Source organism: Endozoicomonas acroporae (genome assembly GCF_002864045.1).
GTDB classification, from domain to species: domain Bacteria; phylum Pseudomonadota; class Gammaproteobacteria; order Pseudomonadales; family Endozoicomonadaceae; genus Endozoicomonas; species Endozoicomonas acroporae.
In genome coordinates this window covers 1-57,671 of record NZ_PJPV01000102.1, presented here as the reverse complement: position 1 = coordinate 57,671, position 57,671 = coordinate 1, and the positions used below count along the sequence as shown (strand labels likewise).

General features: G+C 48.6%; 45 protein-coding genes, 2 tRNA genes and 1 pseudogene (1 of these 48 running past the window's edge). 25 read left to right on the top strand and 23 right to left on the bottom strand.

Features of this window, described 5'->3' with window-relative positions; translation table 11 throughout:
• On the bottom strand, nt 1–1,487 hold the 5' portion of the coding sequence (locus CX664_RS16905; RefSeq protein ID WP_101747880.1) for an AarF/UbiB family protein. Its footprint begins 580 nt before the window's first position; only the first 1,487 of its 2,067 coding nucleotides appear in the window; the start codon lies at nt 1,485–1,487; its stop codon lies off the left edge, out of view.
• A 563-nt stretch (nt 1,488–2,050) separates the two neighbouring features.
• On the opposite strand from CX664_RS16905, the pseudogene CX664_RS28245 reads away from it, so the two are divergent.
• Nucleotides 2,051–2,155, top strand: a pseudogene (locus CX664_RS28245) (hypothetical protein); the annotation flags it as partial.
• Nucleotides 2,156–2,261: 106 nt separating this feature from the next.
• Here the strand turns inward: CX664_RS28245 and CX664_RS27075 are convergent.
• From CX664_RS27075 to CX664_RS16890, 3 genes are all read right to left on the bottom strand, one after another.
• Nucleotides 2,262–2,816, bottom strand: coding sequence for a hypothetical protein (locus tag CX664_RS27075; protein WP_101747879.1), 555 nt, complete (start codon nt 2,814–2,816; stop codon nt 2,262–2,264).
• 351 nt (nt 2,817–3,167) lie between these two features.
• Nucleotides 3,168–4,217 (bottom strand): potassium channel family protein, encoded by a 1,050-nt coding sequence (locus CX664_RS16895; RefSeq protein WP_180966528.1) that lies wholly within the window; start codon nt 4,215–4,217, stop codon nt 3,168–3,170.
• Nucleotides 4,218–4,512: 295 nt separating this feature from the next.
• Nucleotides 4,513–5,469 (bottom strand): hypothetical protein, encoded by a 957-nt coding sequence (locus tag CX664_RS16890; protein WP_101747877.1) that lies wholly within the window; start codon nt 5,467–5,469, stop codon nt 4,513–4,515.
• Between the two features lie 472 nt (nt 5,470–5,941).
• Between CX664_RS16890 and CX664_RS16885 the strand changes: the two genes are divergently transcribed.
• The 4 genes from CX664_RS16885 (at nt 5,942) to CX664_RS16870 (ending at nt 8,410) form a co-directional block, all read left to right on the top strand.
• Nucleotides 5,942–7,156 (top strand): multidrug effflux MFS transporter, encoded by a 1,215-nt coding sequence (locus tag CX664_RS16885; protein ID WP_101747876.1) that lies wholly within the window; start codon nt 5,942–5,944, stop codon nt 7,154–7,156.
• 162 nt (nt 7,157–7,318) lie between these two features.
• Nucleotides 7,319–7,573, top strand: coding sequence for a type II toxin-antitoxin system HicA family toxin (locus tag CX664_RS16880; protein WP_101747875.1), 255 nt, complete (start codon nt 7,319–7,321; stop codon nt 7,571–7,573).
• Nucleotides 7,570–7,902 (top strand): type II toxin-antitoxin system HicB family antitoxin, encoded by a 333-nt coding sequence (locus tag CX664_RS16875; RefSeq protein WP_101747874.1) that lies wholly within the window; start codon nt 7,570–7,572, stop codon nt 7,900–7,902. The genes CX664_RS16880 and CX664_RS16875 overlap by 4 nt, the downstream gene beginning before the upstream one ends.
• A gap of 55 nt (nt 7,903–7,957) precedes the next feature.
• Nucleotides 7,958–8,410 carry a deoxycytidylate deaminase gene (locus CX664_RS16870; protein ID WP_101747873.1) on the top strand — a complete coding sequence of 151 codons (453 nt, stop codon included), beginning with the start codon at nt 7,958–7,960 and terminating at the stop codon, nt 8,408–8,410.
• Here CX664_RS16870 and CX664_RS16865 read toward each other — a convergent pair.
• Entirely contained in the window at nt 8,403–11,276 is a 2,874-nt protein-coding gene (locus CX664_RS16865) for a hypothetical protein (protein ID WP_146000076.1), read from the bottom strand. The two genes, CX664_RS16870 and CX664_RS16865, sit on opposite strands and share 8 nt — an antisense overlap.
• A 565-nt stretch (nt 11,277–11,841) precedes the next feature.
• Nucleotides 11,842–15,171 carry a hypothetical protein gene (locus CX664_RS16860; protein ID WP_101747871.1) on the bottom strand — a complete coding sequence of 1,110 codons (3,330 nt, stop codon included), beginning with the start codon at nt 15,169–15,171 and terminating at the stop codon, nt 11,842–11,844.
• Between the two features lie 202 nt (nt 15,172–15,373).
• On the opposite strand from CX664_RS16860, the gene metH reads away from it, so the two are divergent.
• Nucleotides 15,374–19,081: a methionine synthase gene (metH, locus tag CX664_RS16855; RefSeq protein WP_101747887.1), complete on the top strand. Its 3,708-nt coding sequence runs from the start codon at nt 15,374–15,376 to the stop codon at nt 19,079–19,081.
• On the opposite strand, the gene CX664_RS16850 is transcribed toward metH, so the two are convergent.
• Nucleotides 19,078–20,676: a hypothetical protein gene (locus CX664_RS16850; protein WP_101747870.1), complete on the bottom strand. Its 1,599-nt coding sequence runs from the start codon at nt 20,674–20,676 to the stop codon at nt 19,078–19,080. The two genes, metH and CX664_RS16850, sit on opposite strands and share 4 nt — an antisense overlap.
• Nucleotides 20,677–20,757: 81 nt before the next feature.
• Here CX664_RS16850 and CX664_RS16845 point away from each other — a divergent pair, with 81 nt between their 5' ends.
• Nucleotides 20,758–22,080, top strand: coding sequence for an MATE family efflux transporter (locus CX664_RS16845; protein ID WP_180966527.1), 1,323 nt, complete (start codon nt 20,758–20,760; stop codon nt 22,078–22,080).
• Nucleotides 22,081–22,198: 118 nt separating this feature from the next.
• Here CX664_RS16845 and CX664_RS16840 read toward each other — a convergent pair whose 3' ends face one another.
• A complete protein-coding gene (locus CX664_RS16840) occupies nt 22,199–22,867 on the bottom strand; it encodes an RraA family protein (protein ID WP_146000075.1) in 669 nt (222 codons plus the stop codon).
• A gap of 435 nt (nt 22,868–23,302) precedes the next feature.
• Here CX664_RS16840 and CX664_RS16835 point away from each other — a divergent pair, with 435 nt between their 5' ends.
• The 4 genes from CX664_RS16835 (at nt 23,303) to CX664_RS16820 (ending at nt 26,432) form a co-directional block, all read left to right on the top strand.
• Nucleotides 23,303–24,412, top strand: a complete 1,110-nt coding sequence (locus tag CX664_RS16835) for a hypothetical protein (protein ID WP_101747867.1) — start codon at nt 23,303–23,305, stop codon at nt 24,410–24,412.
• Between the two features lie 44 nt (nt 24,413–24,456).
• Nucleotides 24,457–25,239 (top strand): hypothetical protein, encoded by a 783-nt coding sequence (locus tag CX664_RS16830; RefSeq protein WP_101747866.1) that lies wholly within the window; start codon nt 24,457–24,459, stop codon nt 25,237–25,239.
• A 153-nt stretch (nt 25,240–25,392) separates the two neighbouring features.
• The gene (locus CX664_RS16825) at nt 25,393–26,118 is read left to right on the top strand and encodes an AzlC family ABC transporter permease (RefSeq protein ID WP_101747865.1); all 726 of its coding nucleotides are present in this window, start codon (nt 25,393–25,395) and stop codon (nt 26,116–26,118) included.
• A complete protein-coding gene (locus CX664_RS16820; protein ID WP_244910683.1) occupies nt 26,115–26,432 on the top strand; it encodes an AzlD domain-containing protein in 318 nt (105 codons plus the stop codon). Before CX664_RS16825 ends, CX664_RS16820 begins: the two co-directional genes overlap by 4 nt.
• Before the next feature lie 33 nt (nt 26,433–26,465).
• Here CX664_RS16820 and CX664_RS16815 read toward each other — a convergent pair whose 3' ends face one another.
• Complete coding sequence (locus CX664_RS16815; protein WP_146000074.1) at nt 26,466–28,664, bottom strand: glycoside hydrolase family 71/99 protein; 2,199 nt, start codon at nt 28,662–28,664, stop codon at nt 26,466–26,468.
• Nucleotides 28,665–29,321: 657 nt separating this feature from the next.
• Here CX664_RS16815 and CX664_RS16810 point away from each other — a divergent pair.
• Nucleotides 29,322–29,531, top strand: coding sequence for a hypothetical protein (locus tag CX664_RS16810; protein ID WP_101747863.1), 210 nt, complete (start codon nt 29,322–29,324; stop codon nt 29,529–29,531).
• A gap of 37 nt (nt 29,532–29,568) precedes the next feature.
• Here the strand turns inward: CX664_RS16810 and CX664_RS16805 are convergent, their stop codons facing one another.
• From CX664_RS16805 to CX664_RS16780, 6 genes are all read right to left on the bottom strand, one after another.
• Nucleotides 29,569–29,841, bottom strand: a complete 273-nt coding sequence (locus tag CX664_RS16805; protein WP_101747862.1) for a hypothetical protein — start codon at nt 29,839–29,841, stop codon at nt 29,569–29,571.
• A 7-nt stretch (nt 29,842–29,848) separates the two neighbouring features.
• Complete coding sequence (locus CX664_RS16800; RefSeq protein ID WP_101747861.1) at nt 29,849–30,997, bottom strand: Na/Pi symporter; 1,149 nt, start codon at nt 30,995–30,997, stop codon at nt 29,849–29,851.
• A 204-nt stretch (nt 30,998–31,201) separates the two neighbouring features.
• Nucleotides 31,202–31,651, bottom strand: coding sequence for an NfeD family protein (locus CX664_RS16795; protein ID WP_101747860.1), 450 nt, complete (start codon nt 31,649–31,651; stop codon nt 31,202–31,204).
• Nucleotides 31,651–32,577, bottom strand: a complete 927-nt coding sequence (locus CX664_RS16790) for an SPFH domain-containing protein (RefSeq protein ID WP_241693450.1) — start codon at nt 32,575–32,577, stop codon at nt 31,651–31,653. Before CX664_RS16790 ends, CX664_RS16795 begins: the two co-directional genes overlap by 1 nt.
• Nucleotides 32,578–32,787: 210 nt before the next feature.
• Complete coding sequence (locus tag CX664_RS16785; RefSeq protein WP_146000073.1) at nt 32,788–33,441, bottom strand: hypothetical protein; 654 nt, start codon at nt 33,439–33,441, stop codon at nt 32,788–32,790.
• A gap of 421 nt (nt 33,442–33,862) precedes the next feature.
• Nucleotides 33,863–35,953 carry a S9 family peptidase gene (locus tag CX664_RS16780; protein WP_101747857.1) on the bottom strand — a complete coding sequence of 697 codons (2,091 nt, stop codon included), beginning with the start codon at nt 35,951–35,953 and terminating at the stop codon, nt 33,863–33,865.
• 354 nt (nt 35,954–36,307) lie between these two features.
• On the opposite strand from CX664_RS16780, the gene CX664_RS16775 reads away from it, so the two are divergent.
• The gene (locus CX664_RS16775) at nt 36,308–38,869 is read left to right on the top strand and encodes a hypothetical protein (RefSeq protein ID WP_101747856.1); all 2,562 of its coding nucleotides are present in this window, start codon (nt 36,308–36,310) and stop codon (nt 38,867–38,869) included.
• 181 nt (nt 38,870–39,050) lie between these two features.
• On the opposite strand, the gene tusB is transcribed toward CX664_RS16775, so the two are convergent.
• The 4 genes from tusB to CX664_RS16755 all read right to left on the bottom strand — a co-directional run bounded on the left by tusB (nt 39,051) and on the right by CX664_RS16755 (nt 40,852).
• A complete protein-coding gene (gene tusB, locus CX664_RS16770) occupies nt 39,051–39,332 on the bottom strand; it encodes a sulfurtransferase complex subunit TusB (protein WP_101747855.1) in 282 nt (93 codons plus the stop codon).
• A complete protein-coding gene (tusC, locus tag CX664_RS16765; RefSeq protein WP_101747854.1) occupies nt 39,332–39,691 on the bottom strand; it encodes a sulfurtransferase complex subunit TusC in 360 nt (119 codons plus the stop codon). Before tusC ends, tusB begins: the two co-directional genes overlap by 1 nt.
• A gap of 1 nt (nt 39,692) precedes the next feature.
• Entirely contained in the window at nt 39,693–40,085 is a 393-nt protein-coding gene (gene tusD / locus CX664_RS16760; RefSeq protein WP_101747853.1) for a sulfurtransferase complex subunit TusD, read from the bottom strand.
• Between the two features lie 95 nt (nt 40,086–40,180).
• A complete protein-coding gene (locus CX664_RS16755) occupies nt 40,181–40,852 on the bottom strand; it encodes a Bax inhibitor-1/YccA family protein (protein WP_101747852.1) in 672 nt (223 codons plus the stop codon).
• A gap of 206 nt (nt 40,853–41,058) precedes the next feature.
• On the opposite strand from CX664_RS16755, the gene CX664_RS16750 reads away from it, so the two are divergent.
• The 5 genes from CX664_RS16750 to CX664_RS16730 all read left to right on the top strand — a co-directional run bounded on the left by CX664_RS16750 (nt 41,059) and on the right by CX664_RS16730 (nt 45,087).
• Nucleotides 41,059–41,149 (top strand) — tRNA-Ser (locus tag CX664_RS16750).
• Nucleotides 41,150–41,195: 46 nt separating this feature from the next.
• Nucleotides 41,196–41,286: transfer RNA gene (locus CX664_RS16745), tRNA-Ser, on the top strand.
• A gap of 363 nt (nt 41,287–41,649) precedes the next feature.
• Nucleotides 41,650–43,251 carry a type I restriction-modification system subunit M gene (locus tag CX664_RS16740; RefSeq protein ID WP_101747851.1) on the top strand — a complete coding sequence of 534 codons (1,602 nt, stop codon included), beginning with the start codon at nt 41,650–41,652 and terminating at the stop codon, nt 43,249–43,251.
• Nucleotides 43,241–44,518: a restriction endonuclease subunit S gene (locus CX664_RS16735; protein ID WP_101747850.1), complete on the top strand. Its 1,278-nt coding sequence runs from the start codon at nt 43,241–43,243 to the stop codon at nt 44,516–44,518. The genes CX664_RS16740 and CX664_RS16735 overlap by 11 nt, the downstream gene beginning before the upstream one ends.
• 2 nt (nt 44,519–44,520) lie before the next feature.
• Complete coding sequence (locus CX664_RS16730) at nt 44,521–45,087, top strand: hypothetical protein (RefSeq protein ID WP_101747849.1); 567 nt, start codon at nt 44,521–44,523, stop codon at nt 45,085–45,087.
• A 99-nt stretch (nt 45,088–45,186) separates the two neighbouring features.
• Here CX664_RS16730 and CX664_RS16725 read toward each other — a convergent pair whose 3' ends face one another.
• A complete protein-coding gene (locus tag CX664_RS16725; protein ID WP_101747848.1) occupies nt 45,187–45,597 on the bottom strand; it encodes a PIN-like domain-containing protein in 411 nt (136 codons plus the stop codon).
• Nucleotides 45,581–46,276: a DUF433 domain-containing protein gene (locus CX664_RS16720; protein ID WP_101747847.1), complete on the bottom strand. Its 696-nt coding sequence runs from the start codon at nt 46,274–46,276 to the stop codon at nt 45,581–45,583. The genes CX664_RS16725 and CX664_RS16720 overlap by 17 nt, the downstream gene beginning before the upstream one ends.
• Before the next feature lie 312 nt (nt 46,277–46,588).
• Here CX664_RS16720 and CX664_RS16715 point away from each other — a divergent pair, with 312 nt between their 5' ends.
• Nucleotides 46,589–46,864 (top strand): recombinase family protein, encoded by a 276-nt coding sequence (locus CX664_RS16715; protein WP_420810367.1) that lies wholly within the window; start codon nt 46,589–46,591, stop codon nt 46,862–46,864.
• Between the two features lie 276 nt (nt 46,865–47,140).
• Here the strand turns inward: CX664_RS16715 and CX664_RS16710 are convergent, their stop codons facing one another.
• Nucleotides 47,141–47,737, bottom strand: coding sequence for a hypothetical protein (locus CX664_RS16710; protein WP_101747846.1), 597 nt, complete (start codon nt 47,735–47,737; stop codon nt 47,141–47,143).
• Between the two features lie 488 nt (nt 47,738–48,225).
• Complete coding sequence (locus CX664_RS16705; RefSeq protein WP_101747845.1) at nt 48,226–49,332, bottom strand: protein kinase family protein; 1,107 nt, start codon at nt 49,330–49,332, stop codon at nt 48,226–48,228.
• A gap of 444 nt (nt 49,333–49,776) precedes the next feature.
• On the opposite strand from CX664_RS16705, the gene CX664_RS16700 reads away from it, so the two are divergent.
• The 6 genes from CX664_RS16700 to CX664_RS16680 all read left to right on the top strand — a co-directional run bounded on the left by CX664_RS16700 (nt 49,777) and on the right by CX664_RS16680 (nt 57,405).
• Entirely contained in the window at nt 49,777–51,402 is a 1,626-nt protein-coding gene (locus CX664_RS16700) for a type I restriction-modification system subunit M (protein WP_101747844.1), read from the top strand.
• Nucleotides 51,402–52,715 carry a restriction endonuclease subunit S gene (locus CX664_RS16695; protein ID WP_101747843.1) on the top strand — a complete coding sequence of 438 codons (1,314 nt, stop codon included), beginning with the start codon at nt 51,402–51,404 and terminating at the stop codon, nt 52,713–52,715. Before CX664_RS16700 ends, CX664_RS16695 begins: the two co-directional genes overlap by 1 nt.
• A 2-nt stretch (nt 52,716–52,717) precedes the next feature.
• A complete protein-coding gene (locus CX664_RS16690) occupies nt 52,718–56,080 on the top strand; it encodes a type I restriction endonuclease subunit R (RefSeq protein WP_101747842.1) in 3,363 nt (1,120 codons plus the stop codon).
• A gap of 16 nt (nt 56,081–56,096) precedes the next feature.
• Nucleotides 56,097–56,798: a M48 family metallopeptidase gene (locus CX664_RS16685; RefSeq protein ID WP_101747841.1), complete on the top strand. Its 702-nt coding sequence runs from the start codon at nt 56,097–56,099 to the stop codon at nt 56,796–56,798.
• A gap of 30 nt (nt 56,799–56,828) precedes the next feature.
• A complete protein-coding gene (locus tag CX664_RS26500) occupies nt 56,829–56,984 on the top strand; it encodes a hypothetical protein (protein WP_180966526.1) in 156 nt (51 codons plus the stop codon).
• 124 nt (nt 56,985–57,108) lie between these two features.
• Nucleotides 57,109–57,405, top strand: a complete 297-nt coding sequence (locus CX664_RS16680) for a HigA family addiction module antitoxin (RefSeq protein WP_219622215.1) — start codon at nt 57,109–57,111, stop codon at nt 57,403–57,405.
• Nucleotides 57,406–57,671 lie beyond the last annotated feature (266 nt).

Genomic DNA, 57,671 nt, shown 5'->3' with positions numbered 1-57,671 from the left:
AAAGTTTGCATACATTGAACTACCTCATCTGCATAGTGACTTCTCCTGGCTACACCGGACTCTTCACGGAGTTGCTCCATCGCACCAAGAATGGTGTAGGTGGCTTTCACCGCATCCCTCGAGACTTTTTGTGCATTACCCAGATCAATAAAGTAAATGTTCAGTCTGCCATCCTCAACGGTAACCATGACATTGCCATCATGCATATCCGCATTAAAAAATCCCGTCTGGGCATAACAGTAAAACCAGTGTTGGAATGCCAGTTTTTTCAGACTGAACCTGAAGGCGAGTAAATGATCGTCCGTTAATTTCGACTCATCGATATTAAATAACTTTGCCGCAAGTTTCCGAAGTTTTGGCTGGTCATTTTCACTTAACGTAACCCCATCAATTTTTTGCATGCCCAGGGCATGGGGAGAGGCAGTATTACCATCAACGGCTGGAACTTTAAAATTAACCGGAAGCCTTAGCAAAACCGTGCCGGTGTCAGGATGCTCGATAGCCCAACCATTTGGCCGGGAAGGCAGCGCGTATGCATACTCCGGTAATTCGTCTTGCCGAATATCAAATATATGCTGCTGTGCAACGGCCTTGAAAGCAAAATCCTGTTGCCGTGTTCTGTTGGCTTCAGTGATCAGATTCAATTCTTCCTTGACACTGTCAAAGAATGAGAAAATGGCATGTTTGGTCCCTTTACCAATTGAACTCGGTGCAAAGAAGGTAACCAGCCCCAGCACGAACCTGAGAACCCGTAAATCAGAGTAAACCCTGGTTTCACTTGACTTGGAAACGGTCTTGACAATCAGACTCTCTCCGCTGTTCAGGATGATCTCATTGACCTCACCAATTGAACCGGTACCGAGATTACGTATTTCATCCAATCGCGCCGGATCGTAATCAATACCCGCTTCATCAAGGCAATGAATCAGCTCCGCCCTGGACATTGGCTTATTGCTGGTGGCAACGTGGGATAAAGTCCTGGTAAATTGCTCATGGTCATCACCAAACAGATCTTTGGCAATTGAGGGAGAACTGCATGCAAACTGAATTGCCTTTACCAGAATCCCCCCCCGGGCTTTAGCGGCAGCGTTTTGGAGGCTCTCTACACTGCCACCATGCCGATAAATACTGAAGAGAATCCCCATCATTTTGAACGTTCTGACCAGACTGGCAAACCCCTTTTTAATCCGATCACCCAGCCATTCAAGGGAAGATAGAGTACGAGGCTGGCGTCCAACGATGACCTGATCATCAGGCACTTTAGAGGGGTCTTCAGGGTCAAACTGCTGTTCGCCCAGGGTCGACGCAGGTGGGACAGCCTTAACAGTATGACCGGCAGCAATGGGGCCATAAGGTGATTGTTGCGGGATATAACCCGCAGAATGAACACCTTGGGACAATGGGTCAACATGACCAACTGTTGCATGAATACTGGGCTGATCCGGGATTTCGCTGGCCGACTCAGGGCGTGCATTAACAGGCATCATAACAGAACTCCTTATTGTTATTAGTGGAAATATTACTGTTTTAAACAGAAAAAAAGTGATTAATCCCAATCGAGAAGTAATCAAATAAAGATTATTTATTTACTGAGACCGATTAAAAGATGAAAAGTTCAATATTATTTCTGTTTAAAATATATCAATTACTTAAAAGCATGATTATTCATCGAGTAATACTCTTGATTTGAGAAGATAAACCCGACGAAAACATAGTTCAAAAATAAAAACTAAAGCACCAATTAAGAACTCTGGTAAGCCTGCTGCATTATCAGAAGCGATTGGTTTTTACTGGCTCAAAAGGTTGGCAAAGAGAGAGAATCATCGAAAAAGGCCAAGCAGAGCATTTTCTCAGCAGCTATAAAAAACCGCCCAAGCTGGCAGTCATTGATCTGGATCACACGGCCAGCCTGACCCACGGTGCTCAATAGTACAGTCTGTTTAATACCAAATACGGCAACACCTGCTACTTGCCACTGATGATTTTTGAAGGTTTAAGCGGGAAGTTGATCACAGCCATTCTTCGGCAGGGTTAAACACCTTCGGGACGGGAAAATGCCGCCATTGTTAAACGTCTTCTGGCCTTGGTTCGGCAGTCCTGGCCGAAAACACATCTCATCATCCGAGGAGACAGTCACTTTGCCCAACCTGAGCTGATGCACATTGTAGTGACATCAATCAAGAGCTTGTCTTGCTGGTATTATCACCCAGCAAGGATTGCCAACTGCTGTATGAGTACTTTATTGGAGCTATCCAGGGCAACTACTTGTTTTTTTGTTGTGCAGTGTCTGTGGATAGTTGGTTCAATGGTGCAGGCTGGTAAGTTACCAACGTTGGTTTGTTTAATAGTTCCCGGAGGGCAGCAATTTCCTCACGATTTGTTTTGCAGCTCTCATTAATCTCTTTTTGTTCCCTGTATAATTGATCCAGCTTTTCCATTGGCTTTTTGTTCAATTCCTTAATAACCTTTTCAAGATTCTCAATTTTTGTCTGGTTTTCGGTAAGTTTCAAAGTACTCTGTCTCAGCCTGTCCGATAATTGTTCAAACCTTTCCACTAGTGCATTGTTTAACTGATGTTTGTTTTTGAGCATTAGTCCAGTAGTGTATTGATGCCAGGCAATGCTGCGACGATTCAGGGTGCCAGCCAGGAGATTGGGACCGCAAAATGTCATAAAACCAACAGGTACAGGTGTTAAAGGGCAAACGATGCTACCGAAACTGTGACCAAAAACTCCACAGCAGGCCGAACCTGCAAGCAAATCAAAATCTATATAGTCTAACAAGTGTTTGGACGGCGCAATCGGGGTTGGTTGCATGATAATTAATTCCTGAAAATAAGGGCTATATAATTAGTTAGTTATTACGGCGATAGATCAAACTAAAACATTTCCTCTAACATCCGACTTTCTTTCCAGAAAAAAGTTTAAAATATTTGATTGAAGGACCACTTTTTTTCATTGATGAAAATCCGGCTACTCAGGGTGGACATTAAGCTTACCCCTCCATTTTCAATGGCTTTTGAATGGAACCACGAAGGACACGAAGAGCACGAAGGAAAAGAAAATCTCTTCTTTGTGCTCTTCGTGCCCTTCGTGGTTCGGTCTTCAACTTCCCGAAGCTGGGAGTAGGCGCTTAATGTCTACCCTAAGAGGATTGATTACCGCAGCCTACAGCTGCTCCCACTGAATTTCATGTCCGTGAATCCGCTGGGCGGACAGGTAATAAACTACTTGTCCAGCTGCCACCCGGTCATTGCCGGGCGGATTTAATCTCAGGTTATCTCCGGTGGCAGAGCCGGCCACTCCAAGGGCTATGGCTTCGTGATGAATTTTAAAAAACTCCAGCAGTCGACCAAACGTCGTCCCTCCAAAATTTTCAGGCACGCGAACACTGTACTGTGTTGGCCCGGTCAATGTTGATAACAGTTGCTGCTGCACACGAGAAGACCCCGGATCCTGGGCTGAGCGAACCAGCAGTTCCATGGACAAATTACTGTGGCACTCTATTTGCGGGCAGTGGGACTGAAGCAGGTGTACCATCTGCTGGCTTTCAAACCAGGCAACAACATGGGCTTTGGTTTTCGTCGCGGCAATACTCAGGCAGGTGGCCAGGGTCTGATCATCGGAGTCACGGAACACGATCACTCTGGCCGCATTGCCAATGCCGGTTCGCTGAATAAACGACGGCTCCGTCAGGCTTTCCCCTCGGGCAAACAAAATCTGGTCAGGAAAAGGATTCTCCATTTCCTGGCTGGTACAGAGCAGTATCTTACGATTCTCACGACGTTTGTCGCCAAAAATCAGTTGCAACATTTTCGGGGTGTGATTTCGCTTCCAGCCAAATATGACAATATGATTGTCCAAATCTGAGTAATCCCCTTTGCCCTGCATTCTTCTACTCCATAACCTGAGAAAAAATGATGACAGCTTCCCCAACCCTCCTGCGAGAAGCACAACGCCACCGGGGAGAATAAACAACGCGGCCAGAACCCGCCCTGAGGCAGTGCCCGGACTCAGATCGCCATAGCCGACGGTGGTCGATGTTGTGACATAAAAATAGAACCACTGATCAACAGGCAGAAGCGCTGATTCACCGGCCAGCCACATCAGCGCCCAGGACAACATAAAGTGGCCCAGCAACCCCATCAGCAAAGCCAGCCAGCTCAGTTTCAAAAAATGATGGTGAAAGAACCGCAAAGTTGATTTCAGAAAACTCAAGTTAACCCTACCATGCACGGTCCAGAAGTCTGCCGGACCCAAAGAAGTCTGATATATCACCAGTGAGTGATAATAACACATATATTCATGACGTTAACTTATAAGATCTGTGATTCAGGCCTTTTCAGGTCCCAGGCCTGTTTGCCAGATAAAACCGAATTTTTATTCTCAATTTCTCGCTATCCTCGCTACGGGCAATAGTCCCGGAGCTACGCAGATGACGGCGTACTGCACAGGACAGCCTTTTATCTGACAACTGATGTATAACCAGAGACTCTGGGTGAAAAATCACCAACTAACCATTAACCCAGGATTGCACTCGCCTGGATAAGTCAGACACGACGGACATAAACCACGACACTGGCTGGTGGGTATCATAAGAGGGGGTCATAACAATATGCAATAACCTCTGTTCAACATACTTTTCCCAAAGTTTAGTCGGCTGCTTTTCAGTTTCAACCGGGACATATTTGGCATTAGCGAATCGATGAATAAGATTGTCTGTGTTTGAGTAAACATGACCAAGGTTTTTTTCGAAAGGATGGTCTTCAGCAGATCCCTTAGCAACATATTTGAATCCAAAACAATCTGTAGCCTCTAATTCCCCTGTTTCCAGCCCTCCTCCCGTGTAATAAGGAACACCCTCTTTAACTGAATCATCATTCATTAACATCACGAGGCTATAATCCCCCCTATCACGAAACCATAAAAGTGCATTTAAATCGACACTGCGAAAAACTTCATTAAAATCGTCACTGTGAATGTAATTTCGAATGATCCCCAACGCACACAATTCCACAGTCTGACCCTGCAATGAGAATTGCCCGGCCAACACCTCTACACCTTTTATTGCCAGATCAATCAATGCCTTATCACTGGTCATTAATTGGCGCTCAAAGCTTTTCTGATTAACAATCCGAGCATCAGGAGCAAATTGTACGCGTACTTTGGTTTCTGGATAGCCTTCAGGGATTAAAGAAAAAATACACTGGTCGTCATTAACTCCTAGCAACACTCGTGAACAAAGTCTGGATTTCAGTATTGTATTAAATTTATCCTTAACAAAATCATAGCTATCTATATTGATTGCATCGTTGGCCCGTTGCAGAATTCCAGGCTCAACAACCGGTTGTATAGTCCGGAAGGTATCACCGAATTTAACATCAACCGATGCAGCTGAAGCTGAACCACCCTCAAGCTCAGAAAGCCTGATTGCTTGCGGTGAATTTGTGTGCGCAGTAGCTGTAATCATTTTTTGAACACCCGATAATTTAGTTCGTAAAAATCGACTGATAATCAGTCACCAATTTCAGACCTGATGATCAGGAAATAGTTCAGCCCCGCTGAGTAGTTGTTCAAGAATTCAGTCAATCCGTTTCACAGCCCTTTGCGGTTATATCAATCTTGAGTTCCACCGGCAAACCAGCGCAGACATCATAATTAAATTAATGTCTGCTCTAAGTAGTTAACCAAATGAAATCGTATTTTCTGACTAAGTGGGCAGTCACTCTGCGGCGTTACAACTACGGTCACATAGCTACGGCTATGCTCCCTACGTTGTGCCTTGCATAGTAACTGCCCACTTAGCCAGAAATATACTATTCCATTTGGCCAACTACTTATAAACAGCAATCAACATCCTGATAATTGGCATAAACACGGATTGTTGATCAATCGTACCTGTTGCATTATCTCCCTATTTTTCAACTTATCAGCGGACCACCATGCGACACCTGACTCCCGAAAAGCACCCCGCTTTTGTTCTGATTCTTCTGACCCTGTTTGCGGTGGTAGGACCTGTGTCCATTGATATTTTCACCCCCTCACTGCCAGCAATCACCGCGTTTTTTGCCACCACCTCCGCGATCGCTCAATGGAGTGTTGGTTTATTCATGCTGGGTTTTTCCCTGTCGATGCTGATTGTCGGCCCATTGGCTGATCGTTTGGGCCGAAAGAAAACCCTGCTGATGGGCTATTCCCTTTACCTTGCGGCAACAGCAATCACTTTGCTGACGGATAGCATCTATCTGTTCATTGCCGCCCGTTTTGCCCAGGCCGTTTTTGGCTGCTTCGGAACTGCCGTTGCCAGAATGATGGCCCGGGACTATTACCGTGACCAGATGGAAGTGAAAATGCTGGCCTATATTGGCGGCTGCCTGACCATTGCCCCCATGGCAGCACCCATTGTCGGCGGTTATCTGCAGGAGTATGCCGACTGGCAGTACAGCTTTTACGTGATGGCAGCCATGGCGGTGATTGCGATACTGGCACTGACGCTTTTGCCAGAACACAAACAGGAAACAACCACGGCAACCACATCGAAAAATTCTGTGCTGGCAGGCTATAAAGCGGTGCTGACGGATGCCCGCTACCTGCGCTTTACCATCGCCGCCGGTGCGGCATTTGCCGGAGCCTTTGTGTTTGTTGCCGGAGGCTCCTTTGTGGTTATTGGTCAGTTAGGCATTTCTCCGGCCACCTATGGCTACCTGTTTGCTGTGGCTATTGCCAGCTACCTGCTCAGTGCATCCATGGGCCCAAAACTGACCGCCAACATGAGTCGGAGCCAGAGTACGCTGGTCGCTGGCAGCCTGCTGATGATTGGTGCCATGGTTTCCCTGGTGAGCGGTCTGCTAACGGATGGTCAATCCATTACCGGCTATGTTGCGGGTATCGCTATATATGAACTGGGCCTCGGTCTGTTTATGCCGCTCTGTCAGGCCAGGGCCACTGAACATATGAAAGAGAATATGGGTACCGCAGCGGGCCTGATTTTCTTTATTGAGATGCTGCTGGCAACACTGATCAGTGCGCTGATCGGCTTTCTGCCTGAAGCGGGTACCCTGTCGCTGTCAGCGATCACCTTGATCGCAGTTGCCATCTCCGGTGTCTGTCTGATGAAAACCAGCGATGTTTCAGAAGCCACGCCACAGGCTGCCTGAATCTGTTGCTATCGAAGTGGGTATGAATCACCATACCCGGTTTCTCAGTCGGCCTGCCAACGGGTCAGAGAGTGCGGGGGGGAGCAGGCCATATAAACGGATTATTGTCGATAGTACTATTATCCGGTACCATTGCAACTATACTATTTACCAATCAATACAATGAAAAAGAAACATGCCACGACACTGCGCAAACTGTTTGCCAGACCGGTCAGCGGCAGCATTCACTGGGCCGATATTGAAAACCTGTTTCTTGCTCTCGGTGCCACGATTAATGAGCGTGAAGGCAGCCGGATCAAGGTGGTACTGTTTGGTGAGGTACGGATCTTTCACCGCCCACATCCGTCACCGGATACCGACAAGGGCGCGGTGGCCAGTATCCGCCGGTGGCTGGAGAACCACGGAGTGACGCCATGATTAACCAGATGAACATCAACGGCTATACCGCTGTCATTACTTACGACCCGGACATTGACCTGTTCCGGGGCGAATTTATTGGCCTGAACGGTGGAGCAGATTTTTACGCAGCGGATGTCAAAAGCCTGCACCAGGAAGGCAAGGTCTCCCTGAAAGTGTTTCTGGAGGCCTGTCAGGAAGAAGGCATAGAGCCACGCAAGTCTTTCTCCGGCAAGCTGAACCTGCGTATTGACCCGGATCTGCACGAATCCGCCAGTGTGGCAGCAGCGGCCAGTAACCGCAGTTTGAATCAGTTTATTAATGATGCATTGCGCCAGAGCCTGAATTAAGTGTCTGGTAAGCGTAAAGACGACGTTTTCAGAAAACTCAAGGAACAAATGACCAATGGCCACTGATAGCAAGGACATTAGATCGGTTGATTCTGTGTATATGGAGATGGCCCACTCCCTGGCCAAATTATCAAAGTGTGTGCGCCTTCAGGTAGGCTGTCTGCTGGTCAAGGATGGACGGGTGCTTTCCACAGGGGTTAATGGCACGCCTTCAGGCTATATCAACTGTAATGAGGCTGACTACGAAGAACACCACCCCTGGTCACTCAGGCATGAAATTCATGCTGAACTCAATGCGGTTATCTGGGCAGCACGGCTGGGTACTCCCATTGAGGGGGCTACCGCTTATGTGACCCACAGCCCCTGTGACCAATGCACCAAAAACCTGTTAGCGGCCGGTATCCGGCGCATTGTTTATGACATCCAGTACGACCGCAATCCCCAGGAAGAACTATCACAATTCTGTCGGGAAAACGGCGTTGCCATTGAGCAGGTATCCATTAAATAACATCCGAGACATGCTGTGGATCGATAAAATTACGAAAGTCATAGAACTTATCTGCCCAATCGGAATAGTCGTCAAGGGAGTGGCCATACAGTGAGCGACACGTCTGGCCTTTTCCCCTCTGGCAGGTGAACTCCCAGAAAATGTCTTTCATGACATGGGCCGCTGTTGAGAATTGAGCACCAAACTGCACACAAAATTCAGGATGAACGTGACCTATCAGACAGTTAATGTCCTTTTTCAACAACTCGGGGTTCCTGAACCAAAGTGATGAGGGCAGGCACTGAAAGGCTTGCTGAAAAACAGATTCCACCTGTTCATGCACACATTGCAAAATAGATAACCGTAACTCTGCTTTTACCGCCTGGATCGATTGTCCGGAATAGCGACATTGGGCATACAGCGCCTGGTTATCAAAGCTTTTGCATCTCAACAGCCACTGTTTATTTTGGATAAAGTGTAACTGTGCTACCGGATTTTCAATCTTACCCACATATTGATCAATGATTGCCAAAATCCCATTATAATTTTCCCGGCCTATGTCAAGGAGGAGCAACCGATTGGTTAAATCATTTCTGAAAGCGCGGGTATACACCCAGTGACGCTCGACTTCTTTTATTGACAAGCCAAAAGGAATTTTAACCCCCTGATTCACACTAAGGCGAACCGGTTCAGGCTTGCCAGTAACGAGTTGCCATTGGTTCTCGTCCGGGCTTTGTTGCTGATGATGGTCAGCTTGTTCCTCAAGCTCTGATTCACTGTCAAGGTTTCGCTCTGACTCAAGATCGGGTATTTGAATAGCAAAGTGCTTTTCACTCTGGACGTCAGTTAGCTTTTTCTCCTGGCAATGTTCCTGGCAGGCTTGCCTTCTGACGACAGCAGGCGGGCTCTTTTTCCTGGCTTTGCTTTTCCTTGCAGGTCCACTTTCGGGTGACTTTCCCTCAGCCTCTTTACGGTGAAATTTATTATCTCCCGATAATGAATGGGCATTTTTTTCAGATTGAATTTCCTCTAACCGGTTCTCCAATTGCAGAACTTTTTCACCAACCAGTTTAATCTCCATGGGTATTTTAAACCTGACCGACCTTACATTACTTTTATCAGCCAGGTCATGTAAAAAACATCGGTAAACTTTCCAATGCTTCAGTGAGCCTGGCAGGTCTCCTCGTTTTTCAAGCAACATGGCAAGATATTTATTCATTTCAGGCCGTGAACCAATCACCGCCCGATAGTTAAGTTCTGCTTTATTCAGCAGGTCTGTAAATTGTTCACTTGACTCACCCTGAGAGCTGGCAAGCTTTTCGTAAAGAATACCTAACAATGCTTTTACACAAACATCTTTAACGTTGTCCTTTTCAATAAACTGAACCGCTAATTGATACTTACCCTTTGAGGCCATGCAAAGTCCAAAATAGAGTGTTTTGCTTTTATGCCTGGCAAATTCAAGAAGCGCTGATGCCTTGGAAGGATTACCCAGCATATAGTAATACAGGGCGACTCTTTCAGAACGCAGTCGTGCACTTCGTGTTGATCCTCGCATCAATAGAATTAATTCATAAGCATAATCCATAGCTCTCTTGACTATTTCAGCAGATTGATTTTTATGGTCATTTATTTCAACTTGAATGAATTCCAGGTATTCAAGTGCTTTTTCCGGATTCAAAGTGGTAGAGTAAGGCCAACGGGAAAACCCAAGATCATTCCAGAGCATGGTTAACAGTGCCAGAGTATTGTATTTTGCCGAGTTTTCAGCAACACTTCTAAATACTTCAACATCCTCCAGGACCTCTGCGATTGCAAAGCATGTACATTTTGCCAGTGCAATCTCTGATTCCTGTTTAGGGCATCTTTCCAATGCTGAGCTTAGTGCGGCTAATTGGACCCTGTCAGTGGTTTTCCAGCGATAATTTATCAGAAATCCTGCAGCAAGAAAGTTTAAAACCCAATAGTCAGCAGCACGACAGATTCCTCTTTCAACGCTGGCAACCGTCATTTTATGAAGAATACGGTTGTATGTTTTTACCTGTCCCGGGAGGGCTAACTTTACAGCAGCATTTTTCCCGGAAGAGTAGCCATGGGATGACATTGAGTATTCCATAGTTACCTTGTTGTAAAAATGCCCCAATGCCTGAAGAAAAGCGAAATAGGCAATCTCTTTCTCATGAGCGGCCAACTCTGTTTCTAATAAAAGTGCGTTAAAGTAATTATCAAGAAAGTCAATATTACCAGCATTAACTACTTCAACATAATGATCATCATAATATTCCTGGTAGAGATGGTGAAAAATAATCACTATTTTATCAAGTTTGGTCAAACTAAAGGGAGATCTTGCAACTTCAGCCAATCGTCCCTCCTGCTGTTCCCTGGCACTGTTACTTTTTACGGCTCCCGGCTCAGCCCCGTATCGACACTCTTCTACATCACCTGAAGCAGGGCTATGCATTTGGCACCGATTATAGCCAGCCATAGCCGTTTCATGGTGAACTTTTTCAATAATAGATCTTATTCTAACCATGGCTTCTTTGCATTCTGACTCTTTAGCGAGTAACTTTGAAGATAAAGAACTTAAACTATTGCTATCACTGTCCCCTTCTGATGAGACAACTGCTTTTTTCAACTTCTCAAAAGCTTCTAGAAAAAGCTTGTTTTTATCAATAGACTCAATAGATTTTTCCAACTCCTTATCAACTGCCTTCATCTGCTCACAAACGGAATAAAATTTCGTTAAGGATTCAATTTCAGGAAAGTATTTGTCGTTATCGGGAAGCCACCATAAATTCAACACCTTGATGAGAGCATTGCCATTTGATGGTGGTATTAAGTCTCCGAGAGAATGAAGCACACTGAATGCTTCCTGCTCACTTGGCATGCCGTACAACATTCTTATGAGGAAATTCTCCTGAATATACAGAGCCGCCAACTTAAACCTGATCAATTCCTGATGGGGTATCTCACCATGAACCCTGGTGAGATCAATAATCTGTTGTTTTATTTCGTCAAGCTGCCGGGCCAATATCTCCGGATCCGGAGCTGTCTGTTGTTCAGCATGTCCAGTGCTCTGAGGTTTAACGTCCTGTTGCGCACCTTCACACAGTGATACTTGCTCCGAAGTACACTGGCTTGATTTCAACAGATCATGTGTACTGACGCCATGAGACTGTTCGGACGCTGCAATAACACGAACCTCCCTGTTAACAATGCTTTTCCCTTGACCATCTCTGAATGTGCCCGCTTCCTTCAGGGCTTTTTCACCGGCCAATACTGTTGGTGTAACTTTCAACGGTTGTGTATCAGAACACACCTCCCCGCCCTCAAAGCTGTGCCTTACCGGGCTGTGGCTGCTACTTATTGGGTCCATAATCTGTCGCCTGTTTATTTATATTGATCAATAGATACCCTGGGAGCCTGTCGGGAAAACGGCGTCGCCATCCGGGCTAAATAATGTCCGAAAGATGTTGAGGATCAATAAAATTACGAAAGTTATAGAACTTTTCAGCCAAATTGGCATAGTCCCCGGGGGAGTGGTCATACAGTGAGCGACATGTCTGGTCGGTTACCCTCTGGCAGGTAAACTCCCAATGAATATCTTTCATTACATGGGCTGCTGTTGAAAATTGAGCGCCAACCTGTACACAAAATTCAGGATGAACGTGATCTATCAGGTATTTCATGTCCTTTTTCAACAACTCGGGATTACTGAACCACAGAGGTGAAGGTAAGCACTGAAACGCATGCTGAAAAACAGACTCCACCTGTTCCCGCACACATTGCAAAATAGATAACCGTAACTCTGCCTTTAATGCCTGGATCGTTTGCCCAGAACGACGACAATGGACATAAAGTGCACGGTTATCAAAACTCTTACATCTCAACAACCACTCTCTATTTTGTATGAAGTGTAACTGTGCTACCGGATTGTCAGTTTCGCCCACATATTGATCAATGAGTTCCAAAACCCCATCATAATCTCCCCGCCCAATGTCAAGGAAGAGTAGCCGATTGGTTAAAACATTTCTCAAATTGCGGGTATTTTCCCAGTGACGCTCGACTTCTTTTATTGAAAAGCAAGCAGGAATTTTAACGCCTTGATTCACAACAAGCCGAAACGGGTCAGACTTTCCAGTGACGAGCTGCCATTGGTTTTCGTTCAGGCCCTGTTGATCATGGTGTTGAGGATCGGTTTGTCCCTCAAACTCTGATCCACTGTTAAGATGTAGCTCAGCCCCGGGATTCGGCACTTGAATAGAACAACGCTTTTCGCTGTGGAAGTCTGCTGGCTTTTGTTCCTGGCAAGCCGGTTTCCTATCAGCAGCAGGTAGACTCTTTTTCTTGCCTTTCCTTTTCCTGGCAGGTTGACGTTCAGGCTTCTTTTCCACAGTTCCCTGGCCATAAGATTTATCATCACCCAATAGTGACTCGGCCTTTTTCTCAGATTTAATTCCCCCTATCAGGCTCTCCAACTCCAGAATTTTTTCACCAACCAGTTTAATCTCCATGGGAATTTTAAACCTTACCGACCTTATATTACTTTTATCTTCCTGATCATGTAAAAAACAGCGGTAAGCTTTCCAGTGTTTTAGCGAGTCTGACAGATGCCCTCGTTTTTCAATCAACATGGCTAAATATTTATTCATTTCAGGCCGTGAGCCAATCACGGCCCGATAATTAAGCTCTGCTTTTGTGAGCAATTCATTATATTCTTCAGATGATTCTTTCTTAGAGCTGGCAAGCCTTTCGCACAGAATACCTAACAGTGCTTTAATACAAGCATCTTTAATTTTATCCTTTTCAATAAACTGAATGGCAAACAGGTATTCACCCTTTGATGCCATGCAAAGCCCAAAATAAAGCGATTTGCTTTTACCCTTGGTAAACTTAAGAAGTTCCGATGCCTTTTGAGGATCATTCCGCATAAAGTAATACAGGGCGATTCTTTCAGAATACAGCTGTGAAATCGGCGTCGATCCCTGCATCAATTTATTAAATTCACAGGCAATATCCATGGATTGCTTCAGCAATTCGGCGCTTTGATTATCATTATTAGTTATTTCATATCGAATGAATTCCAGATATTCAAGCGCTTTTTCCGGATTCAAGGTGTTTGAGTATGGCCAACGGGAAAACCCAAGATCATTCCAAAGCATGGTTAATAGCGCAAAGGTATTGTATTTTTCAGAATTATCAGCAACACTTCTGTACGCTCCAACATCCTCCAGGACTTCTGCGATAGAAAAACAGGTATATTTTGCCAGTGCAATCTCCGATTCCTGTTTAGGGCTTCTCGCCACCGCCATGCTTAGAGAGGTTAATTGAGCCCTGTCTCTGGATGTCCAGCGATAATTCATCAGAAATCCTGAACCGAGCAGGCTCAAAACCCAAAAGTCAGCACCCTGACAGATACCCCTTTTAATACTGGTCATCGCCATTTTATGAAGCCTGGCATTGTAAGTTATTGCCTTATTATAATGGGCTGTTTTTACATAATTACTTTTTCCAGCACAGTAACTGACTGTGCACTCCATAGCTATCTTGTAGTAAAAATGTCCTAATGATTGTAGAAAACCAAACCAGGCAATCTCTTTCTCATAAACGGATAACTCTGTTTCCAATAAAAGTTCGTTAAAATAATTTTCAAGAACATCAATATTGGTAAGATTAACTGATTCAATATACATTTCATTGTTATGTATTTGGTAAAGATGGTGGAAAATAACCACTAATTTATCAAGCTTTGTCAAACTGAAGTCAGACTTCATAGCTTCGGATGACTGTTCTAATAACTCCCTTTTAATACTATTACTTTTTACGGCTTCCGATTCATTCCTGCAGGGATTATCCTCTACATCACTTAAGGCAGAGCCGTGCGCTTGAGATCTATTCTGGCTGGCCGTAAAACATTCATTGCCGCCTTTTTTAAGAAGTCTGCCCAAGACCTCTTTAAACTCTTTTTCACTGAAACATTCTGAAGTAAGAGAACTTGCAGTGCTGCTATCACTGCTTCCCTCTGATGGGATCAGCTTTTTTTTCAACTCGTCGTTAAAAAGCAACCGGCCTTTGTCAAAAGGCTCGTCAACTGCATTCAAATCCCCGAGAGCTGTCTCCAAATACTCACTAACAGAATTAATCCTCTTTAAAGAAATAATGGTTGTTTCAGGAAAGTATTTCGCGTTACTGGGAAGCCACCATAAATCCAGCACCCTCATGAGAGCAGCACCATTTGATGATTGTGGTAATAAGTCTCCAAGTGATTGAAACTTACTGAATGCTTCCTCCTGACTTGCCATGCCGTACAACATTCTTGTGAGGATATTCTCCTGGATATACAGTGCAGCTAACTTAAATCTTATCAACTCCTTTTGCGGTATCTCACCATGAACACCGGTGAGTTCAATGATCTGTGTTTCTATTTCATCAAGCTGCCGGGTCAACATCTCCGGGTCCAGAACTGTTTTTTGTTCAACATGTTCGACACTCTGCGGTTTAATTTCCTGTGGCGCACCTTCACATAGCGCTACCTGAACCGTTTCACTCTGGCTCGGTTTCAATAGAGCACCTGTACTGACTCCATGAAACTGTTCGGACACTTCAATTACACGAACCTCCCTGTTAACAAAGCTCTTCCCATGACCATCTCTGATCGCGGCTGCATCAGTCAGCGCTTGATCACTTGTTGGTGTAACCATCAACGGTCGTGTATCAGAACACATCTTCTCATCCCCGGAGTTAAGCCTTATCCGGGTGTGGCTGCTACTCACTGGCTCCATGATTTATCTCCTGCTTATCTATTTTTTCAAAACAATTGGATACCCTCGATGGAAGAAGGTTTCACTATGCTGGTACCATGGGTCGTTTATTTACAGAACCCATACACTTACACTTCTTCCTGACCCAACAGAAACCAGAGGCATCCGGGAGCCAAGTTCTGGTACTATGCCCGCTAGAAAAAATAACACTGGTCTGCTATCCATGCTGCAAGCTAAGCCACACCAAAAAAAAGCCCTCTCTGACCTGACACAACTGCTGGAAAAACGCATTCTGATCCTTGATGGTGCCATGGGCACCATGATCCAGGACTATAAGCTGGGGGAAGCGGACTACCGTGGCCAACGCTTCGCCAGCCATGCCTGCGATGTGAAAGGCAACAATGATCTTCTGGTTTTGACCCGTCCGGACATTATTCAACAGATCCACCGGGAGTATCTTGAAGCCGGTGCCGATATTCTGGAAACCAACACCTTTAATGCCACCACCATCGCCATGGCAGATTACCAGATGGAAGATCTGGTAGCGGAAATTAATCACCAGGCAGCCCGTTTAGCCCGGGAAGTAGCCGATGAATTCACCCGGGCCAACCCGGATAAACCCCGTTTTGTCGCTGGTGTTCTTGGCCCAACCAACAGAACTGCTTCCATCTCCCCTGATGTCAACAATCCCGGCTATCGAAATACCAGTTTCAACGAACTGGTGAACGCCTATCAGCAGGCCGCCAAAGCATTGATTGAAGGCGGCGCTGATATACTGCTGATAGAGACCATTTTTGACACATTGAACGCCAAAGCGGCCATCTATGCGCTGCGAGACCTGTTCGACCAGCTGGGGTTTGCCTTGCCGATCATGATTTCCGGCACCATCACCGATGCTTCCGGTCGCACCCTGTCGGGTCAAACGACAGAAGCCTTCTGGAATTCGGTCGAACATGCCCAGCCACTGTCCGTTGGTCTGAATTGTGCCCTGGGTGCCAGTGAGTTACGCCCCTATCTTGAAGAACTGTCCAACTGCGCAGGCACCTGGACCAGTGCTCACCCCAATGCCGGTCTGCCCAACGCGTTTGGTGAATATGACCAGAGTCCCGATGAGATGGCAGAGATTGTTGCCGGGTTTGCCCAATCCGGCCTGGTCAATATTATTGGTGGCTGCTGTGGTACCACACCGGCACACATTAAAGCCATTGCTGACAAGGTTGCTGATATTCCCCGACGAGCCATGCCAACCATTCCGGTGGCCTGTCGTTTGAGTGGTCTGGAGCCATTTACCATTGATCGGGACTCATTGTTCGTCAATGTCGGTGAGCGCTGTAACGTGACCGGTTCCGCCCGCTTCAAACGTTTAATCATCGAAGAAGATTACGATACAGCCCTGGATGTTGCCCGTGACCAGGTGGAAAACGGTGCCCAGATTATCGACATCAACATGGATGAAGGAATGCTGGATGCCAAAAGCGCCATGACCACGTTCCTGAATCTGGTGGCCTCTGAACCGGATATTTCCCGGGTCCCGATCATGGTGGACTCTTCCAAGTGGGAGGTCATCGAAGCCGGGCTGCAATGTATTCAGGGCAAGGGCATTGTCAACTCCATCAGCCTGAAGGAAGGTGAAGATATCTTCCGCCGTCAGGCCCGTCTTTGCCGCAATTATGGGGCCGCCGTTGTGGTTATGGCCTTTGATGAGCAGGGTCAGGCGGATACCGAAGCCAGGAAAATAGAAATATGTCAGCGGTCGTACGACATTCTGGTCAATGACGTCGGCTTCCCGCCCCAGGATATTATTTTTGACCCCAATATTTTTGCCGTGGCCACCGGTATTGATGAGCACAATAACTATGCTGTGGATTTCATCAATGCGGTGCAATACATTCGCGAGAATCTGCCCCACGCCATGAGTTCCGGTGGGGTCAGTAATGTCTCTTTCTCTTTCCGGGGGAACAACCCGGTTCGGGAAGCCATTCATGGGGTCTTTCTCTACCACGCCATCAAGGCCGGACTGACCATGGGCATTGTCAATGCCGGACAGCTGGAGATCTATGCAGAAATTCCCCCAGAGCTGAAAGACAAGGTTGAAGACGTCATCCTCAACCGCTCAGCGAATGGGACTGAAGCGCTGCTGGCCATTGCAGACCAATATCGGGAAGGTGGTTCTTCCGGCAAAAAAGAGGAAGATCTGGCCTGGCGGGAATGGCCTGTTAACAAACGGCTGGAACATGCGCTGGTCAAAGGCATTACCACCTGGATTGTTGACGATACTGAAGCGGCTAGACTGGCCGCCAGCCGTCCTATTGAGGTGATTGAGGGCCCGCTGATGGATGGCATGAATGTGGTGGGTGACTTGTTTGGTGAAGGTAAAATGTTTCTGCCCCAGGTGGTGAAGAGTGCCCGGGTGATGAAACAGGCGGTTGCGCACCTGGTCCCTTTCATCGAGGAAGAGAAAGGCGAGAGTGCGCGATCCAATGGCAAGATTTTGCTGGCTACGGTAAAAGGTGATGTACACGACATTGGTAAAAACATTGTCGGTGTCGTTCTGGCCTGTAACAACTTTGAGGTTATTGACCTTGGGGTCATGGTTCCCTGCGAAACCATTCTGAAAACCGCAGTGGAAGAAGACGTTGATATTATCGGGCTCAGCGGTCTGATCACCCCATCACTGGATGAAATGGTTTATGTGGCCAGTGAAATGCAGCGTCAGGGCATCAAACGCCCACTGATGATTGGTGGAGCGACCACATCACGGGCCCATACGGCGGTAAAAATTGAGCCGCAGTTCCAGGATGATCTGGCCATCTATGTCACCGATGCCTCCCGCAGTGTGGGGATTTCAACCCGGCTGATGAGTGATTCATTAAAGCCCGCCCTGGTGACAGAGACCCGCTCCGAGTATGAAAAAATCCGGATCCGTCATGGAAAACGGAGCAACAAACGGGCACTGCTCACTTACCAGGAAGCCCTGGATAACGCCTGCAAACCGGACTGGTCCCGATACCAGCCACCGGTTCCGACGTTTACCGGCACTAAAGTGTTCAATGACTTTCCGCTGGAAGAACTGGTCAATTACATCGACTGGACTCCGTTCTTTATGACCTGGGATCTGGCCGGTAAGTTTCCCGCCATTCTGAAAGATGAGGTGGTCGGCGAAGCAGCCACCAGCCTGTATCACGATGCACGGCAGATGCTGGATAAGCTGGTCAACGAAAAGTTGATCCGTGCCCGGGCAGCCATTGGTTTCTGGCCCGCCAACCAGATCAATCACGATGATCTGGCCATTTATCAGGATGAAAAAAGAAGCGACATCAAAACAACCCTGCACCACCTCCGCCAGCAGGCACCAAAACCGGAGGATAAGCCCAATTACAGCCTGTCTGACTTTGTGGCCCCAAAATCGTCCGGTCTGCCAGACTATGTGGGTGGTTTTGTGGTGACCGCAGGTATCGGTGCCGACCAACTGGCCAGGCAATATGAACAAGCCGGTGATGACTACAACAGCATTATGGTGAAAGCACTGGCAGACCGTTTTGCGGAAGCGTTTGCGGAATGTATGCATGAAAAAGTGCGCAAGGAGTACTGGGGTTATGCCGCCAATGAGCAGCTCAGTAATGAAGAGCTGATCAGGGAGAAATACGCCGGTATTCGTCCAGCGCCCGGCTACCCGGCCTGCCCGGACCATACGGAGAAAACGGCATTGTTCGCTCTGTTGAACGGTGAAGAAAACGCCGGCGTGTCACTCACTGAACACTTTGCCATGATGCCTGCGGCCAGTGTCAGTGGCTGGTATTTCTCCCATCCTGAAGCGAAATATTTCGGCCTGGGTAAAATCGATAAAGACCAGTTGGAAGTGTACGCAGAACGTAAAGGCTGGTCTTTAGCAGAAGCGGAACGCTGGCTTCGCCCCAATCTAGCCAATTAGACCTGGTAAGCGGAGGGCATCTTGCCCTCATACTTTTCATTCCACAATCGTTGAGGATCTATGCTCTGCGCCAAATGACAATCACGCTCACTGTGATGTTGCAACAGACGTATCAACTCTGATGCGAACTGCCTGATTGTTTCTGGTATGTCACTCAGCCCGGACTTATTGAGATTTTCTTTAAAATGACACTCAGGGCAGATCAATGACGGGTTATCAGAGAACCAGATACAATTACCCGGCATCAATCCAGCCCGGGCGATTATTGATACAAACCATTTTATATCATTCATTTTTGAATAATCATCACACCACAATTGATGAAAGCAACTCATAGTTTCTAACTTTGTGGTCTTATGATCCCTGAACCAGTCTTGAAATGCTGTATAGCAAAGCTCAACATATTTGTTATGGTAAACATCCCCTATATACTTGTTAATACTATTGAACCGGGAACCCAACACTGAATAACATTTACTATTCAAGCCAATAAAATTCACCAGATTAGCCCGCCTTTTATCGCCTAAATCTAATTCAAGATGAATGCCCATGTAGTTAACGTACAAATGTTCTAAATCTTTTTCTGCCAGGGCCATTGGAACAATCGGACTTTTTTCCATACGTACCCTTCCAACAGTCTGGTATTTAGTAAACTCTGCATAACTTCTATCCAGCAGTGCTCTTGTGTCAAACAGTTTGTTTAATTCCATATCATCCAGACAAGGGATATTCTCATCAGGCAAGCGCTGGAATGCGATCGATCTTACCAATTCACAGAATTCTTTTTTCAATATTAAAACTTTGTTGATACCCAGTCGATCAATTCGTTCATGCATACAGGTTGAGTATTGTATATTCTCATCAAGTTGATTAATAACGTTAATCATATATTCGTCATGGAATGAAAAACTAAGTTTGAAAAACTGATTCCGTGCCAATAAAGAACTTTGATTATCTTCTTCCCAATCATCCCAAAAGGGTAACAATAGCCCATAGAGATAGAGCTTCTTTTCTTCATCAGTCATTGAGCTTTGATTTTCAGAGATATATTTATCACACTGGTCCTTCACCGACTTCATTTGGCTGCGTGACTTCAGCATACTGGTCATAACATTTATTTTGAGGAAATCTTCCACGTTATCCTTATTTTCATTCGGCATTTCAGACATTAAAAAATCAACGGCTGAATGAACCGGAGCATCAATGATAATTTTCTCAACGGCCATTTTCACTAACGGCGATCGTTCCATAATCCGCAGGAAGCCACTGAGCCATCTTAACAGGTTAATACTCAGGGGAAATTCGCACTGTTCCGGGCTAATAATGCACTCTCCATTGACAACAGCCCGTGACAATGCCATGACCTCAGCAGTGGTTAATAGTTGTCGGTTTTCAAGTGTTGATAAAAATTGCAGATTATCGGCCACAGAACTTGATATTCTAATGCCAGTGATCGTTCTGTCTTGTATAGATCTGAACAAGGATACCGTGCTTTTGCGTTGAAAATGACTGGTGATCAATGGTTTATTGGCAACATCGGCAATGGCTTCTTGTAAATCCTGTACACATAGCGGTTTTGATGATGTTATGTTCATAATAATTTCAGGTTTCTGTACGGTTTTTTATTGGACTTTTTTTTGCCCGATAGTTCATAAATGCTGGAGATATTTAGCTTAATGAAGCAAAGGCTTGCCACCATTTTTCAGTTAGGCGTACCCATCATGCTGGCTATGCTCTCCCAGAGCATGATCAACCTTGTTGATGCCGCACTGGTGGGTCCCCTGGGAGAAGGTGCCCTTGCCGCGGTGGGTGCTGGCAGCTATGCGAATTTTGTCGCGCTATCGTTGATGACCGGCCTTTCAGCGGCTGTCCAGGCCCAGGTTGCCCGCCGCGTTGGTGCAGGCCGCCTTGATGAATGTGCCATGCCAACCAATCACGGACTGATCATCGCATTCTGCTTTGCCATGCCAGTCAGTCTTATTCTGGTTATCACTTCTCCCTGGTTGCTGGCGTTATTTGATCAGGGCTCTCCCACCTTTAAAGGGGCAGCAACGGACTATTTTCAGATTCGGGTTATGGCCCTTACCGCAGCCGCCATGAACCTCTCATTTCGAGGTTTCTGGAACGGCATTGGTGAGCCAAACGGTTTTCTGAAACTGCTGGTCTGCACCCATATTTGCAATGTGATCTTCAGCTTTATCCTGATCTACGGAAAACTTGGCCTGCCCGCCCTGGGCGTGCAGGGAGCGGCCCTGGGAACCTTACTGTCCATGTACCTGGGAGCCTTGCTTAATTTCCGGATGCTGAATAAGCGAGCCAGAAAATTCGGATTCCTGACGCACTGGAGAAATTGGTCGGCCCTAAAGCGCCTGGTTCTTCTGGCGATTCCTGACTCCCTGCAACAGACCCTGTTTGCCCTTGGCATGATGATGCTGTTTGCCATTGTTGCCCAATTAGGTATCCGTGAAATGGCCATCGCCCATGTGTTGATGAATACCTCTTTGATGCTGATACTGCCGGGTCTGGGTCTGGGCATGGCTGCCAATACCCTGGTCAGCCAGAGTCTGGGGGCCCGGGAGCCAGAGGTTGCCTGGCGCTGGGGGCAGGAAGTCATGTATACAGCCAGCGCCGTGTTACTGGTACTGAGCCTGCCGTTGATTTTTACCCCTGAGGCTGTGCTGTCGCTCTTTCTCCATGATCCTTCACTACTGGCAATGGGCTCAATCCCGATGCAGTTAACCGGCATAGGCATTGTTCTGGATGCGCCCTCCCTGGTCTTTATTCAGGCTTTACTGGGAGCGGGTGCCAACCGAACGGTGCTCTATATCCGATTTGTTGCACAGTGGCTGATTCTGTTGCCGCTGTGCTGGCTTATAGGCCCTGTTCTGGGGTTTGGACTTACCGCCGTCTGGTCAGTACCCATACTGCAGAGAATGATTACCTCCGTCAGCTTTCTGGTTGTCTGGCGCTCACGGCGCTGGAGTAAAATACAGATTTAAGGAAGGCATTTTCCCGATTAAACAGCAACTCATCCGATTCAGAGCTGCATTGTTCCAACCAGCAGCAAGCCGCTCCGGCAACATTCCGCCTTGAAGTGAGCTATGGCCGGGTTGCACTTCACCCCTGGTCGACCGTAAATGTCAGTTCGCTTGTTTCGCCGGCCTCTATTTTTTGCCAGTGTTCATCGAAATTGATCAGGTCATACAGTGAAACCCCCTCCTGAAGCCTGGCAAGCACCCGTTCATCTCTGGCCTTAATCTCTTCAGCGACAGGAATCAAACGTGTTGCTTCTGCCAAAGATAAAACCAGAACCCCATCATCATCACCGAAGATAATCTCACCCGGACGAACCTCTACGCCGCCACACTCAACAACCTCCCGGGTATGAAATATCCGTTTTGACGTGCCTGACATCGGGGTAAACGTGTGTGCATAAACCGGAAAATTCATTGCTCTTACCGATGCCGTATCACGAAAGGCCCCGTCAATAACAAATCCAGCAACCCCTTTACGCATCGCTTCCGTTGATAACAGCTCCCCTGCCACGGCTAATCCACTGCCCTGAGTCTCAATAACAATAACATCCCCGGATTGGGCTTCCTGAATGGACTTGATCACCGTGAGAAAGTCATTATGACAGTTCACGGTATAGGCCGATCCGATCAGCTTAAGACCCGTCTGAAGCGGTCTTATTGCCGAGTTCATCACTCTCAGACGCTGGTCAGCATCCGCAAGATGGGATGTTTTCAAATCAGCCAGGCGGGAACGTATTTCGTTTAACTCCATGGGGAACCTCAGGTATACCCGGTTATAAAGCTGACCTGACCACCAGACTCTGCCGGTAAGTGCTGTCAGATCACCAACACAGGAGGCTGACCCAGGAGGCTGAAAAGCAGAGAAGCCAAGCTCAGTACAAAAATTGATGAACTGATCAATAAAGCCAGCCTGTCTGACCAACAGGAAGACGATACTTACAAAGAGGCAAAAGATTATAGCATTCCCGAGGATTTAAAGTTCACACAGGAGCCTGAAAAAGATAAAAGCGGCAAAAAAGCACTTGAATAAGCAAATGGAAAGCACCGAAGCCAAACCGGAACAGTCTGCTGTAGCAAAAATACTCACGCAGGAATGCCGTTCCTTCAGGGGCAAGAAGAGATCATCATTGCACCCCATCGACCGATAATAACAACAACTAATCAGTCGATATTGAGGAGCGTTCCCATGAACAGATTTTCAAGGGTCAGATGGGTCCTGCTGGTCAGTCTCTGCCTGGCCACCAAGGCTTTCAGTGCCGGTCACAGCGTCCATATCCAGATGAGCAAGAAGGCCGTTGAGTTGGTCTCTGACCCGGCGTTGAGGAGTATCCTGATAGAGTACCAGCCGCAGTGGGTGATTGGTTCTGGCCTACCGGACGGTGGTTACCTGAATGGTTATCCTTATGCCGAGATCAGCCACTGGTCGAAATTCCATCGCTCCTATTTCTCCCGAGTCCAGAAAACCTGCCCTCCTGAAAAGCTGCATCTGGCAGAGTGTAAAAAACTGGTTTCCCATTTTATGGGTATGGTGGCTCACGGCGTTGAGGATGAAATTTATGACAATTTATTGATGAGTTTATCCGACGAGGTGGATGGGCGTGGGGGGGATGATCTGGCCACGTCCAAGGATACCATCGTCGACAAATACGCCTTGTACGATTACCAGGGGGCCTACGATGTGCATCCTACTGCGGTATCACCGCTGGAGGTGGTTTATCAGGCGCTGCAACCACTGCTGAAATCGAGAGTACAACTTAGCCACATTGAAGAGGGACAGGGTAATATTGTGGCAGCAGCCGTTTGGGAGCGGCAGCTGGTCAATCCGTTCAGCAACCTTATGGACAGCCGGTTATACCCATGGCTCCGGCAGAACTACCGGGACGGCATTGGCGGCATCAATTATACCGGGATCAGGGTTGCGAGGGTATGGGATTACTACTGGTCAAGATTCAAGGGGCATGATCAGGTTGAGCCACATTTTACGGTGTATCCTGAACCAGAGGGAATTATCGGCCTGAATAGCAGTATTGGCCGTGGACGTTTTATGTTTATTGCTGATCGGCCACTTTCATATTTTTACAGGGAACTTAAGCTGCAAAAATTGATGCTCGATGGCTCGTGGCAGGAAATTGCCTCTGAAAACTACTATCGCCCTGATGGCTATCTCCACGCTGTTTTTCCGATTAAAGGTTTTGTCGCCGGGGAACAGTATCGGGCCATATTGTCCTATTCCGTTGATGGACTTCATTTTGACCGTGAGCTGATATGGAATGCCACCGCAGCAGGTATTCCCTGAATGGCTAGACTGATATGTAATAAAAACATAACAGGGAAAGACTGATGACGTTGCCTCATCTTGACTCACAACAGGTATTACCACCATTCAAAGGGCCTGTACTTCCTCCTGATCAAGTTTCAACTGACTCGTCAGACAGCGTTGTTGTGGTACCACCTTCAACCATACCCCAGGAGAATTTTACAGACATTGCCCAGATCCCGTTGGAAAAGCGCACCATTAAGGTAAGCGATTACAGTCTTGTAAATGGACAATCACCCTCCCGATTAAAAAAACTGGCATCGGCCATAAAAATCATTGGTGCTAATGTCATCAGGGCAGTTAATGACAGCGTAACCACCCGGCGACTGCTGCTCAGTGGCCTGTTGGGTGGTCTGGTGGGGCTGACATCCGGCGTCTTGCTGATGGCTTCGCTGACCGGGGGTCTCTCCATGGTTACCCTGATACCGTCACTCTCTATTTCCGCACCAGCGGCGGTGGTGGGGGCATTAGTGGGGGCTGTCGGGGGAATGGTCATGTTGGCAGGTTATGGTGTCGCCAAGGGGCTGGTGCGCTCAGCAGCCTACCTCTGGCGTTCGCCGGAACAGCGCTTTCTGCATGACTACCGGCAGGCGGCAAAAGAGTTGGAGTCGCTGGAAGAAGAGCGTGTCAACAACCGTCACATGCGCTCTGAAAAATATATGCGGATTGGCATATTAAGAGCTTATCTGGAGCCCCGGCGCGCTGAATGTCACCAGCTGTTGACCGCAGGCAATGCCCCCGATAAAGTCTGGCGTCAATATGGCTTCCGCTCGGCCAATAATATTCCTCCCTCTTCGATGGTTTGAGTCTATTCCCGGTCGGCCTCCCGGGAGGCTGACCGAGCATTCCCCACTAAATTGTTAGAAAACTATTCTTCTTGCCGAATGTCTAAACTGTTCAAGATTGTAAGATTCCAGAATCTTCAGTTATGAGGATGAATTGTTAAGGAAGTGTGTTGTATGTCTCAGGCTGAAATTGTTCACCACTCGAGCAACGATGAAAAAGTCAGGTCTTTTTTCAAGGGTGCCGCAGCTATTATTCCGCTGACTGTTGCGGTCCTGCCCTGGGGTATCCTGACCGGATCTCTGGCTATTGAGTCGGGCTTTGACCCGGTTCAGAGCCAGGCACTGTCAGGCATTATTTTCGCCGGTGCCGTTCAGCTGGCCATTATGGGCATGATCCAGGCCGGAGTGGGTTTGGGCAGCATTCTGATCTCAGCCCTGCTTATTACCTCCCGCCACTTCCTTTACTCCATGGTGATGCGGAAGAACGTCAGCCCGCTGCCTCTCAAATGGCGTCTCGCCCTGGGCTTCCTGTTAACCGATGAACTGTTCGCCATTGCCAACCCCGGTCAGCTGAAACGCTTTGACCGCTGGTACGCACTGGGAGGAGGGTTATGCTTTTATCTTGGCTGGAATCTTGCCACCCTTGGCGGCATCATCGCTGGCGCGAGCTTTGAAAATCTTGATGCCCTCGGATTGGATTTCGCCATTGCCGCCACATTCATCGCCCTTGTTATCCCGAACATCAAAAATGCCCCGGTGCTGGTCTGTGTGCTCACTGCACTGGTGACGTCGGTCATTTGTGAGGTAATGCAGATTCAGGCGGGCCTGCTGATTTCAGCCCCCCTGGCCATGATGACTGGTTTTGCCTATGCCAAAGCCACCACCGGGGGAGAAAGATGATGGATACCTGGATTATTCTGTTCACCGTGGCGGCCCTGGTTTTTGGTAGCCGTTTTCTCCTGATGGAACCCTGGTTACCTCTCAAACTCAGTGCAACGGTTCAGCAGGTATTGAGTTTTTCCGCACCCGCCGTGCTGACCGCCATTGCGGCGCCGATTGTCTTTATTCGTGAAGATCAGCTCAGCCTGTCCATGGGCAACCATTACCTGATTGCCTGCATTATCGTAGTATTTCTTGCCCTGATGACCAGGAACACATTACTGACCGTCATCCTGGGTATGCTGTCATTTCTGTTGCTAAGACATTTACTGTAAATACGGGAAGCCATCGGTCTGTCTACTTCCCGCTCAGGAATCCTCCTGATCCGAGTCGGTCTTTCGGTGGTGGGTGCTGATTCTTATCTCCAACAGATCAACAGTGCATCCGGATGTGGGGTGGCTTATGTCATACATCTCTGTCAGTTTACCGCGAAGCTTGCCTGTGTGGGCGGTCATGGGGATGGTAACGGTGGATTCCAGCTGATCATAGGGGGTATATATCTCTGCGATCGGTTCATTTTTCCAGTTCATTTTTTCATCGTAAACCCTTGTTGATAGTGCAATTCTGGACGGCAGGCCATTTTCTGTTTTGATACGCAGCTTCACGTCAGCTTCGCTAAACGTATGGGTGCTGTTTTTAATCGGCGGTGACTTCAGTACAAACGATGACTGCCCACCCATTCGATTCAGCGCAGGTATGTTATTTTTTTCCCGATTCATGACGGTTGCCAGAGTAGCAAAAGGCAGCTTCTGAAATTCGAGATCAAACCGGGTTTCATGCCGATCTATTTTCTGTACTTTTTTACTGAATAGCGAGTTGGCCCAACGATCCAGTTGCTTTGTTGCTTTGACCAAGGCATCGTCACTGAGCACATGCTGTAGTTTTTCCATCATCATTCGTGCATCGTACAACCTTACAGCATGCTGGATCAGTTTTGGTGCCTGCCTGGCAATGGCATTGCATTGCGCAGCCTTCTGCCCCTTCAACAGGCAGACCTGTTTTGCCGTAGTGACCACCCGTTGCCCCAGATCAGACGGTGTGGGTTCAATATGGGTACCTTCACTGAAATCATTGAACGTTTCGACGATGACCAGGTCGGGTTTTTTCTTGCGGACTTGATTCCAGCTTAATTCATAGGTGTTATCACCATTTTCTGTCTCTGGCAAATAGGAGTCACAGGGACTCCAGGGAGCTCCCCGGGTATCAACGCCAGGATATACCGGCATTGTCTTGATGCCGAGATGATCCTGGTTCTCTCGATGCCTGTAATCCAGATTATTGACGTAATGGCGGATATTTCTATGGGTACCGTATCTGACAAAATTGTCGGCAATGAAAGGATTTTTGCTATCTTTTGCCACCTGTCTTCTAGGTACCACCCAAGGATAATTACTAACGACCTGTTTTACAGTTGCCGCTTTCCACGCGCTCTTGCCGCTCATAGTATAAACCAGCCTGACTTTGGCCAGCTCAGGATTATTCTTGAAAAACTGTTCCAGTTCTTTCTGATTCAGGGTCAGATCTGATCTGACCTTGCCCCAGAAGTTCAGCATAAACATCAACGGATCGCCCCGATGGTGAATACAGTGTTCATCCTGATAGTAGCGCTGGATCATCTCCTCCAGTTTTTCCTTGAACTGGGCCTCTTTCTGTTCGGGACTGAGATTGACGCTGGCCCTGACCGTCCACTGGGGAATCCAGAGTGGAACCAGCGCAAACTCATTGCCATGATTCTTGTCAGCCAGCACCGTTTTCATATTCACGATTGCCTTGTCCGGTGACGTCTGCCGTGCTGGAAAGCCCCACTCCACGACAAAGCCATCCAGTCCCGCAATTCTGGCGGTCAATAGTTGCCATTCGTAATAATGCAGGTTATCGATGGGACTGCCTCCCACCAGGGGCCTTGCTCCGGCACCAAAACCCGGGCGGCCTGAAGCGGTGTCGCAGGGGGCAGAGTTATCCGGGTTTCGCAGCTCATAGCCATTGTTAACAATATGCGTCCTGGTGATGCTGTGGGGATGCCTGCAATTAACTTCTTGATGGATAGACTGGATCTGTTTATTGGTGTGGTAATCAGCTAACACCATAATGGTTTTGTTGTCTGCCTTGTGCTGGCAAGATAGGGGCTTTATCTGTGCTTCGGATGATAATTGATCAGTTTCTACCCCGGAGGGACGGGCTTTGTCCGGGGGATCAGACAAGGCCCTTTTTTCCCGCGGGGAAGGGTAAACGTACTCTTTGATCGTCCGTATCGCCCGGCCAAAAAGACTTTCAGGCCTGCTGGGCTCGACATTTAGGTATTTACTGCAAAATTCCTCGTCGTCCAAATGGTTCAGATCATCACAAAATTCGTCATCCATTTTACCGAGATAAGGCTCGTCAATATCGAGGTGTTTAATGCTCAGGTTAAAAGCGATGGGTGGTTTCGTGTAGAGTTGAGAGTTGGAAGAAGGCAGTTCCGGCATATGAGAAAGTGTAGTATTGATAGGAAAGTGACTATTAACCATGATAATTACCATTCCTCTTTAATTTCAGATGATGGTTTAATAACGTGAGATGGACGAATAACAGCATAAGCCCTCATTGATTTAGCTATATTCTGGATAGTAAGCCATAGACAGCTAACTGAAATCTCACGTGCCTACCACCAGTTTATTCGAGTCATTGAAGATTTCCGGCTTATTTTTCAACCAGAATTACATAAACGACTCATCTATAATGTTAATAAGCCACCTTATATATTAAAATTGTCGTTCAGTTAAATCATGAACATTATTTATTACAGCGAGAATGCATTTCGAAGCTTTAAGCTCTATTTTATCAGCCTTATTACACGACATAAATCTTACTTTTTCTGAATTGATATCTTAAAAGACCTCAACAAAGCCATACCGAAAAGCAAGGAATAACTGAAAACGTCAATGGTCAATTGAATAATATTTTGTGGAGCGAACACTCCCTGCATCGCTCACTATTCCACTTAATTCCACTCTGTCGTCAAACTGATGAAGGTCTAATCGGTTTACCAGGTAACGCAGAAAGCTTCATATCAATGTTTCACTTTCGATTCATTAATCGGGGCCTAAGGCTTTGCCAGAAAGCTCAATAAACAGCTAGACTGATTGGGAGGTTTTTATGGATGAGACTTTATTGGGGGCATGCTCATGTACAAATTACTTTCCGCTATATTCATTATTCTTCTTGTTGCCGGAGTTCTGGCCAGAAGCTTTGACCTGTCGGTATACCAGGATGGCTACTATCTGCGCTACGAATTCCCACGCTACGGGAATGATACCTGGTTTGAAATCACCCTGGGTCAACGTCAGGGTCTGGCAGCGGTTATTGATCAGGTCAAAAGTAAAGCCAGCAAATAACCACTGGCTTTATTTTCACGGCTATTTGGATGCCCCGCTACTTTTTACCGGAGCCTGTAATCAAACTCATCAGATTAGACACTGACTTTTTAAAGTCTTCAATGGCCGAAACACCCAGCTTTTTAACATCCACCAGGTGTGGCTCTGCCTTGTCCAGGTACTCATCAAGATGATCGACTTCTTCATGCTGCATATCCTGCCGCTCAGCCTCCAGCTCTTGTTCAAGGCGTTTCAGGGTTGCCTTGACCTCTTTGATTTGAGCCTTTAACTCCTTCTTGTGAGCCTTGTACTCCTTGAGTGTTGTCATCATGTCCTCCTCAGGCAGTTATCGCGATCAGGATAGCAGGTAGAATGAAAAAGACACCTACCACATAGGCCAGCACCATCCATTTCTTCCGGCTGGCCGCCTGGGCAAAACGGCGGGCAACCGTTGGTGGTATATTGCGAAGGAATGGAACGATGTAAATCAACAGTACGGCTGACACATTAAACAACAGGTGGACAAGTGCTATCTGCAGGGCAAAGAATCCCATGGGTCCCTGGACGGCTGTCGCCGCCAGCAAGGCCGTGATCGTAGTGCCGATATTGGCTCCCAGGGTAAATGGATACACCTCCCTGAGCTTGAAAATACCATTCCCGGCAAGTGGTACGATCAAACTGGTACAGGTCGAGGATGATTGCACGGCAATGGTCATCATCATGCCTGAGAAAATACCCGTAGCAGGCCCCTGCCCAATGGCTTTGTGCAGAATCTGTTTGGCTTTACCCACCATCAGATGCTTGAGCAGTTTGCCAAGATAGATAATGGAGATAAAAATAAAGGCCAGCCCTGTCAACGCCAGGCAGACACCAGGCCACAGGTCTGGCAAAGAGCCATAAGCACCTTTGAACAGGTCTACAGCAGGCCCTGTAAGCACCTTAACAAAGTTCAAACCTTTGATACTGACAGAGTCGCCGCCCACCAGCAGTCCGGCCAGAAAATCAGACGACTTGGCCAGGAACCCCGTCATGATCTCCAGCGGGAGAAAAATCATAACGGCCATCAGATTGAAAAAGTCATGAACGGTAGCCGCGGAAAACGCACGACGAAACTCTTTTTTCTTACCGATATGGCCCATACTGACCAGCGTATTGGTCACAGTGGTACCAATATTGGCACCCATAATCATCGGAATAGCGGTGGCAACCGGAAGACCTCCGGCAACAAGGCCAACAATCACCGATGTCACGGTACTGGATGACTGAACAACTGCAGTTGCCAGTGCACCTGCCACCAGCCCCATCACCGGGTTGGTGGCAAAAGCAAATAACTGACGGGCACCTTCAGCGCCACCAGAAGCCCATTTAAAGCCGGAACCGATCATCCCGACAGCGACCAGCAATAGGTAGATCATCAGCGCCACTAATAGCCACTGAATAACCTGACCTTTCGGTTGCGTCGACTCGGCTGTATAACTGGGTTGCATTTGAACATCCTGCAAGGTGAATAAACTCGACTATCCAGAAATAACACTGGATGTCACGGCATCAAACTGGATTACCGAAAAAACGATTGCTCCATTGAAGGGGGACAAGCATAAAGAAACTGTAAAGGAGTCTCAAGCCTGTCCCGGAGAGAATTGAAATAAGAAAGCCAGTGTCGGTTATTCCAACATTCTGGTATTAAATAATCAGCCCAGCTCTCTGACCAGTAGCATCATCCCCTGATTGCCCGTTACCGAGACTTTGCTCCCTTTAGCGACAGATCTGTCCGATTCCACCTTCCAGAGTGTATCGCCAATGGCAAGCTTACTCTGCCCGTCTGGCAAGTCATGCTCAAGTACAATGGTCCGGCCTATTAACTGCGATGCCCGATTATTTAATTCAGGGCTGTCACTCTTGTTGTTCACTTTACGGAACAGCTTCCAGTATGCCAGTGAGAACAACAAACTGCCGGTACCAAACATCACCAGCTGAATGGGCCAGCTTGTATCAGGCACCAGCCAGAGCCACAAAGCGACAACCGCAGCAGCAGCGGCACTGCCCAGCAGGAAACCACCCGCACCCAGCGCCTCTGCGCCCAGAAGCATAAAGAGCAGAATCAACCAGTGCCAGGGTTCCAGGGTAATAGCAATAGCCATCAGGCCTCCTTCTCACTTCCCTTTTTAACAGTGGCCTCTCCCACCAGCTCCTTGATACCGGCGATTGAGCCAATCAGACTACCAGCCTCCAGAGGCATCATGATCACTTTATTATTCTCGGCAGAGGCAACATCCTTCAGGGCTTCTACGTATTTCTGGGCAACAAAATAATTAATTGCCCGATGATCACCTTCTGCAATCGCCTTGGACACCATAGACGTTGCCACCGCCTCGGCTTCTGCCAGACGTTCCCGGGCTTCCGCTTCCCGCCTGGCGGCTTCAAGCTCACCTTCCGCCTTGAGGATTTGCGCCTGCTTTTCACCCTCGGCTACTTTAATGGCCGCTTCGCGGGCACCTTCCGCCTCAAGGATCTGGGCACGTTTATCCCGCTCAGCCTTCATCTGCCTGGCCATGGCTTCCACCAGGTCCGCAGGCGGAGCAATATCTCGCAACTCAATACGGGTCACCTTCAAGCCCCAGGGATCGGTGGCTTCATCCACTTTTATCAGCAGGCGTTCATTAATCCGATCCCGGTTGGACAGCATTTCATCCAGTTCCATGGACCCTAATACCGCCCGGATATTGGTCATCACCAGGTTTTTCATGGCACGATCAAGATCGTTCACCTCATAAGAAGCTTTGACCGCATCCTGGACCAGGTAGAAACAGACAGCATCCGTGGTCACCTGTGCGTTATCGGCACTGATCACTTCTTGGGGCGGGATGTCCAGAACCTGCTCCATCATGTTCATTTTCTTACCAACCGTATCAATCACCGGCACAATCACATGCAGCCCGGGCGTTAACGTACTGGTGTATTTGCCAAATCGCTCGACGGTGTAGTTATACCCCTGAGGGACAATTCGTACACCGGTTGATATAAGAACAGCAATAAGGACAACAAACACAATTGCTGTGATTTCCATACCCATAGGAGGCTCCTGTTTACTGACTTTATTTATTCTGACGCGAAGTCCGACTTATGTCATCTCATAAGCCATGACTGCATCCTGATCTCAAACCAATTGCAAATAGCCGGTGCCAATCAGGCCTGAAAAAGAGTTTATCATCATATTTTTGACCTATGCGTTAAAAGTCGCGGTTTTTATATTGTATGTATTGTTGCGAAACTTCTTTTAACGCTCCCTTCGTTGCCCCCTTATGCGCTCCCTTATGCGCTCTGCGTAAGCGAAGTCATTCTGGTAGCGTTTCCTCTGATGCCCTCTTATGCGCGCCCTTTCCCGCGCTGCGAAAGCGGGATCATTCTGGTAGCGTTCCCTTCGGCGAGCCCTCTGGCGTGCCTTTTTGCGCTCGACGCCATCGGGGTCATTCTGGCAGCGCTCCCTTTCGCGTTCCCTGTCGCGCTCTTTTTTGCGCCTGGCGAATGCAGGATCTTTGCGAAGCATCCTCAGGCGCTCCCTTTCGCGCGCTGCGTAAACGGGATCATTCTGGTAGCGCGCCCTTCGGCGCGCCCTTCGGCGTTCCTTTTCGAGCTCAGCGTATTCGGGGTCATTCTGGTTGTTGTTGACAACGGATGAGATTTGCGGGGTTGATTGATCTGTATCTGTCGGAGGCTGGATCAGAAAACACTGATTTTCAGGAATATCTGTGTGGGCATGATCATTATTTAACGATTCTATTCTGACTGGTAAGTAAAATAGTTGATCTTCTTTATTAATATTATCAACGCTTGCTATCGACCTTTTTTCCAGCCGGGTATCATCAACAGGATTATGAAAAGGCACCATCGATTGCTGAAGGTACTGTTTAGTAGTTTCAGCAGTACGCATAGCACATAGAATAACAGCAGCTTCTATGATGTCTCGGGAGAAGGCCACACCTGATACGTGAGATTTGGAAAAAGGAGTACCCTGCAAACAGGATAAATGATCAGAAGCTGCATTTAATTGAGCAAAGGTAGCAGGTCTATCCATTGAATTACAAAATTATTGAATTTACCTTAAGACCATTCTTTCTTATAAAAGTTCATCCCTGAAATACTCTGTCTAATATTTATTCAGTAGTGGGTTAAAAGCCTGTTCGGGCATGAATACCCCCCCCCCTCCCCCGAATATGACTTGTTGATCAAAAGGCCAGCAACCATATAGTTAGTGCATTTTTTACCTTACTGGCCAATTAATCTTTGTTCTCAAGACCGGGAGGCTGTCCGGGAATGATGGTAGATTCACATAATGAATCCGTCGATCAAGGCTACTTCATGCCAAAACACTTGAGGATAAAGGCATAGTTAAACGCTTCTTCATCAATCCATTCATAACGCTTGCTGGCACCCGCATGGCCTGCGTGCATATTCATGTTCAGTAGCAGCAGGTTTTCGTCGGTTTTCAGCGCCCTTAAACGTGCCACCATCTTGGCCGGTTCCCAGTAGGTGACCTGCTCATCGGATATCCCGGAGTTAAACAACATCGGAGGATAATCCCCGGCCTGCACATTGTCATAGGGCGAGTACTGCATAATGTAATCAAAGTCGTCGGCACTGGTGACCGGGTTGCCCCACTCTTCCCATTCCGGTGGCGTCAATGGCAAGGATGCATCACTGATGGTGTTAATAACATCAACAAAAGGCACATCGGCCACCACGCAACCAAACAGATCCGGACGCAGGTTGGTCACCGCTCCCATTAGCAAGCCACCGGCACTGCCACCATTAATGGCAATCTGCCCTTTATCGGTATAACCCTGTTTGACCAGGTACTCCGTGGCATCAATAAAGTCATTGAAGGTATTCATCTTATGACGCATTTTGCCATTGAGATACCACTGATAGCCCTTTTCATCTCCACCACGAATATGAGCCGTTGCATAAACGAAACCACGATCCACCAGGCTGAAGAGCTTTGATGAAAAACCAGCGGTCTTGCCATAACCGTAGGAACCATAACCGTAAACCAGGGCACGATGGGAGCCATCCTTTACCAGACCTTTGTTATGAATAATGGTGACCGGAATACGCTCACCGTCCCGGGCGGTGGCATACTCCCGCCTGACCTCATATTTTTCCGGGTCAAAGTTGGGCGTTTCACGGGTATAGACCGCTGTGGTTTGAACCGTCTTCAGATCCAGCTCAAGAACGGTACTGGGCATAACCGGTGAGGAGTAATCCAGCCGAACCATTGTGGCGTTATGATCCCAGTCACCGGAAAAATCCAGTTCATAGGCTTCGTCAGGCATGGATACCCTCTGCCTGGTACCGGATACCATATCCTGTACCACCAGCTCATCCAGCGCTTTGTCGTTATTTTTCTGCTCAATAATCAGGTAATGATTGTAGAAATGAATATCGGTAAGGCTGAGCGTGCTGCTTTCCGCCTGAAGCAGATGCCAATGCTCTTGCTCCCACTGGTTTACCGATGTCTTATACAGCTGGAAGTTATTGGCACCATGAAGATTGGTGAGAATATAGAAGTCATCACTGTCGCCATCACGATAGTGATCAAGGCTGAACACCACATCATCAATGCCATGGGCAAACAGACGGAAATCTATCGCAGCGCGGGAAGAAACATAAACCACCTGGCTGGAGCCGCTGTTGAGATACACCATAATGTATTCACGGTCTGTGGTTTCCGCCAGCGAAAGAAACATCCCGTCAAACTCATCAGGTTTGGAGAACACCAGCGCTTTCTTTTCCGGTCCCTGATGGATATTGATTTTATAGACATGTTTACCACGGGCCTGCTCATCACGCTCAACCACCAGAAGGTGCTCATCATCTATCCAGAGTATGGAGCCGGTACTGTTATGGTAGGTCCACTCACTGTCCTGCCCGGTCGCCAGATTCCGAACCCGAATGCTTCGCTCCATGGAGCCGGTGAGATTATAACCATAAGCAAGAAAGGTATTTGCCCGGTTGGTGACGGACGGGCCAAACATATAGAGGTCCTTGCCATCTGCCTCCTGGTTAACGTCCATATAAACCACTTCCGGCAGATCCATCGAGCCATGACGACGACAGAGAATAGGGTAGTTCTTCCCTTTCTCTTCACGGTAATAATAGAGAAAATCGCCCTTTTTAACGGGCCAGGACTGATAGTCTTCTTTTATCCGGGACAGAATTTCCTGATAAAGCTGCTCCTGAACGACCTTGCTGTCTTTCATTTGGGCATCTTTATAATCACTTTCAGCGTTAAGATAGGCCAGCACCTCCGGGTTTTTAAAATCCAGATCGCCTGCCACAATCTTCTGCCAGTGCTCATCCCGCAACCAGTGGTACTCATCGATACGGGTCTGGTTGTGCTGAATAATGGCGTGTGGAATTTTTTGAGCGACCGGTGCTTTCAAAGGGGAGTTCCTCAGAGGCAGATAATGTCAAAGCCATTGTCAGTAAACACAATGAACGGTTTGCCAGCATACCACGGCCTATTGTGAAAAAACTCAACAGTTAAGAGCAAATGAGTTTAATGCGTACAATCTCCGTTCACCCTGGAGCGGATTCGAAGGATGATTGGCACAGTCTTTATTCAGGGTATTGTGTTAGGGAGACAGCGTCTCCTTTCATATTTATGACAATGGATGGAACTAATTATCGGAATGATAGTCCAAATTAGAAATCAGGTTCAGATCTTCCTGTGTGCAGGTCAAATTAAAATCTACCCCCTGATGTTCAAGAGATACCCACTATACCCAGGAGATAAAATGGATTTTCATAAGATAGATGGTCTGACACTTCAAGAGCTGTATGATACGGTCATGCAGTCACCCATTGGCTTTTCGGCGGAAGATGATTCTATTCAGTACCTTGGCAGGCAGATACGACTGCACAATGGCATCACCGAACTAACAGGGCAAACCTGCAATAACGCCGATGGTAAAGAGCTATTTAAACGGCTGGTTAATCTTCAACCTGATATTAAGAGACAACTACCCGATTCAAAAGCTGAAGCGATACAACACGTTGCCAAAGAAATGGTGGAAAAATTCCGTTATGAGGCAATAGAAAAGTCACCAAACAAAGAGGTGCTATTCGCCGTTTTTGTTGAGAGCATTATATTTACTTTTATGAGTTCGATAAAAACGGCAAAAAAGTTGTACGCAACCAATGCTTTTAGTGATGCTGAAAAACTCCGGATTATGTTGGCTGCTGAAAAAAAGTACAGACACCCAATTTTGGCGAACTGCTGGGAAATGCCGGGGATTCCTTTAGCCCCCCGATTAGAGGAGGCCAAAAGCCAGCTGCAACGTCTTTCTGATACGCCTTCTATGGCCGGGCAGTACCATGTCATTAATGAACGATTGACAACATTACCCACCGGTACAACGGTCAGGGATGGACTTCTGGAGATCCGGCAAACCCTTGAATCGGAAAACAACGAACTTTCCAGACAGCTGTTGAGTGAAGTTGACCATATTGAAGCAAAATTTATCCCGAAAATTGACGAAAGCGGCCGCTTATCAGACGTTGATGATAAAGATTTCAAAACCCATACACGAAGATTGCTGTATCTGTATGCAGCCTGTTCCGGTTTTTCACAGAAGGCAGATATTGAAGAGTTAGCGTCGTACATTCGATCTGCTCTGCATACCGCCGATTCAAATAGCATCTGGCATATTGTTAAAGAGCTGGCCTATTTGTCGAAACAACCGGGCTCCATCGATTATTGCCGTTATGTTGATGCCGTGGCAAATATATTGACAGCGCCTGAAACAAATATTGTCTCAGATTTTGAAGAGCTCAAACAACTCAGTGATATCAATGGGTTTGCTTTACTTGCAAGCCAAAAAACGCTGGACCCTTATCTACAGGCACTCAGAGCAACCATTGATAACATGACCCCGGAATATTCACAGGCATTACTCCCTGCTGTTAAATATCTGGAAAGCAAATTTGCTGCTATATCACTACCTGAACAGAAGCCCAATATCAAAGCGGAGGTGCATCGACTTTTGATAATCATTGCGGTTTGCAAATCTGCCAAACAAATAATGGATACTTCAGTATTGGATCATTTTGTCATTGCTATCATGAGACATGGCAATAAAAAAAGTATTCCCTATCTGATCAAAGGGCTGACTCATCTGCTTCAGAGTGCCCCGAAAATACAGCAAGCACTTGGTAAGCCCGGAGCCAAGAGCAGAGAACATTTGCAACTGGCCCCGCTGCAATTGCTGGGATTTGTGCCCGATATAATCTCAGAAGATGACTTTGAGAAACTCTGTAAATCTCTGCAAGCTTCCGGCACTTGCAAGCGACTGATGAAAGATGGGAAGGTTTTCTATCAGTGGCTGGATACTTTCGAGCAGGCATTGGATAGCAAGGTTATGAATAAGGCAATGCTAACGCAAATTCTGGACAAGCTCATCCAAAGTCCGACTTATGAAAAACTGGGTTTACTTAAAGTAATATTCAAAACAGGAGACAGGTTTAATGAAATTCTGGGCAGCATGGGCTTTACCTGCCAGAAGGAAGGATTACCGTTGTTGATCGCTGAAAAAGGGGCTGCCGTTTTACAGGGAGAAAATAAGGAGGTCGCACAATGGCTATTTAAACAACGACATTGCCATCTCCTGACTTTTTACATGGCATCAATGATAGAAAAAGGGTATGTGGAAGTTACAGAGCTGATCCATGAGTTTGTACAGAGCAGTGCTGACAAAACTTTTATTGAGACCAGGCAGTCACCGGTGAACAATCCACACTTACAGGCCGTTTACCGGAAATTCCCCCAATTCCAAGCCGGTTGGGGGGCGAATTTCAGTAACTTCAGCGAGGAAACCAGAAACAAGCTGTTGTCCCGGGGAGAAACCCTGGAGCTGACAGAAGACCCCTGGGATCTTTTTATCAGTGGACTTGAAGTTAAAACCTGTCAATCACCGGAGGGCGCGCCGTGTTTGAACAGGGCGTTGATGAGCTATGTGATGGATGGACGCAATGCCATGATTGTCAGAAAGAACCAAAAAGGAACGATCCTCAGCAGAAGTGTTATTCGCATGGTGTTGGATCAGGATGATTGTCCTGTGTTATTTCTTGAGATGGGCTATCCCGATAGAAGTTATTTATTGTTCATTGATGCCGCACGGGACATTGCTAACGCGATGGAACTACCTCTATACCACTGCGTGGATTCTAGAAAAGGTGAAAAAGTGAAACTTCTGGAAGGAAGAGCACCTTACGATATGTTTGATGCGATTGAGGAATCTGTAGGCAGAAATAAATTTACGTTTACCTATGTACAACGGGATGTAAGTCAGCCATCTTAGGGTAGACATTAAGCCCAGGCAGCACTCCCAGTACAGAACTCATCCTGAACAGCCACAATATGCACGAGATGGTTGTTCAGGGCGCACAAGATTGGGCCTGTGTGCTGTGGGTGGGCTTAATGTCTACCTTAAGTGGAGAGATCAGGTGGAAAACATAGAGAATATGATTGGATAATATAATTTAAAACCATGACAACACTTTCTCATTATCAACACATAATGAAACAAAGCGATCATAGTTGATGACTTCAAACGGCGCAGACACCACTACCCCGCGAGCCCTTGCATCAATATCCATCACATAAACAGAGCAGCCATCTGGTAAAGCATTCAACCGACTTGCCGGTAACAGCAGTTCATAAACAGCATCTTCAATCAACAACACAGAATCGCCGCTGACAACAGCACGAACACAGAGTGCCATCGCCTGACCGGGCTTATTAACGGTATGCAGCGTACTCATCAGAAATTAAACACCCTGGAATGCTGTTGGATAAACAGAGGCAACTCGCCCCCGGCAAGCACTGTCACCCCTGCCTGAAGCGCATCAGAACGGATACCCCGTTCCTCCAGAGACAGCTGATCCACATAAATGGTATCTATGCCATACAGAGGCAGCACCTGAAGCATGGCGGCAAGATTCTTACGGGGAATATCACCGGCTTCCTGCCCTGGCAATAACTGATAGACCCCATCGCCCATCAGCAAAAGACTGGTCTCAATATCATAAGAAGCTGATACCAGTGCCGTATCGAGCGCCTCACGGGCCGACTGCCCACTGTAAGGAGCCCGGCTGGAAATAACACACACCGAATGACTCATCTCAGGCTCCAAAGGTGATCAGGCGATCGGCCATCAGTGCGCCATCAAGCAACTGCCCCAGTCCGGAAAGCTCATAGCCCTCGCGAAGATTATGACCCGGCAGTTCATAACGGTCAGATTCTGCCTGATCCACAATACCCCGCCTTAATGCCGCCGCAATACAAACCACGGCATCCAGATTGTGTGCCTGGACAAACTGCTGCCACTCTTCAGAAAGGTTGGACTCATCCTGGGGTGGCTGGGCAATGGCGGTCGCCGTATTCACCCCATCCTGATAAAAAAACAACCGGACAATTTCATGCCCCCCGGCCACCAACGCCCGGGCAAAGTGCAATGCACTTTGTGGCGCCTGACTGTTGGCCGGAGCGCCATACACGGCCAGTGCAAACTTCATAACAATAACCTTGCGTTAACAGAAATAAAAAATAGCCAAGCCAAACAAAAAAAGCCCCACCAAATGGCGGGGCCCGATAAAAGCAAAACCAGACATCAGTCGTCGCTACTGGCACCCAAAAGGTGGAGCAGCGCAGTGAACAGGTTATAAATATCCAGGTAAAGGGAAACAGTGGCACGGATATAGTTAGTCTCACCACCGTGGATAATACGGCTGGTGTCAAACAGGATAAAACCGGACATCAGCAGTACAATCAGGGCAGAAAGCGCCATGCTGGCAGCAGGGATATTAAAGAAGATCAGGGCAATACTGGCAACCACAGCGACAATAAGGCCAACCATCAGAAAGCCACCCATAAAGGAAAAATCTTTGCGAGTGGTCAACACATAGCCAGAGAGCGCAAAGAACACCACGGCTGTTCCACCCAGGGCCTGCATAATCAGGGATGGACCATTGGCCATACCCAGGTAATGGTTAAGCATTGGCCCCAGGGCTGCACCCAGCACACCGGTAAAGGCAAAAACAGCGGCAATACCCTTGGCAGAATCAGCGGTCTTGTTAACCACGAACAGCAGGCCAAATCCGACCAGAGAGAGAATCAGCGCCGTCATCTGGCTGATCTGCAGAGCCATGGCAACGCCGGCGGTGACAGCACTGAATAGCAGAGTCATACCCAGCAGCATATAGGTATTGCGCAGAACCTTATTGATTTCAACGCCTGCACCCAGGCTGGTAGAAGCAGCGGTCATTACGGGTTTGCGGTCCATCTTTGTCATTCCTCTATATAGATGTAATACCAGTCATTATATCAGACCAATTTACTGGGGCTATAGTTTTAACAATTCCTGACATTTTGCCTATCTGAATGCTATCTACTATTTTTCACATTTCCTGAGTTGGGAGCATAGAAAAAGATTACCGTTTATCAAGGCGTTGACAGATTTCTGATTTCAGGTAGTATTTGCCTCGTCGCGGAGGGATGGCTGAGCGGTTGAAAGCACCGGTCTTGAAAACCGGCGAGGGTTAATAGCCCTTCCAGGGTTCGAATCCCTGTCCCTCCGCCATATCAGTACTTTTTTCTTCATGCTTCGTGACAGAAAAATCATCCCTGGAGGGATGGCTGAGCGGTTGAAAGCACCGGTCTTGAAAACCGGCGTGGGTTAATAGCCCACCCAGGGTTCGAATCCCTGTCCCTCCGCCACTTTTCTGATTAATCCCCTGCCTCATTGCTAAGTTTTGTACCTTTCCATCGACCCTGAAAAGCGTTGAACCACAAAGACACAGAGACACAAAGTTTCTTTCGTACTTGCCTGAGCTACGCTCGGCAAAAAAAATGGCTTCCTTTGTGCCTTTGTGACTTTGTAGTTCAACGCTTTTTGCTTATTGTCGGACAATGTACAGCTACCATCTATTGGTCTGCACCACCAGGGACAAAAACCGGACTGACGTATATCACTAACCCCCTCTTTACGGTAACCTAACGACCATTTACTGCTAATGGGCCGACAGAAGCACCAGGTCAACAACACCCCCGCTTGCCCGCCCCGCCACCGGTTACCCTTTTATGTCGCAAACACTCACCCTCGAAACCCTGGAATCCTGGCTCTGGGAGTCCGCCAATATCATGCGCGGCTCCATCGACAGCTCCGACTTCAAGAACTACATCTTCGGCCTGATCTTTCTCAAGCGGTTGAACGACGTCTTTGAGGAACGGGTCGCCACCATTATGGCCGATGAAGATTGCACCCGGGCCGAGGCCATGGCGATTGAAGAAGAAGACGGTGACTACTTTGTGCCGCTGAATGCCCGCTGGGATTACATTATTGAGCGCACCGAGAATATCGGGGAGGTGATCGATGAAGCCTTTGGTGATATTGAAGCCCGCAACAGCTACCTGGAAGGTGTGCTCACTGCCATTCAGTTTGGTGATAAAGCCAAGCTGGGCGATGACCTGCTGGCCCGTCTGCTGCGCCATTTCAATCGCTACAACCTGGGCAACCAGCACCTGTACAAAGCCGATATGCTGGGCGATGCCTACGAGTACCTGATCAAACAGTTTGCCGACGACGCGGGCAAAAAAGGTGGCGAGTTCTATACCCCGAAGCCGGTGGTGCAACTGCTGGTACGTCTGCTGGACCCGCAGCCCGGCCATACGGTGTACGACCCCACCTTTGGCAGTGGCGGTATGTTGGTGGAGAGCGCCCACCATGTGGCCGACCTGCCCGGCGGCCAGATTATGGGTCGGCCGAACGTGGCGCTCTATGGTCAGGAGCGCAACCTGGGCACCTGGGCCATCGGCAAGCTGAACCTCTACCTGCACAATATGAACGCCGACCTGCGCCGGGGTAATACCCTGGTGGAGCCGCTGCACCTGGAACAGGACAGTGTACGTGTATTCGACCGGGTGATTGCCAACCCGCCGTTTTCCGCCAAACAGTGGTGGACGCCGCTGGAAGTCAACCTGAAAACCAAAGTGGGCAAAGACGGCAAAGAGAAAGAGGTGGCCCCCAACTACAAGAAAGAGGTCTACGACCGCTACGGACGCTTCGGTTATGGCATCCCGCCCCGTGGCTATGCCGACCTGGCCTTTGTCCAGCATATGCTGGCCAGCCTGAAAGACGATGGTCGTATGGCGGTGGTACTGCCCCACGGCGTACTGTTCCGTGGCGGTGAAGAGGGCAAGATTCGCCAGGGCCTGCTCAAAGGCACCAGCGAGCAGCCCGGTGACCGTATTGAGGCGGTGATCGGCCTGCCGGAGGCGCTGTTCTATAACACCGGCATTCCTGCCTGCGTGTTGGTTATCAATAAGCAGAAGCCCGCCAACCTTAAGGATAAAGTGATCTTTATTGATGCCAGCGGTGAGTTTGCCGAGGGCAAGAACCAGAACAGTTTGCGGGTGCAGGATATTGACCGTATTCATGAGGCGCACAGTGCGGCTTTTCATAATGGTGTGGAGGAAGAGAAATATTGTCGTCTGGTGCCGATGGGTGAGATTGCTGGTAATGATTACAACCTGAATATTGCGCGGTATATCGATACTTCGGAAGCAGAAGTGCCGGTGGATATTGTTGGGGTGCTTGGGCAGTTGGCAGTTATCAGTGGGCAGTTGGCAGAGGTGGATGAACAGTTGGATGGGTATTTAAAGGAGTTAGGATATGGTGCCTGAAGACTGGGTAGTCAAACCTATTTCAACAATAACAAGATGGAGTTCAGGTGGAACCCCATCAAAAAACAAACCTGAATATTGGAATGGCAGCATTCCCTGGATTTCAGCGGCCTCAATGCGAGGAATGTATTACTCAGACTCTGAACTCAAAATAACAGATCAAGCTGCCTGTGTTGCAAAAATGGCGGAGCCTAACACTCTCTTGCTTCTTGTGCGTGGTAGTACGCTATGGAATAGGATTCCAGTGGGCATTACGACTCAACAAGTTGCATTTAACCAAGACGTTAAGTGCATTGAGCCTATCATGCCGTTCATTACCCCTGAGTTTCTCTTGAACTGGTTTTTAGCTCATGAACATCAATTACTAAACATGGTGACAGGAACTGGGATAGGTGCTGGCAAGTTGGAAACCTCCGATTTACAACAGCTTGAAATTTACCTTCCCCCACTCCCCGAACAGAAAAAAATCGCCCGCATCCTGTCGTCCGTCGATAGCAAGCTGGCCCTGATCGACCAGCAGATCACCACCACCCAAACCCTGAAAAAGGGGTTGATGCAGAAGCTGTTTACCCAGGGTGTCGGCACCCAGGATATTGATGGCCGGTGGCAGCCGCATACCGAGTTTCAGGAGTCAGAACTGGGGAGGATTCCGACGGGTTGGGCTGTTACCAAACTTGATGAACTCGTGACCCGAGGCAGCGGCCACACGCCAGATAAGCAACATCCGGAATATTGGAATGGTGGAATAAAATGGATATCTCTAGCTGACTCTTCTCGACTGGACAAAGGTATCATTTCCACAACAGACAAAGAAATCTCATATCTGGGGATAGATAATTCCTCGGCGGTTCTTCACCCAAAAGGAACTGTGGTTATGTCACGGGATGCAGGCATCGGCAAAAGTGCGTTAATGGGTGAGGATATGGCAGTCAGTCAACACTTTATCGCTTGGAGTTGCGAACAAAAAGGCAAGTTGAACAACTGGTTCCTTTACTACCTGCTGCAATTAATGAAACCGGAATTTGAACGTATTGCGATTGGTTCTACGATCAAAACAATTGGACTGCCCTACTTCAAGAAGTTGAAAATAGCCCATCCGATCGAAATTGCGGAGCAAAATGAAATCGCCCGCATCCTCTCAACAGTTGACCGCAAACTGGGTCACCTGCAAACCCAAAAAACCCAAACCCAGCAACTAAAAAAAGGCCTGATGCAAAAGCTCCTGACCGGCCAGATACGCGTTCAGCCCGACCCTCAGGATAACTAATCATGGATAACCCGGAACTGGAAGGCGTAGAAAAACCCGCCATCGCCTGGCTGGTCAAACTCGGTTACACCCATCTCAGCGGTGCCGAGGTGGGCCGCCAGCAGGCGCACCGCCATATGGCACCCATTCTGGAGGATGTGCTGGCTGAACAGTTGCTGCGCCTCAACCCGTGGCTGGCAACACTGCAAAAAGAGAGCGGTAACAGTCCCACCGCCACCGTCCTGCGGGAGCTGCGCAAATTCTGGCAGGAGAACCTGTTGGAAGCGAACCAGAACGCCTGGGCGTCGTCGATTCATGGCAGTAATATCCAGCTTGCTTACGGGACAACCACCATCGAGTGGATTTTTCAGGCCGAACCGGGGCTGAAGCGGCACTACATCACCGTTGAGCGCGGTCGGCCGGTGTTGTTGCGGGGCAGAGCCATTCCCGAAGCCGAACAGCGGCAGTTAATCCGCCAGCGGACCCGCTGGATTCGGGAGCGACTGAAGCAAGTGAACCAGCCTTGCAAGGAGACATTCGTCACCGGCAGCCGGGCATTACTGATTTTGCTGATGCGCCGCTTGGACTGAACTACCTCACCCATTCGGATGGTAATTCTACCCGTTTATTTACCAAGATCTTCTATTAGGCAATATGGACCAGCCTTTGAATCGGGGGCTCGCTTCCTATCACAGTTTTACCTGCTCAAACTTCGCCTTCGAGCCATGGCTCCATTTAACCTTAAAGGCAGAACCACCCGTCATCCGTTCAGCCTGCTCCATGATAGACGGCCACCAGCGGACCAGGTTATGCGCTTTACTCCAATACTGTTCTTGTGACCACTGCTTCGCCAGGAAAAAAACGGTAAGCCCACTCCGACGCAGTGCCTCTTTTTCTGCATCCCCTTTTTTAAAACGATCCTGCGATATGACGACCCATCCGCTGTCTTTAGTCAGCTCAGTGATCCAGTCAATATCTTTGATAGACGACTGGAATTTATCGCTCAAGGCGAAGACTTCTATGCTGTTGTCATAGGAGCAGAGCTCGCGCAGAGCATGGGCCAGTTTGGGAGGAAGATTGTTGTCAATGAGGTACTTCACCGGCGGCAATCCTTTGCTCAAACTGAACGGCGGCATTAACTGCCGAAACATCAATTTCATAGAGACTTGCCACCATACGGGCATTCTCACCTTCTGCCAGCCAACTGTGATAAATCACTTCGGTACCAATACCTGCTTCAGTGATTACAGGTTTGCCAAAAGATCGTTCAGGATCAAGCACAATCTTCTTGCTATTCAGCACGGGGAACCAGCGAAGCGCATTATTTTCGCCACTGTCGTATTCAATACCGGTATACAGCGAAGGCTTTATCACCCTGTTAAAAACATTCTGCTTTTTGACCAGATCGACCAGACCGTCATCGCCCGCAACCGCTTTCACTTCAGCAAAGATACTCCTGCCATCCGTCTGGAAACGCCTGCAAGTGAATGGATAGGGTTGGTGAAAAAATTCTCTGGCATGCTCTGCGGCCTCACGAATCGCTGGCAGAGAAACACCGTAACGTCGGAAAGCATTAACAAATCGTATTTCGAGCAAATCCTGAAAGCTGATGGTATCCGTACAGTCAGCATTGACCTCAGAGTGCCATAAGGGGGGCTGCTTTTTCCGGCTACCTGATTCATAACCCCGCATCCAACCGCGAATCGTCCTTGTGGGAATTCCAGTCAGGATCGAAGCCTCGGTAACATGGTAGAGCCCGACACCAATCAACAACGACATCCCCCCTCCTTGTTCTTCTAACGTTTGCGGGCGTAAGTAAACATCATCATGTATAGGATGACAAGTCAATCGACAGGAAAAGCAGTGGCTTGATCAATGTTGTCGATCAAAAGGCTGTGTCCAACAGAGTGTACTTGCTGGACACGTTTCTGATGACTGGCAAGTGGTTGATCTGCCGTGTCTAACAAACTCGATATCGGTCAATTGGACAGGGTGTAAATCAAGGTCTGGTTTTTCCTTTACTCAAAAAAGATGTAAAAGGAAGCAGTAACGTGAAAGGCCAGAACGTCGGATACATCTGGGTTAGCAGCATTGACCAGAACACCAGCCGCCAGCTTGATGGTATTGAGCTGGATGCCGTTTCAAATGATGGGCGCTTTTGCCGAGTTCGAGCGGAGCATGATCCGGGAGCGGCAGCGGGAAGGGATTGCAGCAGCCAGAAATCAGGGCAAGCGGATTGGCGCAAAACCCAAGCTCACATCTGAACAGGTGAAAGAGCTGGTTCGCCGTGTGGCTGCAGGTGAACAGAAAAAGGCGCTGGCTGAGGAGTTCTGCATTTGTAGACAAACACTCTATAACCTTTTGTGAAAAACTCTAAACCTGAAACTAGATATACTGTCCCAGTACATTGGGATCATCTACCCAAGGGAAAACATTATGGTCATGATAATTGGTGAAGAGCCAGGTGAATACCTACGCGATAATGGTGAAGTTATTATCAGAAAGACTGGTGCAGGGCTGACCGAAATAGATTGCTGTACTCAATCGACCTATCATTTCTCTAAAGTCAATAATAATGTCCATTTGGTGGGGAAAGCTGAAAAATCAGAACTACCAGAGGGACAATATTGTGATTCTCTGCATCTAAAGACACCACATCCCCATACGGACAACAGCAGGTAGGGCTAATCTTCTGTGCTTCTCAAGGCACTTTTGATAAGTCCCCTCATGCATTCCTTTAGGCTTATAGGGCGGGTCTGTAGCAAGCTCACTGCCAGTATTGGCAAGTTTCTCTTTCATCGCCCGGCATGACTTTATGGATCGGTCGAAATGGCCAAGTGTCTGACTATGGTAAAGGGGACCATACCAGCGCCGGTGGGCAAATCCATTTCTACCCATCAATAGTTTACCAGCGCGAATTTCCAGCATAGGACAATAGAAGTAGGGTCTGCGGGTTTTGCCTTTGAGCGTACTGCCCCATTCAAAACCGATCACCTGCTCCCTGGTCTCAATTTTCCCGGCATCATTCCAGACAGGATACTCAACATGCAGACACTGCTCCCAGCCCCAGAATCTGGTCTTGTATTTCATCCTGATGGCGAATGACTTGCCAAACCGGATCACTGTTTTTCTTCCGGGTTCCAGTAATCCATTTCGGTAAAGCCAGCATATATCCAGGGTATAGTAATCCTCGATATTTTTTTCACCGCTGGCTTTTCTACCGCTGTTATAACCTCCCATACACTGTTCCCTGTAGAACCTAAATCCCTATCAAAAAAGAGCTTCTGGCGTATGATGCAGACGAAAATTGATATGACAGGACTATGGTATAGCTTCTGCCCTGTTAGAGGAAACCCTCATGCAAGAAGGGTCGTACAGCGAATCCAAATCACTCATCCCTGAGTGAAAGGGTTAACATCTGGTTATCAAAAGTACGCCAGAGCTTCCAACTGAATAAAACCGGTTTGGTTTCACCCTTGGCTAATAAAGCTGTTATAAATCAATTGAAATACGACAGCTCGCTCTTGAAAACCGGCGTGGGTTAATAGCCCACCCAGGGTTCGAATCCCTGTCCCTCCGCCAAATTGACGATTATGGCCCCGTGTTTTCACGGGGCATTTTCGTTTGCGCCGAGTATGGCGCGTAATACCAATTGGTAGTACTCCAATACACATGGTGGTGGACCGGGAGGAGAGAAGGACAATGAGCTCCCGAGAACGAGGGTTGCCTCAGGTGTCACTCGATTCAGAAACCGGAGCATCTTTGATCGCTGATCTGCCTGCAATTAATTTTTTAGAGAAAGAAGTATCCTTAACAAGGAAACTAAATATTAATTCTCTAGTAGGCAAAGGTAAATTCTCTGACCATAATTCCTTATTTGAATTAAACTCTCCAACTCCATCAGCCGAAGGGGGAGAGAACATTGAGATAATGTTAAAACTGGATGCTATCTTTTTGTACTCCTTGCTTCCCTCCTTATAATCCATTCTCAACTGTAGCTTTGCCAGCTCAAGCCCCATAGAAGTAAGCACGGAATACAGTCTTTTATCCTCTGCACTATCAGCCAACTCACATTTATCAAAATCAATAAGCCTGGCTGTTTGAGAATCGTCATCAAACAAAATATTTGCTGGCTTGAAATCATAATAAATAACTTTGTTCGCCACTAGAAAATCTGCTGCTTGCAAAAACTGGAATGCAAGATCCAAAATAAACTCCGGTGTAATTTTTTCAGGAGATTCCTTAATGTAAGATTCTAATGTGCCTTTTCCAAGTTCAAAGACCATATTGAGGTTATTGTTTTCTTTGAAAGAGCCATAATATTTGACAATATTGGGATGTTCTTTGTTTTTCAATACCTCTAAAATTCCAAGTTCTTTCTCAGCCAATTTTTCCAGTGCAGGCAGGTAAACACTACGTTTTTTAATAGCGACATCAAGAATTTTCTCAGGCATCAGGAACTGCCCGGTACTAACGGCTCCTGCACATCCGGATGCAAAATGCTCTCCTATTTTTACGGATTCACTGGAAAGCTTGTCGCCATTGACGCTGAATTCATATGAGTGCCGGGTATCGTCTTTGGCTTGCTTTTCTGCCTGACTATTTACAAGCTTTTGATCAGCTTCCTTGACACTGCCATAAGTAATACGAGGCTGTGCAGGAATCTGTGATTTGCACTCTTGATTTGCTGGTTGGCTCAGTTTATTAAGCCCCCCTTTTTCAGTACGCACTCGATGGCTACAGAATGCCCCTTCAGGAAGGATTTCGGTTGTTGTCTTAGTATCTGGCAGGTCGAATTTGCCGTCAGTTTTTATTAGTTGATTGATTTCATTCATAATAAAATACCTTTATTAATACGCGATACCCGGGTTTGAAGTAGATACCAAGAAATGGAACTTTCCTGAATTATCAGGGCTACATTGTACTTTTATTTTTTTATTGACCAGTTCCGAAACTAACTGTGCAAAGAAAATCAATCTCTAACCAGAGTGTTAAAAGGGCTAACAAACAATAGAAAAGGCTTTTGAACCTTAAATGGCGGCCAGGCTGGGTTGGTGTAACCTGGTAGATGCTTAGCTTTCGATAAGAGCTCTTAAAAATCCACTGCAAGACCTCTTCACCAGCCATGACTGTACACCACCCTATCCCAGTCTATGTCTCCCCTATATCACTGCACTCCCGTTTGCGGTAACCTAACGACCATTTACTACTAATGGGCCGACAGAAGCACCAGGTCAACAACACCCCCGCTTACCCGCCCCGCCACCGGTTACCCTTTTATGTCGCAAACACTCACCCTCGAAACCCTGGAATCCTGGCTCTGGGAGTCCGCCAATATCATGCGCGGTTCCATCGACAGCTCCGACTTCAAGAACTACATCTTCGGCCTGATCTTTCTCAAGCGGTTGAACGACGTCTTTGAGGAACGGGTCGCCACCATTATGGCCGATGAAGAGTGCACCCGGGCCGAGGCCATGGCGATTGAAGAAGAAGACGGTGACTACTTTGTGCCGCTGAATGCCCGCTGGGATTACATTATTGAGCGCACCGAGAACATCGGCGAGGTGATCGACGAAGCCTTTGGTGATCTTGAAGCCCGTAACAGCTATCTGGAAGGTGTGCTCACCGCCATTCAGTTTGGCGACAAAGCCAAACTGGGCGATGATTTGCTGGCCCGTCTGCTGCGCCATTTCAACCGCTACAACCTGGGCAACCTGCACCTGTACAAGGCCGATATGCTGGGCGATGCCTACGAATACCTGATCAAACAGTTTGCCGACGACGCTGGCAAAAAAGGCGGCGAGTTCTATACCCCGAAGCCGGTGGTGCAGCTGCTGGTACGGCTGCTGGACCCGCAGCCCGGCCACACGGTGTACGACCCCACCTTTGGCAGTGGCGGTATGTTGGTGGAGAGCGCCCACCATGTGGCCGAACTGCCCGGCGGCCAGATCATGGGGCGGCCAAATGTGGCGCTCTACGGTCAGGAACGCAACCTGGGCACCTGGGCCATCGGCAAGCTGAACCTCTACCTGCACAATATGAACGCCGACCTGCGCCGGGGTAATACCCTGGTGGAGCCGCTGCACCTGGAACAGGACAGTGTGCGTGTATTCGACCGGGTAATTGCCAACCCGCCGTTTTCCGCCAAACAGTGGTGGACAACCCTGGAAGTCAACCTGAAAACCAAGGTGGGCAAAGACGGCAAAGAGAAAGAGGTGGCCCCCAACTACAAGAAAGAGGTCTACGACCGCTATGGACGCTTCGGTTACGGCATCCCGCCCCGTGGCTATGCCGACCTGGCCTTTGTCCAGCATATGCTGGCCAGCCTGAAAGACGATGGTCGTATGGCGGTGGTACTGCCCCACGGCGTGCTGTTCCGTGGCGGCGAAGAGGGCAAGATTCGTCAGGGTCTGCTGAAAGGCACCAGCGAACAGCCTGGTGACCGTATTGAGGCGGTGATTGGCCTGCCGGAGGCGCTGTTCTATAACACCGGCATTCCTGCCTGTGTGTTGGTTATCAATAAGCAGAAGCCCGCCAACCTTAAGGACAAGGTGATCTTTATTGATGCCAGCGGTGAGTTTGCCGAGGGCAAGAACCAGAACAGTTTGCGGGCGCAGGATATTGACCATATTCATAAGGCGCACAGTGCGGCTTTTCATAATGGTGTGGAGGAGGAGAAATATTGTCGTCTGGTGCCGATGGGTGAGATTGCGGGTAATGATTACAACTTGAATATTGCGCGGTATATCGATACTTCGGTGGCTGAAGTGCCGGTGGATATTGGTGCGGTGCTGGGTCAGTTGGCAGTTATCAGTGGGCAGTTGGCAGAGGTTGATGTGGAGTTGGATGGGTATTTGTCTGAATTGGGATTGGTGGTGGTTTCACCTGATGTGGAGGTGTTGTAATGTCAATTGCCACTATCGAACCCTGTATGGTAAGCCCAATAGGAAAAGTACCAGCTGAATGGGAATGCATAACAATTGGCCAACTATGTAATGTCAAACGAGGAGCTTCCCCGCGCCCAATCAGCGACCCAAAGTGGTTCGGTGGGAGCACTGGTTGGGTTCGAATTTCTGATGTCACTCAATCAAATAAATATCTGAGGACAACAGTTGACTTTTTATCCGAAGATGGAGTGAGGAAGAGTGTCCGGGTAAATATTGGGGAAGTCATTCTCACTATCTGTGCAACGATAGGAGTGCCCATTATTGTAGATACAGATGTCTGCATCCATGATGGATTTGTATGGTTTGAAAACTTACCAGACAGAGTAAACCGCGAATATTGGTACTATTTTTTAGCATCCAAAACTGATGAATTCAAAACATATAAACAGACTGGAACTCAAGGTAACCTCAATACTGCAATCGTGGGTAGCGTCGAGTTTGGACTTCCCCCACTCCGTGAACAGAAAAAAATCGCCCGTATCCTGTCGTCCGTCGATAGCAAGCTGGCCCTGATCGACCAGCAGATCACCACCACCCAAACCCTGAAAAAGGGGTTGATGCAGAAGCTGTTTACCCAGGGTGTCGGCACCCAGGATGTTGATGGCCGGTGGCAGCCTCATACCGAGCTTCAGGAAACGGAGTTCGGCTGGATACCAAAAAATTGGGATGTTAACACGTTAATTTCAAAGTGTTCTGTTATCAAAGATGGAACACACTTTTCGCCTAAATCTAAAGATGGCCCATGTCTTTACATTACCTCTAAGAACATCAGGTTTGGTCGGATGGACTTGACCGATGTTGCATATATTTCTGAAGAAGAACATAAGGCCATTTATGCTGGGAGCCCTGTCAAACAAGGCGATGTTTTATTAACAAAAGATGGCGCAAACACTGGAAATGCAGCGATCAATACACTGGCTCGCGAGTTTAGTTTGCTTTCAAGTGTTGCCTTTTTGAGAGGTCAACCCACCCATTTAGACAACAACTTTTTACTGCAACTTATCCTCTCACCGAATAGTCAACAGATGATTAAATCTGAGATGGCTGGTCAGGCCATTACAAGATTAACGCTAAAGAAAATCTCAAGCTTTAGGTTTGCCTTTCCACCGTTTGAGGAACAACAAGAAATTGCCCGCATCCTCTCAACCGTTGACCGCAAGTTGGAAAACCTTCAAGCCCAAAAAACCCAAACCCAACAACTAAAAAAAGGCCTGATGCAAAAGCTCCTGACCGGCCAAATCCGCGTGCAGCCCGACCCGCAGGACAACTAACCATGGATAACCCGGAACTGGAAGGCGTGGAAAAACCCGCCATCGCCTGGCTGGTCAAACTCGGTTACACCCATCTCAGCGGTGCCGAGGTGGGCCGCCAGCAGGCGCACCGTCACATGGCTCCCATTCTGGAGGATGTGCTGGCTGAACAGTTGCTGCGCCTCAACCCGTGGTTGGCGGCGCTGCAAAAAGAGAGTGGCAACAGCCCCACCGCCACCGTCCTGCGGGAGCTTCGCAAATTCTGGCAGGAGAACCTGCTGGAAGCGAACCAGAACGCCTGGGCGTCGGTGATCCACGGAAGTAATATCCAACTCAAGGATGCCCGTGGTCGTGCCCATAGCATACGCTTTATGGATCAGGGCAACCCCGCCGCCAACCGCTTCCATGTGGTGGATCAGTACATTGGCAGCAACAGCGAGGGCGATGAGTTCCGGCCGGATCTGCTGCTGTTTATCAACGGCCTGCCCCTGGCAATGATCGAGTGCAAGGCCAGCCATATCAAACTGAGCAAGGGCATTAACCAGCTGCTCGCCTATCAGAACAGTCACCCGCGCCACTTTGTCTTTAACCAGGTCTGTGCGGCCATTAACCGTGGTCAGGCCCGTTACGGGGCTATCTACACGCCAGAAGCCTTCTACTTTCGCTACCGGCTGGACGATGCCGAAGAAGCCATCGTACGACAACGGCTTGGCACAGAACCCAGCGAACAGGATCGTCTGCTGTGGGCGCTGTTTGAGCCGACCCGCTTTGTGGAGCTGGTCTGCCAGTTTGTGCTGTTTGAAGTGGAAGACGGTCGCACCCTTAAAAAGCTGCCCCGATACCAGCAGTGGCGGGCGGTGCGTAAGGCGCTGGCACGACTCACCAGGGCTGATGGCAACGGTGTGGTTGGTAGTGCTGGCACTGGCGGCGTGGTCTGGCACACCCAGGGCAGCGGCAAGTCCCTCACCATGGCTTATCTGGCCCGCTACCTGCGGGCTGAAAGTGTTGGCCTGAATAACCCCAGCATTCTGGTGTTAACCGACCGCACCGACCTGGACCGGCAGATTTTCAACACCTTCACCAATATCGGCCTGCACCCGCTCAAAGCACCGTCGGTGGCGGGGTTACAGCAGATGCTGGGCAACGACTACGGCAGCATTTTCACCAGCACCGTGCAGAAGTTTCAGGAGCACGATGGCAAACCCATCAAAGCCGCCCGGCACGACCCGGATGAAGACAGTGCCGATCACCAAACCCGTATCCGCCGGGTAGAAGACGGTGGCAACTATTTTATCTGTGAGGACAGCAACACTAACTTCGGCCAACTGGACGACACCGGCGCACCACTGCCACCGCTCTGGCAGGAGATCAGCCGGGAAAAGGTGGATTTTCTGGTACTCTCCACCAAACCCAACTTTTATGTGTTGGTGGATGAAGCGCACCGCAGTCAGTACGGATTTCTGGCTGCGTTTATGCGGGCCAGCCTGCCCAATGCCAGGTTTATCGCCTTCACCGGCACCCCCATTGCCAAACACGACAAAGACACCCTGCGGGAGTTCGGTGTCGGGGACTATATCGACACTTACCGCCTGGACGAAGCCGTGGCCGACGGTGCCACCCTGCCCATCAAATACCAGGAGGGCATGACCGAGCTGACCACCGATGCCCGTCTGGATAGCGCCTTTAACAACACCTTCGGGCAGGAAGACGAAGGTCGCCAGGCGAAACTCAAACAGGCGCTGCTGAAGAAACGACGCACGGCCAGTGATCGTATCGAGGCCAATACCCGGCATCTGGTTGATCATTTTCTGTCGTCGGTGAAAGCCCGGGGGTTCAAGGGGTTGCTGGTGTGCAACGGTCGGGAGATGGCGGTACGTTATAAAGACACCCTCGACCGGCTTATGGCCCAGCGGGCCGCCAATGGCGAGGAGACCTTCGAGAGTCGGGTGGTGATCTCCCTGGGCAATATCACCGAAAACCGTACCGGTGCCGATCAGGTGCAGGAAGCCGCTGGCCAATACCAACTGGATAACAAGCCGCCGCAAACCATCGAGGAGCGCATCAAGGCAGAGCGCAATGTCGGTCAGGTGCCGGTGGCGGTACCCAGCGATGAGATTCCCGCGTTGGTCAACACCCTGTTCAAAAAAACCTATGGCGATGAAAGTCAGAATGACAGCAATGCGCCCGATGGCCAGGGCATCCGGTTTTGCAATATTGGCCTGCTGATCGTCTCCGATATGCTGCTGACCGGCTGGGATGCGCCCATTGTCAGCACCCTGTACCTGGACAAACCCCTCAAAGAACACACCCTGCTACAGGCCATCGCCCGAGTGAACCGCACCCGCAAAGGCAAGAATGCCGGGTACATTGTCGACTATTACGGTGTCGTCGAGTACCTGGACGACGCCCTGAAAATCTACAGCGGCGACGTGCAACCGGAACAGATCTGGACCGATATCAACAGCGAGCTGCCGAAACTGGAAGCGGCACTGCAAAAGGTGCTGGACCTGTTGCCGAAAAAGCACGACCCGATCCACCAGCCGGAACTCTTCAAAAACGACGCGGAGCAATACCTTGATCCGGACGTACGACTGGATGTGGTGGATGACTTTCTTGCGGCCTTCAAGGCGTTTAACGCCCGCCTCGATACCCTACTCCCCGATCAACGGGGTGCCCGCTACAAACCGTTTTTTCAGGTGTTGGCAGCGATCAAGGATGCCGTGCGCCAAAGCCTGCCCGATGACGCCTATCAGGGGCCACTGAGCCAGCTGGAGTCGGCCCTGCTGCAACAATTGCTGGACGATTACATCGCCGCCGATGAGGTTCGCAGCCTGATCGGGCGAGAAGTCTCCATTCTGGATGCCGGTGATATGGAGCGCCTGCGCAAGCTCAAGGCCGCAGGCAGTCAGGCGCTGGTGATGAAAAACCAGCTTAAGCACACCATTGCCGTCGGCATGAGAAAGAACCCCGGCTTCTTCGGAAAATTGCAGGAGGAGCTAGAGAAACTGCTGGCGGACGAAAAAGCCAACCGCATTGAGCAGGCGGCGTTTTTGTTGCAACTGGAGCTGTTCTGCCAGCAGGTGCGGGAGAAAGCAGCGGGCGGTCAGCAGGCCGGGTTCAATACCCCGGCCGAGGTGGCGGTATTTGATTATCTGCGCAGCCAACTGAACGATGATGGCGAAACCGCCGCCGTATGGACGCAAGCGCTGTTTGCCGATCAGGAAATCAGCCAGACCATCGCCAGCCCGGTATGGCAGGAGAAAACGGAGATTCACAAACCACTGCAAACCTGTATTCGCCAACAGCTGCGTACCCTGGCCGGTTGGGATATGACCGTGGCTCGTCAGCACGCCACCGAACTGCTACATATATTGCTGAACAACTGACAGGACGCTCACCACCATGCCGCTGTTTGCTTACGGGACAACCACCATCGAGTGGATTTTTCAGGCCGAACCGGGGCTGAAGCGGCACTACATCACCGTTGAGCGCGGTCGGCCGGTGTTGTTGCGGGGCAGAGCCATTCCCGAAGCCGAACAGCGGCAACTAATCCGCCAGCGGGCCCGCTGGATTCGGGAGCGACTGAAGCAAGTGAACCAGCCTTGCAAGGAGACGTTCGTTACCGGCAGCCGGATTCTCTACCGGGGCAAAACCTGGTACTGCCAGGTGCAACCCGCTGCGGAACTGAGCAAGCCGGTGATCCGCTTTAGTAACAGCCGTTTCTTTATCCAGTCACCCCAGGGGGACAGCATTTCCCGCAAAGCCCTGAAACCGGCGCTTGAGGGGTTTTACCGCGATAAAGCCAAAGAGAAACTGCTGCCCCGCATTCGTTACTGGCAACGGGCAACCGGTTTGCAGGCGGTCTCGGCCCGGCTGTTCAAGTTCAAAGGCCGGTGGGCCAGTTGTTCCGATGACAATATCCTTGAGTTTCACCCCCGCTGTATGGAGCTGTCTCCGTCAGTGTTGGATTACGTCATTGTCCATGAACTGTGCCATACAGTGGAAAAGAGCCATAATCCGGCATTCTGGCATCTGGTGGAGAAACATTACCCTTACTGGCAGCGGTGCCATGGGGAGATTGAGCGGTTGGGGGTTGAGGTGTAATGATGAATGGCATTACCAAAGGAACAGCCTATGAGAAGTCGAAGGCCGTCAATGACCCGTACCCGGGCACTACTGGTTTTGCTGATGCAGCGTTACCAACGGTTTGATTACTGGCTTACGCTACTGGAAATTCATAAGTTAGCCTATCTTCTGCAACAGCAAGGTGGGAAGAAGTCTCCAGGCTGATTGATGGTTATGAAACGCCCTATGTTATGGAGCTCCTGACTTCTGTTCACTGGATTAACAATTAACCGGCCTCATTACCGGAGGCTGGTATCAAATCAAAATTACGGATTACCATTAGGAGGCGATGATGACGCGTATTCCAACCAACCGAGCGCCCACTCATCCTGGCGAAATGTTGCGGGAGGAGTTTCTGCTGCCAATGAACATCACCCAGCAAGAGCTTGCTACAGCGATTCATGTCCCTTATCAGCGGGTCAATGAGCTGGTCAATGGCAAACGGGGGCTTACCCCGAGTACAGCCCTGCGCCTTGCCCGTTTTTTTGGCATGTCCGCAGACTTCTGGCTGAACCTCCAGCAACGATGGGATCTGTTCAAAGTGCAGCAAGCTGAGCAGGATGATATTGAGCGTATAAGTAGTTAACCAAATGGAATCGTATTTTCTGACTAAGTGGGCAGTCACTCTGCGGCGTTACAACTACGGTCACATAGCTACGGCTATGCTCCCTACGTTGTGCCTTGCATAGTAACTGCCCACTTAGCCAGAAATATACGATTCCATTTGGCCAACTACTTAGAGCCCATCCAACAACAAAAGCAGGCCTGAAATTTTCGTCTTTATACAAGACTGAACTGGACTAAAGATTCTTATTAGCAACGAATTCAAGTTGAACTGTGCAGGGAAAATGC

What these genes read in the sequence shown, in the direction of transcription:
- CX664_RS16785 (WP_146000073.1), bottom strand. Translation starts at nt 33,441, where the DNA reads ATGCGTACTGCTGAAACTACTAAACAGTACCTTCAGCAATCGATGGTG.
- CX664_RS16825 (WP_101747865.1), top strand. Translation starts at nt 25,393, where the DNA reads ATGTCTCAGGCTGAAATTGTTCACCACTCGAGCAACGATGAAAAAGTC.
- CX664_RS16820 (WP_244910683.1), top strand. Translation starts at nt 26,115, where the DNA reads ATGATGGATACCTGGATTATTCTGTTCACCGTGGCGGCCCTGGTTTTT.
- metH (WP_101747887.1), top strand. Translation starts at nt 15,374, where the DNA reads ATGCTGCAAGCTAAGCCACACCAAAAAAAAGCCCTCTCTGACCTGACA.
- CX664_RS16735 (WP_101747850.1), top strand. Translation starts at nt 43,241, where the DNA reads ATGGTGCCTGAAGACTGGGTAGTCAAACCTATTTCAACAATAACAAGA.
- CX664_RS16705 (WP_101747845.1), bottom strand. Translation starts at nt 49,332, where the DNA reads ATGAATGAAATCAATCAACTAATAAAAACTGACGGCAAATTCGACCTG.
- CX664_RS16795 (WP_101747860.1), bottom strand. Translation starts at nt 31,651, where the DNA reads ATGGCTATTGCTATTACCCTGGAACCCTGGCACTGGTTGATTCTGCTC.
- CX664_RS16755 (WP_101747852.1), bottom strand. Translation starts at nt 40,852, where the DNA reads ATGGACCGCAAACCCGTAATGACCGCTGCTTCTACCAGCCTGGGTGCA.
- CX664_RS16740 (WP_101747851.1), top strand. Translation starts at nt 41,650, where the DNA reads ATGTCGCAAACACTCACCCTCGAAACCCTGGAATCCTGGCTCTGGGAG.
- CX664_RS16695 (WP_101747843.1), top strand. Translation starts at nt 51,402, where the DNA reads ATGTCAATTGCCACTATCGAACCCTGTATGGTAAGCCCAATAGGAAAA.
- CX664_RS27075 (WP_101747879.1), bottom strand. Translation starts at nt 2,816, where the DNA reads ATGCAACCAACCCCGATTGCGCCGTCCAAACACTTGTTAGACTATATA.
- CX664_RS16730 (WP_101747849.1), top strand. Translation starts at nt 44,521, where the DNA reads ATGGATAACCCGGAACTGGAAGGCGTAGAAAAACCCGCCATCGCCTGG.
- CX664_RS16870 (WP_101747873.1), top strand. Translation starts at nt 7,958, where the DNA reads ATGGCCACTGATAGCAAGGACATTAGATCGGTTGATTCTGTGTATATG.
- CX664_RS16700 (WP_101747844.1), top strand. Translation starts at nt 49,777, where the DNA reads ATGTCGCAAACACTCACCCTCGAAACCCTGGAATCCTGGCTCTGGGAG.
- CX664_RS16690 (WP_101747842.1), top strand. Translation starts at nt 52,718, where the DNA reads ATGGATAACCCGGAACTGGAAGGCGTGGAAAAACCCGCCATCGCCTGG.
- tusB (WP_101747855.1), bottom strand. Translation starts at nt 39,332, where the DNA reads ATGAGTACGCTGCATACCGTTAATAAGCCCGGTCAGGCGATGGCACTC.
- CX664_RS16805 (WP_101747862.1), bottom strand. Translation starts at nt 29,841, where the DNA reads ATGATGACAACACTCAAGGAGTACAAGGCTCACAAGAAGGAGTTAAAG.
- CX664_RS26500 (WP_180966526.1), top strand. Translation starts at nt 56,829, where the DNA reads ATGAGAAGTCGAAGGCCGTCAATGACCCGTACCCGGGCACTACTGGTT.
- CX664_RS16810 (WP_101747863.1), top strand. Translation starts at nt 29,322, where the DNA reads ATGTACAAATTACTTTCCGCTATATTCATTATTCTTCTTGTTGCCGGA.
- CX664_RS16880 (WP_101747875.1), top strand. Translation starts at nt 7,319, where the DNA reads ATGAAAAAGAAACATGCCACGACACTGCGCAAACTGTTTGCCAGACCG.
- CX664_RS16850 (WP_101747870.1), bottom strand. Translation starts at nt 20,676, where the DNA reads ATGAACATAACATCATCAAAACCGCTATGTGTACAGGATTTACAAGAA.
- CX664_RS16875 (WP_101747874.1), top strand. Translation starts at nt 7,570, where the DNA reads ATGATTAACCAGATGAACATCAACGGCTATACCGCTGTCATTACTTAC.
- CX664_RS16840 (WP_146000075.1), bottom strand. Translation starts at nt 22,867, where the DNA reads ATGGAGTTAAACGAAATACGTTCCCGCCTGGCTGATTTGAAAACATCC.
- CX664_RS16815 (WP_146000074.1), bottom strand. Translation starts at nt 28,664, where the DNA reads ATGGTTAATAGTCACTTTCCTATCAATACTACACTTTCTCATATGCCG.
- CX664_RS16830 (WP_101747866.1), top strand. Translation starts at nt 24,457, where the DNA reads ATGACGTTGCCTCATCTTGACTCACAACAGGTATTACCACCATTCAAA.
- CX664_RS16685 (WP_101747841.1), top strand. Translation starts at nt 56,097, where the DNA reads ATGCCGCTGTTTGCTTACGGGACAACCACCATCGAGTGGATTTTTCAG.
- CX664_RS16865 (WP_146000076.1), bottom strand. Translation starts at nt 11,276, where the DNA reads ATGCCAAGTGAGCAGGAAGCATTCAGTGTGCTTCATTCTCTCGGAGAC.
- CX664_RS16710 (WP_101747846.1), bottom strand. Translation starts at nt 47,737, where the DNA reads ATGGGAGGTTATAACAGCGGTAGAAAAGCCAGCGGTGAAAAAAATATC.
- CX664_RS16890 (WP_101747877.1), bottom strand. Translation starts at nt 5,469, where the DNA reads ATGATTACAGCTACTGCGCACACAAATTCACCGCAAGCAATCAGGCTT.
- CX664_RS16800 (WP_101747861.1), bottom strand. Translation starts at nt 30,997, where the DNA reads ATGCAACCCAGTTATACAGCCGAGTCGACGCAACCGAAAGGTCAGGTT.
- CX664_RS16845 (WP_180966527.1), top strand. Translation starts at nt 20,758, where the DNA reads ATGAAGCAAAGGCTTGCCACCATTTTTCAGTTAGGCGTACCCATCATG.
- CX664_RS16835 (WP_101747867.1), top strand. Translation starts at nt 23,303, where the DNA reads ATGAACAGATTTTCAAGGGTCAGATGGGTCCTGCTGGTCAGTCTCTGC.
- tusD (WP_101747853.1), bottom strand. Translation starts at nt 40,085, where the DNA reads ATGAAGTTTGCACTGGCCGTGTATGGCGCTCCGGCCAACAGTCAGGCG.
- CX664_RS16885 (WP_101747876.1), top strand. Translation starts at nt 5,942, where the DNA reads ATGCGACACCTGACTCCCGAAAAGCACCCCGCTTTTGTTCTGATTCTT.
- CX664_RS16775 (WP_101747856.1), top strand. Translation starts at nt 36,308, where the DNA reads ATGGATTTTCATAAGATAGATGGTCTGACACTTCAAGAGCTGTATGAT.
- CX664_RS16680 (WP_219622215.1), top strand. Translation starts at nt 57,109, where the DNA reads ATGATGACGCGTATTCCAACCAACCGAGCGCCCACTCATCCTGGCGAA.
- tusC (WP_101747854.1), bottom strand. Translation starts at nt 39,691, where the DNA reads ATGAGTCATTCGGTGTGTGTTATTTCCAGCCGGGCTCCTTACAGTGGG.
- CX664_RS16860 (WP_101747871.1), bottom strand. Translation starts at nt 15,171, where the DNA reads ATGGAGCCAGTGAGTAGCAGCCACACCCGGATAAGGCTTAACTCCGGG.
- CX664_RS16720 (WP_101747847.1), bottom strand. Translation starts at nt 46,276, where the DNA reads ATGTCGTTGTTGATTGGTGTCGGGCTCTACCATGTTACCGAGGCTTCG.
- CX664_RS16790 (WP_241693450.1), bottom strand. Translation starts at nt 32,577, where the DNA reads ATGGAAATCACAGCAATTGTGTTTGTTGTCCTTATTGCTGTTCTTATA.